At 56.4% G+C, this 57671-nt stretch carries 53 protein-coding genes, 2 tRNA genes, 3 rRNA genes and 1 riboswitch (2 of these 59 running past the window's edge); of the genes, 20 read left to right on the top strand and 38 right to left on the bottom strand.

Annotation, left to right across the window (positions count from 1 at the left end; genetic code table 11):
- Together NNL38_RS15620 and NNL38_RS15625 are read left to right on the top strand one after the other, a co-directional pair.
- Positions 1–760 carry the 3' portion of a uroporphyrinogen-III C-methyltransferase gene (locus NNL38_RS15620; RefSeq protein ID WP_255388902.1) on the top strand. It extends 446 nt beyond the left edge of the window, so only the last 760 of its 1206 coding nucleotides appear in the window; its start codon lies beyond the left edge, outside the window; its stop codon occupies positions 758–760.
- Positions 757–1944, top strand: coding sequence for a heme biosynthesis protein HemY (locus tag NNL38_RS15625; protein ID WP_255388903.1), 1188 nt, complete (start codon positions 757–759; stop codon positions 1942–1944). Before NNL38_RS15620 ends, NNL38_RS15625 begins: the two co-directional genes overlap by 4 nt.
- 412 nt (positions 1945–2356) lie before the next feature.
- Here NNL38_RS15625 and NNL38_RS15630 read toward each other — a convergent pair whose 3' ends face one another.
- The 3 genes from NNL38_RS15630 to NNL38_RS15640 form a co-directional block, all read right to left on the bottom strand.
- Positions 2357–2785: a hypothetical protein gene (locus NNL38_RS15630; protein ID WP_255388904.1), complete on the bottom strand. Its 429-nt coding sequence runs from the start codon at positions 2783–2785 to the stop codon at positions 2357–2359.
- Positions 2786–2861: 76 nt separating this feature from the next.
- Positions 2862–3632: a class I SAM-dependent methyltransferase gene (locus NNL38_RS15635; RefSeq protein ID WP_255388905.1), complete on the bottom strand. Its 771-nt coding sequence runs from the start codon at positions 3630–3632 to the stop codon at positions 2862–2864.
- A 68-nt stretch (positions 3633–3700) separates the two neighbouring features.
- Complete coding sequence (locus tag NNL38_RS15640; RefSeq protein WP_255388906.1) at positions 3701–6838, bottom strand: EAL domain-containing protein; 3138 nt, start codon at positions 6836–6838, stop codon at positions 3701–3703.
- Positions 6839–6955: 117 nt separating this feature from the next.
- Between NNL38_RS15640 and asnC the strand changes: the two genes are divergently transcribed.
- Positions 6956–7417 carry a transcriptional regulator AsnC gene (gene asnC / locus NNL38_RS15645; RefSeq protein ID WP_255388908.1) on the top strand — a complete coding sequence of 154 codons (462 nt, stop codon included), beginning with the start codon at positions 6956–6958 and terminating at the stop codon, positions 7415–7417.
- 71 nt (positions 7418–7488) lie between these two features.
- On the opposite strand, the gene hemB is transcribed toward asnC, so the two are convergent.
- From hemB to rmuC, 9 genes are all read right to left on the bottom strand, one after another.
- Positions 7489–8547, bottom strand: coding sequence for a porphobilinogen synthase (hemB, locus tag NNL38_RS15650; RefSeq protein ID WP_255388909.1), 1059 nt, complete (start codon positions 8545–8547; stop codon positions 7489–7491).
- Between the two features lie 117 nt (positions 8548–8664).
- A complete protein-coding gene (tatD, locus tag NNL38_RS15655) occupies positions 8665–9444 on the bottom strand; it encodes a 3'-5' ssDNA/RNA exonuclease TatD (protein WP_255388910.1) in 780 nt (259 codons plus the stop codon).
- An 85-nt stretch (positions 9445–9529) separates the two neighbouring features.
- On the bottom strand, positions 9530–10297 hold the full coding sequence (tatC, locus tag NNL38_RS15660; protein WP_255388912.1) for a Sec-independent protein translocase subunit TatC: 768 nt from the start codon (positions 10295–10297) through the stop codon (positions 9530–9532).
- Between the two features lie 11 nt (positions 10298–10308).
- Positions 10309–10656, bottom strand: a complete 348-nt coding sequence (gene tatB / locus NNL38_RS15665; RefSeq protein WP_255388914.1) for a Sec-independent protein translocase protein TatB — start codon at positions 10654–10656, stop codon at positions 10309–10311.
- Positions 10657–10659: 3 nt separating this feature from the next.
- Positions 10660–10905, bottom strand: coding sequence for a Sec-independent protein translocase subunit TatA (tatA, locus tag NNL38_RS15670; RefSeq protein WP_255388916.1), 246 nt, complete (start codon positions 10903–10905; stop codon positions 10660–10662).
- Positions 10906–10971: 66 nt separating this feature from the next.
- Positions 10972–12606: a ubiquinone biosynthesis regulatory protein kinase UbiB gene (gene ubiB / locus NNL38_RS15675; RefSeq protein WP_255390668.1), complete on the bottom strand. Its 1635-nt coding sequence runs from the start codon at positions 12604–12606 to the stop codon at positions 10972–10974.
- Positions 12606–13217, bottom strand: a complete 612-nt coding sequence (locus NNL38_RS15680; RefSeq protein ID WP_255388918.1) for a ubiquinone biosynthesis accessory factor UbiJ — start codon at positions 13215–13217, stop codon at positions 12606–12608. The genes ubiB and NNL38_RS15680 overlap by 1 nt, the downstream gene beginning before the upstream one ends.
- Before the next feature lie 7 nt (positions 13218–13224).
- A complete protein-coding gene (gene ubiE, locus NNL38_RS15685; RefSeq protein ID WP_255388920.1) occupies positions 13225–13980 on the bottom strand; it encodes a bifunctional demethylmenaquinone methyltransferase/2-methoxy-6-polyprenyl-1,4-benzoquinol methylase UbiE in 756 nt (251 codons plus the stop codon).
- Positions 13981–14052: 72 nt separating this feature from the next.
- The gene (gene rmuC / locus NNL38_RS15690) at positions 14053–15603 is read right to left on the bottom strand and encodes a DNA recombination protein RmuC (RefSeq protein ID WP_255388922.1); all 1551 of its coding nucleotides are present in this window, start codon (positions 15601–15603) and stop codon (positions 14053–14055) included.
- A 282-nt stretch (positions 15604–15885) separates the two neighbouring features.
- Here rmuC and NNL38_RS15695 point away from each other — a divergent pair, with 282 nt between their 5' ends.
- The gene (locus NNL38_RS15695) at positions 15886–16791 is read left to right on the top strand and encodes a DMT family transporter (protein ID WP_255388924.1); all 906 of its coding nucleotides are present in this window, start codon (positions 15886–15888) and stop codon (positions 16789–16791) included.
- Between the two features lie 153 nt (positions 16792–16944).
- Here NNL38_RS15695 and NNL38_RS15700 read toward each other — a convergent pair whose 3' ends face one another.
- On the bottom strand, positions 16945–18147 hold the full coding sequence (locus NNL38_RS15700; RefSeq protein ID WP_255388926.1) for a multidrug effflux MFS transporter: 1203 nt from the start codon (positions 18145–18147) through the stop codon (positions 16945–16947).
- A gap of 114 nt (positions 18148–18261) precedes the next feature.
- Between NNL38_RS15700 and NNL38_RS15705 the strand changes: the two genes are divergently transcribed.
- Positions 18262–19209 carry a LysR family transcriptional regulator gene (locus tag NNL38_RS15705; RefSeq protein WP_255388928.1) on the top strand — a complete coding sequence of 316 codons (948 nt, stop codon included), beginning with the start codon at positions 18262–18264 and terminating at the stop codon, positions 19207–19209.
- 99 nt (positions 19210–19308) lie between these two features.
- Positions 19309–21096: an aminopeptidase P family protein gene (locus NNL38_RS15710; RefSeq protein ID WP_255388930.1), complete on the top strand. Its 1788-nt coding sequence runs from the start codon at positions 19309–19311 to the stop codon at positions 21094–21096.
- A 100-nt stretch (positions 21097–21196) separates the two neighbouring features.
- Here the strand turns inward: NNL38_RS15710 and thiH are convergent, their stop codons facing one another.
- The 7 genes from thiH to NNL38_RS15745 form a co-directional block, all read right to left on the bottom strand.
- The gene (gene thiH / locus NNL38_RS15715; RefSeq protein WP_255388932.1) at positions 21197–22309 is read right to left on the bottom strand and encodes a 2-iminoacetate synthase ThiH; all 1113 of its coding nucleotides are present in this window, start codon (positions 22307–22309) and stop codon (positions 21197–21199) included.
- A 9-nt stretch (positions 22310–22318) separates the two neighbouring features.
- Positions 22319–23089, bottom strand: coding sequence for a thiazole synthase (locus NNL38_RS15720; protein ID WP_255388934.1), 771 nt, complete (start codon positions 23087–23089; stop codon positions 22319–22321).
- The gene (thiS, locus tag NNL38_RS15725) at positions 23090–23308 is read right to left on the bottom strand and encodes a sulfur carrier protein ThiS (RefSeq protein WP_255388936.1); all 219 of its coding nucleotides are present in this window, start codon (positions 23306–23308) and stop codon (positions 23090–23092) included. It abuts the gene before it with no gap.
- Complete coding sequence (locus NNL38_RS15730; protein WP_255388938.1) at positions 23305–24075, bottom strand: HesA/MoeB/ThiF family protein; 771 nt, start codon at positions 24073–24075, stop codon at positions 23305–23307. Before NNL38_RS15730 ends, thiS begins: the two co-directional genes overlap by 4 nt.
- The gene (gene thiE, locus NNL38_RS15735) at positions 24065–25327 is read right to left on the bottom strand and encodes a thiamine phosphate synthase (RefSeq protein ID WP_255388940.1); all 1263 of its coding nucleotides are present in this window, start codon (positions 25325–25327) and stop codon (positions 24065–24067) included. The genes NNL38_RS15730 and thiE overlap by 11 nt, the downstream gene beginning before the upstream one ends.
- Complete coding sequence (thiC, locus tag NNL38_RS15740; RefSeq protein ID WP_255388942.1) at positions 25327–27258, bottom strand: phosphomethylpyrimidine synthase ThiC; 1932 nt, start codon at positions 27256–27258, stop codon at positions 25327–25329. The genes thiE and thiC overlap by 1 nt, the downstream gene beginning before the upstream one ends.
- A 116-nt stretch (positions 27259–27374) precedes the next feature.
- A riboswitch (TPP riboswitch) is annotated at positions 27375–27472 on the bottom strand.
- Positions 27473–27535: 63 nt separating this feature from the next.
- On the bottom strand, positions 27536–27958 hold the full coding sequence (locus NNL38_RS15745; RefSeq protein ID WP_255388944.1) for a universal stress protein: 423 nt from the start codon (positions 27956–27958) through the stop codon (positions 27536–27538).
- 163 nt (positions 27959–28121) lie between these two features.
- Between NNL38_RS15745 and crcB the strand changes: the two genes are divergently transcribed.
- Entirely contained in the window at positions 28122–28505 is a 384-nt protein-coding gene (crcB, locus tag NNL38_RS15750) for a fluoride efflux transporter CrcB (protein ID WP_255388945.1), read from the top strand.
- 265 nt (positions 28506–28770) lie between these two features.
- Here crcB and ltrA read toward each other — a convergent pair whose 3' ends face one another.
- The 6 genes from ltrA to NNL38_RS15780 all read right to left on the bottom strand — a co-directional run bounded on the left by ltrA (position 28771) and on the right by NNL38_RS15780 (position 35879).
- Positions 28771–30063, bottom strand: coding sequence for a group II intron reverse transcriptase/maturase (gene ltrA, locus NNL38_RS15755; protein WP_369414623.1), 1293 nt, complete (start codon positions 30061–30063; stop codon positions 28771–28773).
- Between the two features lie 600 nt (positions 30064–30663).
- Positions 30664–30740, bottom strand: a tRNA-Trp gene (locus NNL38_RS15760).
- 8 nt (positions 30741–30748) lie between these two features.
- Positions 30749–30825, bottom strand: a tRNA-Asp gene (locus NNL38_RS15765).
- A gap of 56 nt (positions 30826–30881) precedes the next feature.
- Positions 30882–30997 (bottom strand): 5S ribosomal RNA (gene rrf, locus NNL38_RS15770).
- A gap of 127 nt (positions 30998–31124) precedes the next feature.
- A 23S ribosomal RNA gene (locus NNL38_RS15775) occupies positions 31125–34009 on the bottom strand.
- Positions 34010–34327: 318 nt separating this feature from the next.
- Positions 34328–35879: ribosomal RNA gene (locus tag NNL38_RS15780) — 16S ribosomal RNA — on the bottom strand.
- The 16S, 23S and 5S rRNA genes sit together here with 2 tRNA genes alongside, the layout of an rRNA operon.
- Before the next feature lie 385 nt (positions 35880–36264).
- On the opposite strand from NNL38_RS15780, the gene NNL38_RS15785 reads away from it, so the two are divergent.
- Complete coding sequence (locus NNL38_RS15785) at positions 36265–36804, top strand: gamma carbonic anhydrase family protein (RefSeq protein WP_255388946.1); 540 nt, start codon at positions 36265–36267, stop codon at positions 36802–36804.
- 3 nt (positions 36805–36807) lie between these two features.
- Here NNL38_RS15785 and NNL38_RS15790 read toward each other — a convergent pair whose 3' ends face one another.
- From NNL38_RS15790 to tsaC, 4 genes are all read right to left on the bottom strand, one after another.
- The gene (locus NNL38_RS15790) at positions 36808–37071 is read right to left on the bottom strand and encodes a DUF1488 family protein (RefSeq protein WP_255388947.1); all 264 of its coding nucleotides are present in this window, start codon (positions 37069–37071) and stop codon (positions 36808–36810) included.
- Between the two features lie 2 nt (positions 37072–37073).
- Positions 37074–37895, bottom strand: a complete 822-nt coding sequence (aroE, locus tag NNL38_RS15795) for a shikimate dehydrogenase (protein WP_255388948.1) — start codon at positions 37893–37895, stop codon at positions 37074–37076.
- An 86-nt stretch (positions 37896–37981) separates the two neighbouring features.
- Positions 37982–38887, bottom strand: a complete 906-nt coding sequence (hemF, locus tag NNL38_RS15800; RefSeq protein WP_255390670.1) for an oxygen-dependent coproporphyrinogen oxidase — start codon at positions 38885–38887, stop codon at positions 37982–37984.
- 6 nt (positions 38888–38893) lie between these two features.
- Positions 38894–39451 carry an L-threonylcarbamoyladenylate synthase type 1 TsaC gene (tsaC, locus tag NNL38_RS15805; protein WP_255388949.1) on the bottom strand — a complete coding sequence of 186 codons (558 nt, stop codon included), beginning with the start codon at positions 39449–39451 and terminating at the stop codon, positions 38894–38896.
- A gap of 209 nt (positions 39452–39660) precedes the next feature.
- Here tsaC and purE point away from each other — a divergent pair, with 209 nt between their 5' ends.
- Both purE and NNL38_RS15815 read left to right on the top strand, forming a co-directional pair.
- A complete protein-coding gene (purE, locus tag NNL38_RS15810) occupies positions 39661–40152 on the top strand; it encodes a 5-(carboxyamino)imidazole ribonucleotide mutase (protein ID WP_255388950.1) in 492 nt (163 codons plus the stop codon).
- Positions 40149–41264 carry a 5-(carboxyamino)imidazole ribonucleotide synthase gene (locus tag NNL38_RS15815; RefSeq protein WP_255388951.1) on the top strand — a complete coding sequence of 372 codons (1116 nt, stop codon included), beginning with the start codon at positions 40149–40151 and terminating at the stop codon, positions 41262–41264. The genes purE and NNL38_RS15815 overlap by 4 nt, the downstream gene beginning before the upstream one ends.
- Before the next feature lie 103 nt (positions 41265–41367).
- Here NNL38_RS15815 and NNL38_RS15820 read toward each other — a convergent pair whose 3' ends face one another.
- From NNL38_RS15820 to NNL38_RS15835, 4 genes are read right to left on the bottom strand one after another with little or no spacing between them, the layout of a single operon-like run.
- Positions 41368–41919, bottom strand: a complete 552-nt coding sequence (locus tag NNL38_RS15820; protein ID WP_255388952.1) for a DNA topoisomerase family protein — start codon at positions 41917–41919, stop codon at positions 41368–41370.
- A 27-nt stretch (positions 41920–41946) separates the two neighbouring features.
- Positions 41947–42420 (bottom strand): DUF494 family protein, encoded by a 474-nt coding sequence (locus tag NNL38_RS15825; RefSeq protein ID WP_255388953.1) that lies wholly within the window; start codon positions 42418–42420, stop codon positions 41947–41949.
- A gap of 2 nt (positions 42421–42422) precedes the next feature.
- Positions 42423–43523, bottom strand: a complete 1101-nt coding sequence (dprA, locus tag NNL38_RS15830) for a DNA-processing protein DprA (RefSeq protein WP_255388954.1) — start codon at positions 43521–43523, stop codon at positions 42423–42425.
- Positions 43520–44602, bottom strand: a complete 1083-nt coding sequence (locus NNL38_RS15835; protein ID WP_255388956.1) for a LysM peptidoglycan-binding domain-containing protein — start codon at positions 44600–44602, stop codon at positions 43520–43522. The genes dprA and NNL38_RS15835 overlap by 4 nt, the downstream gene beginning before the upstream one ends.
- Before the next feature lie 327 nt (positions 44603–44929).
- Here NNL38_RS15835 and def point away from each other — a divergent pair, with 327 nt between their 5' ends.
- From def to NNL38_RS15860, 5 genes are all read left to right on the top strand, one after another.
- On the top strand, positions 44930–45451 hold the full coding sequence (def, locus tag NNL38_RS15840) for a peptide deformylase (protein ID WP_255388957.1): 522 nt from the start codon (positions 44930–44932) through the stop codon (positions 45449–45451).
- A gap of 23 nt (positions 45452–45474) precedes the next feature.
- Positions 45475–46419 carry a methionyl-tRNA formyltransferase gene (gene fmt / locus NNL38_RS15845; RefSeq protein WP_255388958.1) on the top strand — a complete coding sequence of 315 codons (945 nt, stop codon included), beginning with the start codon at positions 45475–45477 and terminating at the stop codon, positions 46417–46419.
- 114 nt (positions 46420–46533) lie between these two features.
- Positions 46534–47814 carry a 16S rRNA (cytosine(967)-C(5))-methyltransferase RsmB gene (gene rsmB / locus NNL38_RS15850; protein WP_255388959.1) on the top strand — a complete coding sequence of 427 codons (1281 nt, stop codon included), beginning with the start codon at positions 46534–46536 and terminating at the stop codon, positions 47812–47814.
- Positions 47815–47907: 93 nt separating this feature from the next.
- A complete protein-coding gene (gene trkA / locus NNL38_RS15855) occupies positions 47908–49284 on the top strand; it encodes a Trk system potassium transporter TrkA (RefSeq protein ID WP_255388960.1) in 1377 nt (458 codons plus the stop codon).
- 5 nt (positions 49285–49289) lie between these two features.
- Positions 49290–50735 (top strand): TrkH family potassium uptake protein, encoded by a 1446-nt coding sequence (locus tag NNL38_RS15860; RefSeq protein ID WP_255388961.1) that lies wholly within the window; start codon positions 49290–49292, stop codon positions 50733–50735.
- Between the two features lie 62 nt (positions 50736–50797).
- Here NNL38_RS15860 and trhA read toward each other — a convergent pair whose 3' ends face one another.
- The 3 genes from trhA to NNL38_RS15875 all read right to left on the bottom strand — a co-directional run bounded on the left by trhA (position 50798) and on the right by NNL38_RS15875 (position 53161).
- On the bottom strand, positions 50798–51457 hold the full coding sequence (gene trhA / locus NNL38_RS15865; protein ID WP_255388962.1) for a PAQR family membrane homeostasis protein TrhA: 660 nt from the start codon (positions 51455–51457) through the stop codon (positions 50798–50800).
- Positions 51458–51549: 92 nt separating this feature from the next.
- On the bottom strand, positions 51550–52338 hold the full coding sequence (locus NNL38_RS15870; protein ID WP_255388963.1) for a sporulation protein: 789 nt from the start codon (positions 52336–52338) through the stop codon (positions 51550–51552).
- Positions 52339–52483: 145 nt separating this feature from the next.
- Positions 52484–53161 carry a FadR/GntR family transcriptional regulator gene (locus NNL38_RS15875; protein ID WP_255388964.1) on the bottom strand — a complete coding sequence of 226 codons (678 nt, stop codon included), beginning with the start codon at positions 53159–53161 and terminating at the stop codon, positions 52484–52486.
- A gap of 300 nt (positions 53162–53461) precedes the next feature.
- Between NNL38_RS15875 and NNL38_RS15880 the strand changes: the two genes are divergently transcribed.
- The 5 genes from NNL38_RS15880 (at position 53462) to NNL38_RS15900 (ending at position 57535) form a co-directional block, all read left to right on the top strand.
- Positions 53462–53647 carry a hypothetical protein gene (locus NNL38_RS15880; protein WP_255388965.1) on the top strand — a complete coding sequence of 62 codons (186 nt, stop codon included), beginning with the start codon at positions 53462–53464 and terminating at the stop codon, positions 53645–53647.
- Between the two features lie 186 nt (positions 53648–53833).
- Positions 53834–54100 (top strand): YihD family protein, encoded by a 267-nt coding sequence (locus NNL38_RS15885; RefSeq protein WP_255388966.1) that lies wholly within the window; start codon positions 53834–53836, stop codon positions 54098–54100.
- 249 nt (positions 54101–54349) lie between these two features.
- Complete coding sequence (gene ccoG / locus NNL38_RS15890) at positions 54350–55780, top strand: cytochrome c oxidase accessory protein CcoG (RefSeq protein ID WP_255388967.1); 1431 nt, start codon at positions 54350–54352, stop codon at positions 55778–55780.
- A gap of 95 nt (positions 55781–55875) precedes the next feature.
- Positions 55876–56865, top strand: a complete 990-nt coding sequence (locus tag NNL38_RS15895; RefSeq protein ID WP_255388968.1) for a serine/threonine protein kinase — start codon at positions 55876–55878, stop codon at positions 56863–56865.
- A gap of 67 nt (positions 56866–56932) precedes the next feature.
- Positions 56933–57535 carry a thiol:disulfide interchange protein DsbA/DsbL gene (locus NNL38_RS15900; RefSeq protein WP_255388969.1) on the top strand — a complete coding sequence of 201 codons (603 nt, stop codon included), beginning with the start codon at positions 56933–56935 and terminating at the stop codon, positions 57533–57535.
- Positions 57536–57628: 93 nt separating this feature from the next.
- On the opposite strand, the gene NNL38_RS15905 is transcribed toward NNL38_RS15900, so the two are convergent.
- Positions 57629–57671, bottom strand: partial view of a hypothetical protein gene (locus tag NNL38_RS15905; protein WP_255388970.1) — the final stretch only. It continues 242 nt past the right edge of the window; the window shows 43 of its 285 coding nt (coding positions 243–285); its start codon lies beyond the right edge, outside the window; it ends in the stop codon at positions 57629–57631.

Here is a 57671-nt window from a genome sequence, read left to right on the forward strand (position 1 = left end):
GTCGGAAATGAAAGGCCGCCGTCCGAACGACTGGCTGCTGGCCGAAGCCGACTACCTGGTGAAAATGGCCGGCCGCAAGCTATGGCTGGAGCATGACACCGCCAGCGCAACAATTTTGCTGGAATCGGCCGATCACCGGATTGCCGAGCTGAACGATCCAAGCCTGACCCCGATCCGCGAAGCGATGCACAGCGATATCACGGCGCTGAAAGCCGTGGCCCGGATTGACCGCGACGGCCTGGTCCTGCGCCTGACCAGCCTGCAGGAAGCCGTCCCGGCACTGCCGCTGGCCAATGCCGTGATGGCCGAAGTGATCCCACAGGAGACCGCCACGGTGTCCGACTCTGTGGATGACTGGAAAGCCAACCTGATGACTTCGCTGAAAAACTTCAGCGAGCACTTTGTCACCTACCGCACCCGTGACGGCAGCGTGATCCCACTGCTGTCACCGAAGCAGGACTTCTACCTGCAGGAAAACATCAAATCCAAGCTCGAGACCGCGATCAAGGCTGTCTACCGCGAGCAGGGCGATCTGTACCGCAAATCGCTGCTGATGGCCAAAGACTGGGCTGAGCAGTTCTACGATATGGAAGATCCGGCAGCCCAGAGCTTCGTCAAGACGTTAGACGCCCTGGCCCAGGAAACCGTCGAAGCCAGCTATCCGAACAAGCTGAAATCACAACCTCTGCTGACCCAGGCGATTGGCGAACGCGTGCGCCAGCAAGTGAAACCCCTGAGCACTGAGGAGAATCCGGCATGATCAAACTGTTACTCCTGGTCGCGGCCCTGATCGCCGGGATTGTCGCCGGACCGATGCTGGCCGGCAACCAAGGCTATGTGCTGATTTCCGTCGCCAACCAGACGCTGGAAATGAGCCTGACCACCCTGATGCTGCTGGTGATTGTGCTGTTCGGGCTGTTCTTCCTGCTGGAAACCCTGCTCAAACGCCTGCTTTCTGTCAGCAGCTCTACCCGCGGCTGGCTGTCCGGCCGCAAACGCCGCAATGCCCGCCGCCAGACGGCAGACGGCCTGGTGAAAGTGATCGAAGGGGACTGGAAGCACGCCGAAAAACTGGTGGTCAAGGCAGCCAAGCACAGCGATGCGCCATTGCTCAATTACCTGGCTGCTGCTGAAGCGGCACAAAGCCAGGGCGATAGCAGCCAGCGCGACGAGTACCTGCGTCTGGCAGCGGAAGTCGACAACCAGAGCCTGGCCCTGGCCCTGACCCGTGCCAAACTGCTGTGCCGTCAGGAGCAATACGAGCAGGCGGTAGCCACCTTGCAGGATCTTCGCCATGAACACAGCCGTAACCCGGTGGTACTGAACCTGCTGAAAGCCTGTTACCTCAAGCTGGAAGACTGGAAACCGTTGCTGGCCCTGCTGCCGCATCTGGAAAAACAGGGGTTGGTTGATACGGCAGAAGCCGACCAGTTGCGGATCCAAGCCGAGTGCGGCCTGATGCGCCATATCACCCAGCAAAACGGCAGCGACGGCCTGATGGGTCACTGGAACAGCCTGAGCCGCAAGGACAAGCAGCGTCCGGAGCTGATCGCCTGTTTCGTCAAACTGATGAGCAGCCACAGCGCCGACAGCGAAGCCTATACCGTGTTGCGTGATGCGCTGAAGAAAAACAACGATGGAGATCTGATTGAGCTGGTCCCGGCCCTGAACCTGGCCGATTACCACCCGGCAATTGTCCGCCTGCAGGATCTGCTACGCTATGACAGCAGCAACCCGAGCACCCACAGTGCGCTGGGCCAGTTGCTGATGCGTGAAGGCAAATGGGAAGAAGCCAAAACCCACTTCGAGAAAGCCATTGAGCTGCGCCCGAACGTGGAAGATTACGGCCACCTGGTCGAGGTACTGGAAAAGCTCAACGACAGCCAGGGCGCCGCGGACTTATCCCGTCAGGCATTGACACTCGCTCTACCTGCCAAAAATTAACAAAATAACAACATAATATTTTGTCACAAAAAGCACCCGTCCGGGTGCTTTTTTATACCAATTTACAAGGGAATATATTCCAAAATCCAATATATTGTTTCCAGGTGTTAACAGCTATTTCATCTTATAACTACCCCATTGCTAGCATAATGTAAAAGTTATTCAATAGCGGCTCTCATTGCGAACAGATGGATAACGAACGATGGATATGCTTCCTTGGTTAATCGTATCTGGCATTATCGTTTCGGTGATCACCTGTCTGATGACAGCAGTCCTGATCAAAGAATCGTAAGTTGCCTGGATACCATACCAGACTGAATCCATGCACCATCAGACTGGTATCATAAAAAAGGCCTCCATCTTTGGAGGCCTTTTTATTGGCAATTCATCACCAATGATGACTTGAAGGCATCTAAGCCAGCTTCATCGAGCGCTTCGCCTTGTGTAGCGCCTTTTCATAACGCTTGACGGCTTTGGCCGCTTTCTTCAGCCGCTTGTTTTTTTTCTTCGCCAGCTTTTTGAGCTTTTTACGCTGTTTCTTGCCCAGTGATGCCGGCAGCGCTAGGCCGCTTTCTGCCCCATCCAGCGCGGGCTGCAACGCAACCACCGGCGCCGCCGCAGGGACTGACGCAACTGCTGCTGACGTGCTGAGCCCGGCTTTTGGCGCCGGCGTCGACGGCTTGGGCAACTGGATAGAGCTGGGCTTGCACAGGTAGCCTTTTTCACTAGCCGAGCGAGCACAGCTGCGACAGACAAACTTCGGCTCACTGACGATCCGGCTGATCTGCGCAAACTGATCACCAATTTCTGCCCGGCGGTATTTACATAACGACTTCGCCATTCCCGAAGACTTCCTCACTCAACCCTATTCAATACCATGCCCGGATTATCACCGCCGGAGCACCAGCGGCAAAGCATTATTTCATGGCCGCGATCACATAGACATCAAAGCGATTTTTCTTGGTCTCAATCACCGTCGACGGCGCCTGACCCGCCAGGTATTCGGCATAGTCCGGCCGTTTCACCACCACCCGCTTGGCCGCCAGCGCCAGCGCCGGGGCCAGCAAGGCATCCGCGTCATCATCCGCCCCGACCAGGGTCTGAAACACCCGCATTTCTTTTTTCACCAACGCCGATTTTTTCTTATGCGGATACATAGGATCGAGATACACCACATCCGGCGCGGCAAAGTCCGGATCCTGCGCCAGCATGGCCAGGGCATCCTGGCTGGAGGCATGCGACAGGCTCAACCGCTCACAAACCCAGGACCCGATTTCCGGATCCTGCTGCGCCCGGTGCAACCCGTCTTCCAGCAATGCCGCCACCACCGGGTTGCGCTCAACCATATGCACCCGGCAGCCCAGCGAAGCCAGAACAAAGGCATCCCGCCCGAGCCCGGCGGTCCCATCGACCACTGTCGGGGTCACCCCGCCTTTCAGGCCGACCGCCTTGGCAATCGCCTGGCCCCGGCCGCCACCAAACTTGCGCCGGTGTGCCGCTGCGCCCCCGGCAAGATCAACAAACACCGCCCCGAGCTTCGGCTCATCACGCTTGTGCAGCTCGAGCCGCTCTGCCGTGAGCACCAGCGCAAAGTTGCTGTCCGGATCATGGCGCAGCCCCCAGCGTTGGGCGAGGGCATCCAGCGCCGGCTGGCGATCAGGGGTTTCACAAATCAAAGCTAGTTGCACAGCAATCTCCGGTGTTTGGTTAAAGCTTCTGGTGGCGCACTCAGCCCCGCGCTGAGGCCGGGGGCGGATTATAGCACTGTCGCCGAGCGTTGGTGCAACTGGCTGACCAGCGACGCCAGCGGCTGCGGCTTGCCAAACAAATACCCCTGGGCATAATCAACCCCCAGGGTTTCAAGCCGACCCAGAATCGCCTCGTTTTCAACAAACTCCGCCACGGTCTGCTTACCCATTTTCTTGGCCAGGCCATTAATCGCCTGCACCATAGCAAAGTCCATTTCATCTTCGAGGATGTCACGCACGAACATGCCGTCGATCTTGATGATATCGACCGGCATGCGCTTAAGATAGCCAAACGAGGACAACCCGGAGCCGAAGTCATCGAGCGATATCAGGCATCCCAACGCTTTGAGCTGGGTAAACAGGTTGATCGCCTCACTGAGATTCCCGATCGCCGCCGTCTCGGTGATCTCCAGGCAAATCTTGCCGGTCGGCAGACCGGAAGTGCGGATTTTCTCGAGCAGGAAATCAACAAACTCTCGGTTGCCCATCGACTGCCCCGACAGGTTAATCGCGCAGCGTGCCAATGGCGCAACCGCCTCCGGATGGGCTACCAGCCAGTCCAGCGTGGCATTGACCACGTAACGATCAATCAGGTGAGCGAGGTGATAACGCTCGGCGGCCGGCATAAACAGCCCGGGCGAAACCATCTCACCGTTGCTGTCTCGCAGCCGCACCAGAATTTCATAATGGTGGGCATCCTGATCCCCGCCCAGCGGCACAATCTGCTGCGCATGCAGCTCCAGCCGATCCTCAGCCAGCGCCTTGCGGATCTGGGTCACGCACTCCATCTCCAGCTCACGGCGCTTGAGCTCCTCATCATCCGGCCGGTAAAGGTGCAGCCGGTTGCGCCCTTCATCCTTGGCAGCATAGCAGGCCGTATCCGCCTGGGCATGGACCTGCTGGGTCGAGCCGGCGGTGTCATCAATCAGGCGCAGGCCAATCGAGCAGCTGAAGCTAAAGCGGGTGTTTTGCCAGTAAAACTCCGCTTTATCTAGCAACTGTAGGATCTGCTCACCCAACGCCAGTGCTTCAGACTCGTCACAATGAAACAGGATAATCGCAAATTCATCCCCGCCCAGGCGTGACAGCACCGATTGCTCCGGCAAGATATCTTGCAGCAACAAGGCCACCTGCTTCAGCGCTTCATCCCCGGCAGCATGACCGGCGGTATCGTTGATCACCCGGAACTGGTCAAGGTCGATATAGAACATGGCATGGCGGGTACCGTGATCCCGCGCTTGCTGCAACACCATTTCCAGCCGCTGCTCGAAGAAGTTCCGGTTATAGAGATCGGTGAGGTGATCGTGATTGGCGCGGTATTCCAACTCGGCTTCAAGCGCCCGGGTCGAAGAGATATCTTCCCCGACCAGCAGCAGCTGCAACTTGGACTGGGTCGGGCGAATGGTCTCGCGGATCCATACCGTTCTGCCATCAGCACAGCGATAACGCAGCTGACGGCGCCAGACCTGCTGCTGCTCACTGTCACAAGCACCGGCAATATACTGCTGTGGCAGGGGCACCGTATCATAATAAAAGTCGGTCACCTTGTGGCCGAGCAACTGGCGCTTGTCGTATCCGAGCAACTCCGCCGCAAACTGATTGACCGACTGGATCCGAGCCTGGTTATCAATCGCCAGCAAAATCACCGGCTGTTGCTCATAGAGCAACCGGTAACTGACCTCCCGCTCTCGCAGCTTCTCTTCCATCTGATGCCGGGAGGTGACATCCCGGGCTTCAAACAACAACTGCTCCTGATCACCGACGGAAGCCGGCATCCGCTTCATCGCCAGATCCAACACCCGGCGACCATCCTCCTGGCTCTGGATTTCCACTTCCATCCGGATCCGCTGATCAGCCCAGGCGGCCTGAAAACCCTGGCTCAGCCGGGCAGCGGTCTCCTGGTCCCAGCAGTGCCAACGCCAGATCGCACGGTCATATTTCATCGCCGCACGCCCCACCAAGCGCTGCAGCGCCTGATTCCCGGACAGCAGCTTACCGCCATTATCCAGAATCCCGATAAACTGGAAGCTCTGATCAAACACCCCCTCGAACAGGGCGCGACTCTGCTGCAGCTTGGACTCCCCCTTACGCAGCCGGCGGATAAACAGACCGAGAAACACGATAATCGCCGCCATCACCACCAACACCACGGTCATGATCCGCAGCTCTTTGTTGTAACGCTCATACCAGCTCAGGGGTTTATTCAATACCGTCACCCCTTCCGGTTCTATCAGTCCCCATTTCCTCAAGGCCTGGTGATTAAACGCTGCCTGGCCGGTATTTGAGACAAATAACGGGAACTCGATGGCCTTCCCCTGCACCACATCCAGGACCAACGCCCCGACCTGCTGCCCCTTCTGCACCCCGCCGCTGACCATTCCGCCAACCGCGCCATGGTCCAGCAACTGCCGTTGCGGCGAATAGACAGGGGCAGCCGACACCTCAACCAGGGTCTGAATAAAGGACACACTATCCTGGTAACGACCTTCACTATCGCGATAGTAACTCAAGTAAAGCAACACCGAATGCTCGGGCAGCAGGGCCGCCTGGGCGAAAATATCATTGAAGGAGCCCTGATTCAGGCGATGGATGGTCAGTGTCGATGGGTGGGCTTCGATATAATCGGCAATGCCCTGCCACATCGCATTGCCGGTATAAGTGTTGTCTGCCAACACATAAATATGCTGCAGGTCCGGCTGGACCGACAATGCTAGGGCAATATTATCCGACGGATCGGTCATATCCAGCACCCCGGCCACCTTGCTCAGCCGGGCATGGCGTCCCGGCGAATAATCATTGATCCCGACCATGATGACCGGGGTGTCGCCCACCTCTTCCGCCAGCTCATTGACCAGCCACAGCGCATGATCATCAGCAACCACAATGGCCTGGTAGGTCTCTTGGCGCAGCTTGGTGCGGTAGATATCCAGCAGCTCCTGGAGGTAGCTTTCCGACTGGTAGCGCTTACTGTCCATGTAACTCACCTGCAACGACAGGCCCTGCGGCCGGGTCACGGACTCGATCCCGTCTTGCAGGGCATCGGTCCAGGCCATCCCGCGATGGTAGGAGTGAATCACCAGCGTATCTTGTGCCTGGGCCAGCACCGGGGTCGCCAGCAGTATGATCAAGAGGGCAAGAAAACGCATAAACTATGGGGGGTCCTGTGTCTGAAGGTTCGCGCCGTGACGGATTTCATTCGCGACAAAATTCCGCTCAGTATAAGATATGACCGGTACTGGATAAACAAGGGACGCAGGAAAACCATGACGCAGCCGCCACGAATTGATGACTTAGACCGCGATATTCTCGATGCGCTGATGCACGACGCCCGGATCCCCTATGCCGAGATGGCAAAACGTTTTCAGGTCAGCCCGGCGACCGTCCACGTCCGGGTCGAAAAAATGCGGGCCGCCAATATCATTACCGGCACTGAGGTTGTCATTAACCCCAAGCTGCTCGGCTACGACGTGTGCTGTTTTATCGGCATCAACCTCAATGCCGCCCGGGACTACCACTCAGCCCTGGCCAAGCTCAACGAACTCGATGAAGTGGTCGAGGCCTACTACACCACCGGTGCATATAATATTTTCGTTAAACTGATGTGTAAGTCGATTGAGGAGTTGCAATATGTGCTGATCGACAAGCTCCAGGCGATTGACGAAGTGCAGTCGACCGAAACCCTGATCTCCTTGCAAAACCCAATCAACCGCAACGTCAAGCCTTAGGCCGCCGCGCAGCAGACACAAAAAAGGGTTGATGCCGTAACATCAACCCTGTGGTTCTGAGCCCGCCCGCCTTACTCGGCGTTGTCGGCATTCTCATCGAGCGCCGCTTTGCGCGCGGCCCCCTCTTCGGCCAGCCACTCGGCGACCGGTTTGGCAAAATAGGTCAGAATGCCATCCGCCCCGGCGCGCTTAAAGCACAGCAGGGATTCCATCACGGTTTCACGCTCTTTGAGCCAGCCGTTCTGGATTGCCGCCATGTGCATCGCGTACTCACCCGAGACCTGGTAGGCAAAGGTCGGCACCTGAAGCTCACTCTTCACCCGGCGAACCACATCCAGGTAAGGCATCCCCGGCTTAACCATCACCATATCGGCCCCTTCGTTCACATCCATCGCCACTTCATGCAGGGCTTCGTCCGTGTTGGCCGGGTCCATTTGATAGGTCTTCTTGTCACCGCCCTTGAGATTGGCCGCTGAGCCGACGGCATCGCGGAACGGACCGTAGTAATGGGACGCGTACTTGGCAGAATAGGCCATGATCTGGGTGTGAATGTGGCCGGCTTCTTCCAGCGCGGCCCGGATCGCGCCAATACGGCCGTCCATCATGTCTGACGGTGCCACAACATCCGCCCCGGCTTCGGCATGGGAGAGCGCCTGCTTGATCAGCACTTCCGTGGTGACGTCGTTCATCACATAGCCGTCATCATCGATGATGCCGTCCTGGCCGTGGGTGGTGAAAGGGTCCAGCGCGACATCGGTGATCACGCCCATTTGCGGCACATGCTCTTTGAGCAGGCGCACCGCGCGCTGCACCAAGCCTTCCGGGTTATGAGCTTCAGCGGCACACACGCTCTTGAAGTCCTGGGAAACCACCGGGAACAGGGCAATCGCCGGGACCCCCAGCTTGGCCAGATACTCGGCTTCCAGCAACATCAGGTCGATAGACAAACGCTCGACGCCCGGCATGGACTCCACCGCTTCACGGCGGTTTTTGCCCATCAGGATAAACATCGGATAAATCAGATCATCAACTGAGATCTGGTTTTCAGCAATCAGACGGCGAGTGAATTCATGCTTACGGATACGACGCATACGGCGTGCCGGAAACGCGCCCTGAATTGATACTGACACTGCATACTCCTTCATGGTTGGCTCGCTGGACCGGCAGGGCCTGGCAGACAAGCTGCATGCCAAACCGGTACCTGCGGAATTTGTTCGATCATACCATCGTCCACCCGCTTCGGGGGCTCAAATGGCAAAAAATGCCTTGGTTGTCGCACAAGAATGTTTCATCACAGCTACCGCATCCTGACCACGACACTGAGCGATCACCCCGGCGATATGGGGCAGGAACTTTGGTTCATTGCGGCTGGATTTCGGCTTCGGCCGGTAGTCCCGCGGCAACAAGTACGGGCAGTCGGTTTCAATCATCAGCCGCTCATCGGGGATCAGCCCGACCAGTGCCCGCAGTTCGGTTCCGCGGCGTTCATCACACACCCATCCGGTGATCCCAATGTGCAGATCCAAATCCAGGCAGTCTCTGAGTTCAGCCTCGGTGCCGGTAAAACAATGCAGTACCGCAGCTGGCAGTTGGTCACGCCAGGGCTTGAGGATCGCTAAAAACCGCGAATGGGCATCGCGGCAATGCATGAATACCGGCTTGTTCAGCTCAGCCGCAAGCGCCAGCTGGGCTTCAAATACCGCTTCCTGTTGCGGCCGCGGCGAGAAATCACGGTTAAAATCCAATCCGCACTCCCCCACGGCGACCACCTCCGGCTCGCCCGCCAGCGCCCGGATATCCGGCAGTGCCAGGTCGGTCACGGTCTTGGCATCATGCGGATGCACCCCGGCGGTACTGTAACAATATCCCGGCCATTGCCGGGCCATCGTCAGCGCCTGCTGGCTCTCCGCCACGCTGGTCCCGGTCAGGATCAGCCCCTCGACGCCGGCCGCCCGGGCACGAGCCACCACGTCGTCGCGATCTTTATCAAACCGGCTGTTGGTCAGGTTTACCCCGATATCAATCATGCTGTGTTATCCGTTGCTCACTCAATAGTGCTCATTTTGCCATAAAAAAACCGGCCGGAGCCGGTTCTTCAATCAAGTCGGTCGGTTAGTCACCATCACGCTCAGCGGTCTCGGTCTCATCTTCCTCTGCTTCGGCCCGGACATAAAAGCGCGAGCAGAACAGACCGACCTCAAACAGCAGGCACATCGGGATCGCCAGCAGAGTCTGAGAAATGATATCCGGCGGGGTCAGCATCATCCCAACCACAAAAGCCGCCACAATGATATACGGCCGCTTCTGGCGCAGACTCTGCGGATCCGTCGCACCGGTCCAGCACAGCAGAATAATGGCGACCGGGATCTCAAAAGCAATCCCGAAAGCCAGGAACAGGGCTAGGACAAAATCCAGGTAACTGGCAATGTCAGTCGCCACCTGCACCCCTTCTGGCGCAATACTGGTAAAAAAGCCGAAAACCAACGGGAAGACGACGAAATAGGCAAACGCCACCCCGGCATAGAACAGCAGTGAGCTGGAGAACAGCAACGGCATGATCAACCGACGCTCATGCTTGTACAGCCCCGGCGCGATAAAGGCCCACACCTGATAGAGGATCATCGGTACCGCAACAAAGACCGAGGCAACCAGCGTCAACTTGATGGGGGTAAAAAAGGGTGAGGCCACATCAGTGGCAATCATGCTGGTTCCTTCCGGCAATCGCTCCACCAGCGGTGCCGACAGGAAAGCATAAATATCATTGGCAAACCACACCAACCCCAGAAAAACCAGGAGGACACTCAGAATAGAGCGCAGCAGCCGATTACGCAGCTCGACCAAATGGCTGAATAACGGTTGCGTTTCTTCGACGGTAGACATAGCGATGTAATTTATTCCTGCTTTTGAGAAGTTGGTGCTGAGGTACGCTCTTTGTTGTCAGCTTTATCGGCATACGGACGCTGTACATCGGCAGCGGCCTGCTTGAGTTCGTTAACCGATTCCCGCAACTCCGGCGACAGATCTTTCATACCCATTTGCTCGGCTTTTTTCAGGTTCTCCTGCAGCTCCTGGATTTTCATCTCCTGAGACAGTTCATCCTTCACCGAGTTAGCCATGTTCCGAGCAGCGCCAACCCAGCGCGATACCGTGCGGATCGCGACGGGCAGACGTTCCGGCCCCAGTACGACCAATCCCACCACGGAGATCAGTATTAACTCCCAGAACCCGATATCAAACACGCGTTAAACCTGCTCTTTATCTTTCTGGCTCTTCTGAGCCTGTTCGCCCTGACCTTCGGCCAATTTCTTCTGCTCAAAATCCGCATCTGCGTCTTTCTTCGCCGCCGTGTCCTCGTCACCCATGGCTTTCTTAAAGCCTTTGACTGCCGATCCCAGATCGCCGCCCATTGAGCGCAACTTCTTGGTCCCGAACAGCAACACAATGATCAGCGCAATGATGAGCAATTGCCAGATACTAATACCACCCATGCTTGTTTTACCTCAGCTAATTATGGTTGATCACAAAATGATATATATTAAAGCCTACTTTAACCGCTATTTGCGGCAAGCACGCCATCCAAGTAACCAAAACGTGACCCCTGTTACGGCTGAAAGCGCCGGATAAGTTTCAATCTGATTACTGAAAAGTATGGCAGAACATACCACCAGGGTTGCACCAATGCCAAAATAGAATCTTGCCTGGCCCTGATGACGCCTGTTTTCCATAAAATTGTCGTACAGGGTATCAATCCGCTGGTTCAGCGCATTGCCCTGGCGCAAACTATCGTAAAGTAATTCCGGTAATTCCGGTAATTTCTCCGCCCAGAACGGTGCCCGAGTCTTGACCCCTTCAATCACCGCCTGCGGCCCGACCTGCCGCGACATCCAGTCTTCCAGAAACGGCTTGGCGGTATCCCACAGATCCAGCTGCGGATACAGCTGACGTCCCAGACCTTCGACGTAGAGCAGAGTTTTCTGCAGCAACACCAGCTGCGGCTGCACTTCCATATGGAAGCGGCGAGCGGTATTAAACAGGTTCAGCAATACATGGCCGAACAAAATCTCCGCCAGCGGCTTTTCAAAAATCGGCTCGCACACCGTGCGGATCGCGAACTCAAAATCATCAATATTGGTGTCTTTCGGCACCCAGCCCGAGTCCACATGCAGCTCCGCCACCTTGCGGTAATCGCGGTTAAAAAACGCCAGCAGGTTCTCGGCCAGGTAGCGCTTGTCTTCGCGGTTCAGCGTACCGACAATGCCGCAATCGAGTGCAATCCACTGCGGGTTATGCGGGTTTTCACGCGAGACAAAAATATTGCCCGGATGCATGTCGGCATGGAAAAAGCTGTCGCGGAACACCTGAGTGAAGAAAACCGTCACCGCATTTTCCGACAGCACTTTCAGATCCGTACCGTTGGCCACCAGGGCATCGATATCCGACACCTGGATACCATAAATTCGCTCCATCACCAGCAGCCGCTCGCTGCTGAGATCTGAGTACACTTCCGGCACATACAGCATCTCGCTGCCTTCAAAGTTGCGCCGTAGCTGGATCCCGTTGGCCGCTTCGCGCATCAGGTTCAGCTCATCGAGCAGGGTGCGCTCGTACTCGCGGATCACCTCGACCGGGCGCAGCCGACGCGCTTCGGGCCATGCCCGGGCGACAATCCGGGCCATCCGGTACATCAGCTTGATGTCGGCCTGGATCACCGGCAGGATGTCCGGGCGGATCACTTTCAGCACCACCTCGCGGCCCTCTGACCTCAACGTCGCGGTATGCACCTGGGCAATTGAGGCCGAGGCCAGCGGGGTTTCATCAAAGTTATCGAACCAGGTTTCCAGCGGCCCGCCCAGCGACTGCTCCATCTGCTGCTTGGCCAGCTTGCCGTCAAACGGGGCCACCTGATCCTGCAGCATCGCGAGTTGATCAGCGATATGCGGCGGAAACAGATCGCGCCGGGTCGACATCATCTGGCCGAACTTGATCCAGACTGGTCCCAGCTCCTGCAGGGCAAGACGCAGTCGCACCCCCAACGGCTGATCGGCGTATTCATTCTTCATCCAAAACAGGGATTTACGCATCATTTTCGGCAGCTTGACCCGCGGGTCGTCCGGCAGAAAATCATCCAGCCCGTAGCGCAGCTTGACCGCGGTGATCTGATAAAGGCGCTTGAGTTCCGACGACGTCATCATACGGCCGCTCGCTCTAAAATCTGATTGATGCGCGACTCCAGCCGGGCCACGTCGGTGCGCAGATCATCAACCTGATCGGCAAAATGGGCCACTTCCAGCGCCTGCGGTGCCAACCGCCACTCTTCCGTGATGACCTCGGCTAAATCCCGCTGACGGCGCGCCGCGCTGCGACGAATGGTCTCGACGCCGTTTCTGAGCCCGCTGACCAAAGTGTGGGCCACAATATCACCGGTATATTGCGATAATATTTCGGCGATATCTGGCTTTAAGCCACTGAGCAGAGAGGAAAACTGCTGAGCCAACTGAATATCACCGTCAAGCGAGAGCTTGTCGGCCTTAATCAGCTGGGTCAGGTTGGCCTGCTGACGCAACTCCTGCAGGACACTGAGGTTCAGCGCCAGCCGGCAGTCGACCTCGCCTTCAAACGCGGCCAGCACATCAATCTGCTGACTGAAGATGAAAATCAGCTGCTTATTGAATTCATTCAGATGCACGCTGATCACTTTGCCGCGCAGCCGGGCCAACCGGCGCTGGCTTTCGGCATCTTCTTTGAGCAGCGCGTTGAGCGAGGTTTCAATCGCGCCGGTTACAAAAGCATCGATGGGCATAATATCCTCAGAATTTGTAGCCACGGTGCAGGGCAACGATCCCGCCAGTCAGGTTGTAGTAGCTGGTCTGCTCAAATCCGGCCTCGTCCATCATCCCTTTCAGGGTTTCCTGATCCGGGTGCATGCGGATCGATTCGGCCAGGTAGCGGTAACTCTCGCCATCATTGGCGATCAGCTCACCCATTTTCGGCAGCAGGTGGAACGAGTAGGCATCATAGACCTTCGACAACGGCGCAAGCACCGGCTTGGAGAATTCCAGTACCAGCAGGCGGCCGCCCGGCTTGAGCACCCGGAACATCGAGCGCAGAGCCTTGTCTTTTTCGGTCACGTTGCGCAGGCAGAAACTGATGGTAATACAGTCAAAGTAGTCATCCGGGAACGGCAGCTCCTCGGCATTGGCCTGGACATAGCCGACGTTGCCGACAATGCCATTGTCCCGCAGCTTGCTGCGGCCGACCTTGAGCATCGAGTTATTGATATCGGCCAGGATCACCTGCCCTTCCTCGCCAACCATCCGCGAGAACTTGGCCGTCAGATCACCGGTACCACCGCCCAGATCCAGGACACGATGACCACGACGCACACCACTACAGTCAATCGTAAACCGCTTCCATACCCGATGGATGCCCATCGACATCAGGTCATTCATGATGTCGTACTTGGTCGCAACCGAGTGGAATACTTCTGCAACCAGCTCCGCCTTTTCATCCTTGGCCACGGTGCGATAGCCAAAATGGGTTGTATCTCGTGTAGTGTCCGTCATGCTATTTCCGTCATGCTAACTCTCTGTATTGATCGGCTTAGTGTACTTGATGGCTGCGATTTGCTCAAAGCACTAAGACAAATCATTTACTGCCGATGTGGCCGCGATCCGCCCCGACGGTGGCGATGCAGGATCCCCCGCCTGCGCCTGCATGGATTGCTCGGCCAGTGCCGGGCTGATATCCCGCTTCACCTCAACGCCCAGATGCTTGAAGCTCTCGGCCTGGCGGATCACATTGCCCCGGCCATGCACCAGCTTGTTCATCGCGCCCAGGTAGCTCTGGCTGGCCTTGTCCAGCGACGCGCCGACCGCTTCCATATCGTTAACAAACAACCGCAGCTTGTCGTACAACTTGCCGGCCCGTTCGGCGATCTGCTTGGCATTCTGGTTCTGGCGCTCATTACGCCACAGGTTATTGATGGTGCGCAGCGCCACCAGCAGGGTGGTCGGGCTCACCAGCATGATATTCTGCTCCATCGCATCGCGGATCAGCGCCGGGTCGGCCTCCACCGCCGCCTGGAATGCCGGCTCGACCGGAATGAACATCAGTACATAATCGAGACTGCGAATGCCGTGCAGCTGATGGTAATCCTTCCGGCTCAGGCCACGGATATGGCTGCGGATCGAGGCAATATGCTCGCTCATCGCCAGCTCCTGCTCGGCCAGGGTGTCGGCATTGAAAAAGCGCTCATAGGCAATCAGCGACATCTTGGCGTCGATCACCACGTCTTTATCCTGCGGCAGATGCACCACCACATCCGGCTGATAGCGCTTGCCCTCTTCATTTTCCAGGCTGATCTGGGTCTGGTACTCGTGCCCTTCCCGCAATCCCGATTCGGTCAGCACCCGCGCCAGCACCACTTCGCCCCAGTTGCCCTGGGCCTTGTTGTCCCCTTTCAGGGCCTGGGTTAGGTTGACGGCTTCGCGTGCCATTTGCTCATTGAGCTGCTTGAGATTGTTAATTTCATGGACCAGGGTATGTCGCTCGCGCGCTTCCTGGCTGAAATTATCATTGACCTGTTTCTTGAACCCTTCCAACTGCTCACGCAACGGGCCGAGCAAGGTCGCCAGACTGAGCTGGTTCTGCTCATCAACGCTGCGGCTCTTTTGCTCGAACAGCCGATTGGCCAGGCTTTCAAACTGCACCCGCAACCGCTCTTCGGCATTCTCCAGCAGGGCAATTTTCTCATCGGCCGCTTTCTGCTCTTCAAAATGGCGGGCTTCCTGCTCGCGCAAGTCCGCTTCCAGGCCGGCATTGGCCATCCGGGCATTTTCCAGCTGCTCGGTCAGATACTGTTTTTCGTTTTTCACCGCCTCAAAATGGCGCATTTTCTCCAGTGCCGCGGCCAGCCGGGCGTGCATCTGACGCAGCTCGGAGGTCAGGCGATCCCGCTCGACGTCCAGCTCATCAAGATCCTGGTTCCGCTCGGCCAGCTGGGCATTGAGGTATGCTTCCCGGCTCTGTGCCAGGCGCTCTTCGGCCTCAGCCTGCTGCCGGCACAGCGCGATCTGCTGCTGTGCACGTCCCTTCATCCACAATCCCGTGATCACGCTGGCGACCGTCGCCCCCGTCAGGGCCGCGACCACAGCCAGCTCGGTCCCAGTAAGCCACTCAGTTAACATTAATCCCCAACCTTTATGACGCAACATCAGCGCGGCGCTTACTCGCCGCGCCCTTTTGATTTCAAGGGTTACAGGCTAAGTGGATACTGGATAAATGTCCAGCCATGTTGCCCCACAGGCATTCTGGGCGCGCCCTTGTGTGACATCATCGACGTGCCCGTCACCCGGGTACAGCAAAGCCTTTTCGCCCGGACGGCTATCGCATACACTGGCGCTTTGGTACGACAAATCACCGTGCTGCCGTCTGCATTCCCCGAACCGGCAGCTGATGGACAAGGAAGTATGAAGAACGAACGCCTCGCGCTGAGCTACGGACTAACGGCAGTGCTGCTGTGGTCGACCGTCGCCACTGCCTTTAAGATCACCCTGAGCTATTTCACCCCGCTGCAGATGCTGGCCGCTGCCAGTGCCGTCTCCGTGCTGGCGCTGACTGCCATCGCGCTGTATCAGGGCAAGCTCCACCAGCTCGGGCGCACGTTTCGCTCCCGCCCCGGCTATTATCTGCTGCTGGGGTTGATCAATCCGCTGGCTTATTACCTGATCCTGTTTCAGGCCTATGACCTGCTGCCTGCGTCATTGGCCCAGCCGCTCAACTACAGCTGGGCGATCACCTTAACCCTGATGGCCGCAGTGTTCCTCGGCCAGACGATCCGCCGTCAGGACTGGATTGCCTGCGGATTCGGCTACTTTGGCGTGGTGGTGATCGCCACCCAGGGGGATCTGCTGGCGCTGGATTTTGACAGCCCGCTCGGCGTGGCGCTAGCGCTGTTCTCGACCCTGCTGTGGGCGCTGTACTGGATCCTCAATACCCGCAACCAGGCTGATCCGGTGATCAGTGTGCTGCTCGGCTTTCTGATCTCGCTACCGATTTCCGTTGGTGCCAGTCTTACCATCTCCGGTTGGCCCAGTGCTCCCTGGCAGGGCTGGGCAGCGGTCAGTTATGTCGGCCTGTTTGAAATGGGGATCACCTTCGTGCTGTGGATCAATGCGCTGAAGCTGACCGAGAACACGGCGCGGATCAGTAACCTGATTTTTATCGCCCCCTTTATCTCGCTACTGCTGCTGGCGACCATTATCGGCGAAGCAATCCATCCGTCGACCCTCATCGGCCTGGTGATGATCATCTGTGGCCTGCTGATCCAGCAATGGAAAGGTAAATCGCGCCAGGCGGCGGACTCCTCCTGTTAACACTGATCCCGTCTGCTCAAGAAAAAAAAGCCTGCCACAAAGTGGCAGGCAAGCGAGATTGGGTTGTCGAGACCCTGCGCCTTCAAAGGGTAAAGACGTCTTATTATTCGGTAAAATTCAAATTACTTGAGTTCACACTTCTGCCACGCGGCCTTAACTGTTAGCCGCAACCGCATGCCAGCGCCGCCCGAGACGCGACCACAGGATCAGCAGCCCCGGGGCCAGCAGCCACATATGCAGCACCATCAGATCCGGCGGCAGCAAGTCCAGCCGCTGGGTCAGGCTCACCATGGCACCGGCGCCGCTCATCTGGAACAGACCCAGCAACGCCGCCGCAGTACCGGCGCGATCACCAAACGGGGCCAGGGCTTTGCCGGCAGCCGAACCGAGAACGAAGGCAAAGCCAAAGGAGGACATGAACACCGGCACCATGAACGCCCAGGCTTCACGCAGATGACTGAGCATCAGCATCGCCACCCCGGAAGTCACCAGCATGATCAACCCGGTCGCCAGCGTCCGGCGCGAGCCAAAGCGGTCAATATATTTCGGCGCCACCATGCAGGCTAAGATATTCAGTGCCGCATTGACCCCAAACCACAGGGTAAATTGCCCCATATCCTCGCCCAGCTCGGTCATCAGCCAGACCGGTGCCGAGGTAACATAGGCCAGAATTACGGCCATCGCCAGCATGCACATGGTGCTATGATACAGGAACGTCGGCTCGCGCAGCACCGAGCGGTAACGGGACCAGCTCAGCATCGCGCCCGAGACATCGGTCTCCGCCGGACGGGTTTCGCGAAACTGCAGCAGAATGAAGGTGCCAGCGACGACCGCAAATCCAGCCATAAAACTGAAGTTACTGCGCCAGCCGAACTCATGGGTCAGCCAGGTGCCCAGCAACGGAGCCAGTGCCGGAATAAAACAAATCGCGCCGTTGAGATAGCTGATCATCCGGCCGCTTTTCTCCGGGCCGAAGCTGTCTCGTACCGCGGCAAACGCCGCCACCGAGGTGGCACAGGCGCCGAAACCCTGCAACAGGCGCGCCACCAGCAGCAGATCCAAAGTGTGGGCGACATACGCCAGCGCAGCACTCAAACCGTAAATGGCGATCCCGCCGAGCGCAATCGGGCGGCGGCCAAAACGATCGGCCAAAGGACCGGCCAACAGCTGACCCAGACCCAGGCTGAACATAAACCAGGTCACGGTATCCTGGACCCGCGCCGGATCGACAGTAAACGTCTCGGCCATCGCCGGGAGTGCCGGTAGGTAAATATCGATCGCCAACGGGCTGAACAGAACCAGAATCACCATCAGGGCGACGAGCCGGGTTCCAGACTGTGAAGAAGCAGAGGTCATGATACATTTCCTTAAAGATGATGGCGGCAGTCTAAGGCCTTCGTGATATGAACAGAAATGGTTTATATTCAAATCAGAATTTCCAATGGGGAATATCATCACCCGAGGTGCCTTGTGTCTTTTGAAAAACTCGCCCGCATCGATCTCAACCTGCTGGTATGCCTGCATGTCCTGCTGGAAGAGTGTAACGTCACCCACGCCGCCAAACGGCTGCATCTAAGCCAGTCCGCCGTCAGCAAAAGCCTGATGCGGCTGCGCGAGCAGTTCAACGATCCCCTGTTTACCCGCAACGCGCACGGCCTGCGCCCGACGCCGCGGGCCAAAGCCTTACAGCCGATGCTGGATCACCTGCTGCGTGAGATCGAACAACTCACCGCGCCGCCTGTCTTTACCCCCCACACCAGCAACCGCCACTTCAAGATGGCGCTGGTCGAGAGCGCCTATCCGCTGTTTCTGCCCCAGTTCCTCGGCGATATTTTCTCTGAAGGACCCAACCTGACCATCGATACCCAGGCCTGGGAGCCCAACACCTTCGAAAAACTGCAATCAGGCGAGATTGACTTCGGCATTACCGGCAAAGATCTCAACCCGGCCGATGCCATGCTGACCCTGATGCCGCCCAAAGGCATTGTGTTCCAGGAGCTGTGCCGCGACCGCCAGTGCTGTATTGTCCGACCAGAGCACCCAATTCTGAGCCAGACCTGGGATGAAGCCAGCTACCTGGCCCAGCGCCATATCCAGGTACGCTGCATCGGCGACGACCGCTGGCTGCTCGATTACAAGCTGGCCGAGCGCGGCCTGAGCCGGGACATCGCCATGTATGTGCCGGATTTCAACAGCGCGGCCTGCCTGTGTCACCAGACCGACTTTGTCTTTACCGCCCCGAGCCACTTTGCCAACTATATTGCCAACCAGCTCGGTTTGGTCGTGGTGCCGCTGCCGACTGAGTTGCCGGCGATGGCCTACACCCTGTTTTGGCATCAACATCAAGAGAAAGATCCTGGTCACACCTGGCTTCGCGAGATAATCATCGGACGCTGTCGTGATTTACCAGTCGGTTAATTGCAGCGGACCAGTAAACGCGCTACCGTAAAGAGATCCGGCCCGAACGGCCTGAGCCGTCACGCCAGGACGGCGAACGACTTTAAGGAATGATGAAGCATGCAAACTGTTATTTCACAGCGTGTTGAGCAGCTACGGGCATGGTTGACGCGAAACCAGCTCGATGCCTTGCTGATCCCGCACGAGGACGAGTACCTGGGCGAATATATTCCCGCCCACAATGATCGCCTGCACTGGGCCACCGGCTTCACCGGCTCGGCCGGGATGGCAATTATCACCCGCGACAAGGCAGCGATATTTGTCGATGGCCGCTACGTGGTCCAAGTGCGCAAGCAGGTCCCGGGCGAAGTCTTTGAATATCGTCACCTGATTGACGAGCCGCCGATGCAGTGGGCCCAGGCCAACCTGGCCGCCGGCAGCAAGGTGGCAATCGATCCGAAACTGCACAGCAGTGCCTGGCTGGCACGCACCGAAGCGGCAGTAGCCGGTGATTTGGAACTGGTCACCGTCGATGCCAACCCAATCGACGGCCTGTGGCATGATCGTCCGGCACCGACCCTGTCCGATGCCAAGCTGATGAGCCTGGACTTTGTCGGCGTCAGCAGCACCGACAAACGGACACAAATTGCCGACGTGCTGAAATCACAGAAAGCCGATGCCGTCCTGCTGACCCAGGTCGACAGCATCGCCTGGCTGCTCAATATCCGCGGCAGTGACATTCCGTGCCTGCCGGTCCTGCTCTCCACCGCGATTCTGCACCAAGACTGCAGCGTCGATTTCTACATCGACCCGGCCCGTCTGCCGGAAGCGTTCAACGCCCATGTCGGTGACGGGGTGCGCATTGCTGCGCCGGCATCACTGGAAGCCGGTCTCAAAGCCCTCGGCGGCAAATCCGTGCTGGTCGATCCGGCCACCAGCAATGCCTGGGCATCACAGATCCTGACCGACGCCAAGGCCAAACTAATTGCTGCCCAGGATCCATGCATGCTGCCGAAAGCGGCCAAGAATCCGACCGAGATTGCCGGGATGAAGGCCAGCCACATCCGTGATGGCGTCGCGATCAGTAAGTTCCTGGCTTGGGTCGATCGTCAGGTCGCCCAAGGCAACCTACTCGATGAAGGCACCCTGGCCGATCAGCTGTGGGCCTTCCGCTGTGAAGACAGCAGCTGTACCGATGTCAGCTTTGACACCATCTCGGCGGCCGGCGGCAACGCAGCAATGTGTCACTACAACCACAAGAACCAACCGGCGCCGAGCGTGCTGGAAATGGACAACGTCTACCTGGTGGACTCCGGCGGCCAGTACCCGGACGGCACCACCGATATCACCCGAACGGTGGCGATCGGCGAACCGGGCGATGAAGTCAAACAAACCTTCACCCTGGTGCTGAAAGGTCACATTGCGCTGGCGACGGCCCGGTTCCCAAAAGGGACGACCGGCTCTCAGCTTGATGCCCTGGCCCGTCAGCATCTGTGGGCACACGGTTTTGATTATGACCACGGCACCGGCCACGGCGTCGGCCACTTCCTCAATGTCCATGAAGGGCCACAGCGGATCGCCAAAGTCTACAACCCGACCGCCCTGCTGCCGGGGATGGTGCTGTCGAACGAGCCGGGCTACTACCGCGCCGATGCGTTCGGGATCCGAATTGAAAACCTGGAGCTGGTTGTCGAGGTCGAAACCGCCGGCGACATGACCATGCTGGGCTTCGAGTCCCTGACCCGCGCGCCGATTGACCGCCGCCTGGTTAATCTGTCCCTGCTGACAGAGACCGAACTGGCCTGGCTGAACACCTATCACCAGACAGTATTTGAGGTGATCAGTCCGTCACTGAGTGGCGATGACCTGACCTGGTTGCAACAGGCAACGGCACCACTGAGCCGCTGAGCTCTCACTACAAACCAGCTCTGAAATAAAACGCCCGCAACTGCGGGCGTTTTTAATTTTGTTTAACTTTCTGACACTTGAACGCTTGGAAAGCGACCCGTTAACCGGAATAGGCCGGGTGCCAGTCTTTCCACACCACTTCGAAACCATGGCGCTTGACGGACTTAGCCACCGCCGCCACCGGGCGATCATCATGAATCGAAAATTGCTCCAGCTCCGGCTCGTTATCCGCATAACCGCCCGGCTGGGTTTTCGAACCTGCCGACATGCTGGTGACCCCGAGCGGCAGCACATTGTCGCGAAACTGCGGCGACTCCCGGGTCGAGAGCGAGAGCTCCACTTCCGGGTTCAGCAACCGGTAGGCACAGATCAGCTGCACCAGCTGGCGATCACTCATCACCGACTTCGGCTGCAGGCCACCTTCACAAGGCCTTAAGCGCGGAAACGAGATCGAATACCGGGTTTGCCAGTAAGTCCGCTCCAAATAGTCGAGATGGCTGGCGGCAAAAAAGCAGTCGGTGCGCCACTCTTCCAGACCGATCAACGCGCCAATCCCGATTTTATCAATCCCGGCCCGGGCCAGGCGATCCGGGGTGTCCAGCCGGTACTCAAAGTCGGTTTTATTGCCGCGCAAATGGTGCTCGGCATACGTCGGCGCGCTGTAGGTTTCCTGGTATACCATCACCGCATCCAGACCCAGGGTTTTCAGCTCGGCATAGTCGTGCTGATCCAGCGGCTGGACTTCCATCGCCAGATAACTGAAGTGGGATTTGATCCGCGGCAGTGCTTCACGGAAGTAAGCCATCCCGACCTTGCGCTCGTGCTCCCCGGTGACCAGCAAAATGCTGTCAAAGTGCATCGCCTTGATCGCCGCACACTCGCGCTCGATTTCAGCCATCTCCAGGGTCCGGCGCTTGATCCGGTTCTCCATCGAAAACCCGCAGTAGGTACAGGCGTTGGCACACAGGTTCGACAGATACAAGGGAACGTAAAACGAGATTGTATGGCCGAACCGCTTGCGGGTCAGCGCCGCAGAGAGCTGCGCCATCTGCTCCAGGTACGGCTCGGCCGCCGGCGAGATCAATGCCTTGAAGTCTTCCAGATCCCGCTTGGGCTTGCGCAGCGCCCGCTCAACATCGGCAGGCGCTTTGCTGTAGATCGACATCCGGATATCATCCCAATCCAGTTGCCGCCAGACATCCACATAACTCATGCGACCTCCTTAGCCGGTGTGATCCAAAAAGGCCGTCAGCGGGCTGGACGCAATTGCCTGATTCACAGTGCCGGCCAACCCGGCCTCATAAGCCATCCGGCCGCTTTCCACCGCCAGCTTAAACGCCCTGCCCATCGCGATCGGATCGGCCGCCGCCGCAATCGCGGTATTGACCAGCACGGCATCGGCGCCCAGCTCCATAGCTTCGGCGGCATGAGACGGCGCGCCAATCCCGGCATCCACCACCACCGGGACCCGGGCCTGATCGATGATAATTTCAAGGAAATCGCGCGAGGCCAGCCCCTTATTCGAGCCAATCGGCGCCCCCAGCGGCATCACCGCTGCACAGCCAACTTCTTCCAGCCGCTTACACAAGACCGGGTCGGCATGGCAGTAGGGCAGTACGATGAAGCCTTCTTTGACCAGCGCTTCTGCCGCGCCCAGGGTTTCGATCGGATCCGGCATCAGGTATTTCGGATCCGGGTGAATTTCCAGCTTGAGCCAGTTGGTCCCCAGTGCTTCGCGCGCCAGCTGGGCCGCAAAAACTGCTTCTTTGGCATTTTTGGCGCCGGAGGTATTGGGCAACAGGCTCAGCCCGGCCGCCTGGATCGGTGCCAGAATATCATCGTCGCGGTTATCAATATCGACCCGTTTCAGCGCCATGGTGACCAGCTCGGAGCCCGAGGCAATCAACGATTCGGCCATCACGATCCGGTTGGCATATTTACCGGTCCCGGTAAAGAGCCGGGATGAAAACGTCTTATCAGCAATCTTGAGCATTTAGCCTCCTGCGATGGCTTGAAACAGGGCGATACGATCCCCGGCACTGAGCGCCGTGGCATCCCAGGTACTGCGAGGAACAATGTCATCATTCAGTGCCACCGCAGTTGCCTCTAACGGCATCTCCAGCCGGGTGAGCAGCACTAACAAGGTATCGCCAGTTGAGATCTCAACCGGCTTATCATTGACTCGGATTTGAATCGCAGTTGTCGTTGTCATTCGTTATTCTCTCCTGTGCCGCAAACCGGGCACCTGTGATCGCGCGCGACACGAAAGGATTGCCACGTCATGTTCAGGCCGTCGAACTGCTTGAGGGTCGCAAAGCCAATGTCACCGGCACCAGTCAGCAATTTGAGCGTCTCCAGCGCCTGCAGGGTCCCGATGCTACCGACCACCGGGCCTGCAATCCCGCTGGTGCTGCAGTTTTGCGGCTCCTGCGGCGCATCCGGCTGCCAGGGGAACAGGCAGTGATAGCACGGCCCTTGCCCGGCGCGAAAGTCAAAGGCCATCAGCTGGCCCTGCCAGCGGATCGCCGCTCCGGCAATCAACGGCTTACCTGCCGAAAAGCAGGCCTGATTGACCGCATGGCGGGTTTCCAGGTTATCAGAGCAATCGAGCACCACATCGGCCAATGACACTTCCAGCGCCAGCTGCTGCGCCGCCAGCCGGGCCTCGACCGGGCGGACCCGGATCATCGGATTGAGCGCCCGGGTCTGGGACGCGGCGGCATGCGCCTTGCTCTGTCCCTGATCCGCTTCGCGATAGATCACCTGACGCTGGAGGTTGGAGCTGTCGACCTGATCATCATCGGCAATGACCAAATGACCAATGCCGGCTGAAGCCAGATACAACGCGGCCGCCGATCCCAATCCGCCGGCACCAACCAGCAAAACCTGCGCCTGCGCAAGCTGTGCCTGCCCGGCTTCACCGATTTCCGGCAACATGATCTGTCGGTTATAGCGGATAAAGGCCTGATCACTCAGCATAGGCAAGCTCCTTTTTCGGGACCGGGCGCTGCGACTCCGGGCGCACCAGGCGACGGTAAAAGTCATCCACCGCAGCCTGCGGATCATCGGCCTGGGTGATCGCCCGGACCACCGCCACACTACTCACCCCAGTCTGCCAGACGGCATCGGCACGGGGTAAATCAATCCCGCCGATCGCCACGGTCGGGAAATCCTGACCGATCAGGCGCTGATACAGCGCCAGCCGGCTGAGTCCCTGCGGCTTGGACGGCATTTGCTTGGTGGTGGTCGGATAGATATGGCCCAGGGCAATATAGCTGGGGCGAAACTCAGCTGCCCGCAGGATCTCATAATAACCATGGGTCGACAGGCCCAGCCGCAATCCGGCTTGCTGGATCGCGACCAGATCGGCGGTTTCCAGATCTTCCTGGCCCAAATGCACCCCGTAAGCCTGGTTTGCAATCGCCTGCTGCCAGTAGTCATTGATATAGACCTGCGCCCCGGCCTCTGTGCCGGCAGCTACCACCTGGCGGATCTGCAGATCCAGCGTCGGCTCTGCCGGGTCTTTGATCCGCAGCTGAGTCAGGGTGACGCCCATATCGAGCAGTCGTGCCACCCAGGCAGCCGAGTCGACCACCGGGTAGAGCGCCATCTGGGCCGGATCGGCTTTGGCAAACGGCGCCACCGCCACTTCCTTGCTCGCCCAACCCAGCGCCTCAGCATCGGGATGATTGGCCGTCAGCGGCCGTGGGAACAGCGCCCGCTCGAGCGGCCAGCTGTCCACACACCCTTCATCCTTATCATGGAGATAGCACCGGGCATAGGCCCGGGCTAAGGTGACTGCATCTTCCAACGGATAATCCAGGGCCAGAGCGGCCAGCAACATGGCGCGTTGCGGCTCAGCTGATCCAGCCTGACGGCAGTACACTGCGCGCGCTTCACCCTGGTGATGCCAGAGATCCACGCAACCCTGTTCGGTCGGTAAACCACACACCACCAGAGACGGATCCTGCGCAACCTGCTGTTGCATCTCACCGAGTGATGGATACGGCGGCTGCCATTGATCTCTCACCCGGTAGTCCAACACCTCCCTGGCTTCAAACTGAAATGCCAGATGAACAGCGCGACCATCGACTTCAATCGTTACCACAGATTCAGCTGTCCAGACCATCTCAACTGGCTGGCCCAGCTGATAACGTTGTGCTGAGGCAAACAGAGACCCTAAATAACGGCGCAACGGCGCCAGGGATTCCGGTACCGTGATCATGCCCATTAGCTTTCCTCTTGAACCGGGTGGTAAAGCTCGCTGCCGCGAGCCCGGAATTCGTCGGCTTTTTGCTGCATGCCTTCGAGCGGATCATCAAGTAACTTGATTTCGACTGCCTGCGCATCCGCCCCTTCAGGGAGCGCCTTGGCGTAGTCCCGCACTTCCTGGGAAATTTTCATCGAGCAGAATTTCGGGCCACACATCGAGCAGAAATGTGCGACCTTACCGGACTCCTGCGGCAGAGTTTCATCGTGGTAAGCCCGGGCAGTTTCCGGATCCAGTGCTAGGTTGAACTGATCTTCCCAGCGGAATTCAAACCGGGCTTTCGACAACGCGTTGTCCCGGACCTGAGCTCCCGGATGACCTTTGGCCAAGTCGGCTGCATGGGCGCACAGCTTATAGGTGATCAGCCCGACCTTCACATCGTCTTTGTTCGGCAGGCCCAGGTGCTCTTTCGGGGTCACGTAACACAGCATGGCACAGCCGTACCAGCCAATCATCGCCGCGCCAATGCCCGAGGTAATGTGGTCATAGCCCGGGGCAATATCAGTTGTCAGCGGGCCCAGGGTGTAGAACGGCGCTTCATGGCAGTGCCTGAGCTGCTCTTCCATGTTCTCTTTGATCATGTGCATCGGCACATGTCCCGGACCTTCAATCATCACCTGAACATCATATTCCCAGGCAATTTTGGTCAGTTCACCCAAGGTGCGCAGCTCGCTGAACTGAGCTTCATCGTTGGCATCGGCGACCGAGCCCGGACGCAAGCCATCCCCCAAGGAGAGCGAAATATCGTACTGGGCACAAATTTCACAAATCTCACGGAAGTGTTCATAGAGGAAACTTTCTTTGTGGTGGGCCAGGCACCACTTGGCCATGATTGAGCCGCCCCGCGAAACAATCCCGGTCACCCGCTTGGCAGTCATCGGTACGTAGCGCAGCAGCACCCCGGCGTGAATGGTGAAGTAATCCACTCCCTGCTCAGCCTGCTCCAGCAAGGTGTCGCGGAACACTTCCCAGGTCAGATTCTCAGCGATGCCGTTCACCTTCTCCAGCGCCTGATACATCGGCACGGTGCCAATCGGAACCGGGCTGTTGCGGATGATCCACTCGCGGGTTTCATGGATGTTGCGGCCGGTCGACAGGTCCATCACGGTATCGCCGCCCCAGCGGGTGGACCACACCAGCTTCTCGACTTCTTCTTCGATGGATGAGCTGACCGCGGAGTTACCGATATTGGCATTCACCTTGACCAGGAAGTTACGGCCGATGATCATCGGCTCCGATTCCGGGTGGTTAATGTTGGCAGGAATAATCGCCCGACCTTCTGCCACTTCCTGACGCACAAACTCCGGCGTAATTTCTTCCGGCAGATTGGCCCCGAAGTTTTGCCCCGGATGTTGCTGGGTTAGCAACGCATCGCGGTACTTGGCGCGACCCATATTTTCACGGATCGCGATATATTCCATTTCCGGGGTTATGATCCCCTGACGCGCGTAGTGAAGCTGAGTGACATTCGCCCCGTCTTTCGCACGGCGGATCCGGGCCCGCTCGCCAAAGCGCAAATCATCCAGCGTATCGTCAGCCAGACGCTCTTTGGAATAAGCCGAGCTCAGTTCATCCAGCTCGATGGTATCTTCGCGCTCAGCAATCCACTGCTCCCGCAGCCGTGGCAGGCCCGCATAGATATCGATTTCATGTTCAGGATCGGTATACAGACCGGAAGTATCGTAAACACGTACCGGCTCATTGGGCTCAAAAACCGGCGCATCTTTGGTACCGCCAACCAGACTATCCGCCAGAGTGATTTCCCGCATCGGGACACGGATGTCGTCACGACTGCCGGTGATATAGACCTTTTGAGAATTCGGGTACGGTTGGGTAGTGAGTGAATCAATGAATTGTTTCGCTTCCAGTCTCGCTTGTTTGCGATTCGACATAGCAATTTCCTTGTTCTGTATAAAAGGGAATTTGCTTATCGGTGGGTGCGTCAACAAGAGGCTACACGTAGGGTGTGTAACATCATCTGGAACAGCAGCTGCGGATGCAGCAATACAGAAGATTTTCTCTTGTTCCCTTCGCAGGTATTAGCCTGATCAGGTTCTACGGATCCCGCAATGCGGTCTCAGCCAATTGGCACTCCGACAAGTTACTCTCGAGTATATGGAAGTCCTGAACGATCAGCAACCATCCAATACCGCTTTCTGACTTCTTTGTTCAATGGCACATGAGCACATCACAGCCGCCTTGCTGCGACAATACCTGGCTGAGGTCGCCAAACCACTGAACACCGCTCTTATGCACCCCCAACACCACCAGATTCGCCCGAACCTGTTTGACCAGAACCAGCAAGTGCTTGGCAACGTCACCATCGGCAATATGCATAGCGCGGACTTTATAAGGGGAGCGCCGGGACAAGGCTGACAATTGTAGAATCCGCGTCGCCTGGGTATCCAAGTGCGCCTCTTCCAACCCCAACTCCGCATCGAGAAAGCTGACATTCCCCAGCCCTGGCTCCACAAACGCGACGTGTAGTTCAGCATGATTTTGCTCAGCAATAACAGCCGCCTTCACCATCAGCTGATGTGCATCCAGATTATCCGGGTTGACTGCCAGCAACACGATTTGATACAAGGCCATACACTTCCTCCCCATAGATAAGCGCAGCGGGTGACGTGCTTAAAACCAATGATCATGCCGTCGCTCAATCAATGATTGCATCAATACTGCCGGGCAAAGATGATCAACGTAGCAAGATCGTGGTATTAGTATGGCAACGTTCTCACAATCTAAAGTAGTGTAAATGAGCCAATTTCTCTTTCTTGGGCTAATTGCGTTAGGCGGAGCATTCGGTGCCTGTTCGCGGTACCTGATCTCTGAGCTATGCGTCAGCTGGTTTGGCCGAGGTTTTCCTTATGGCACCCTGGTGGTCAATGTGGTCGGTTCATTCCTCATGGGCATGCTGATGTCGGCGATCAACCAGGGCATGATCACAGCCATCCCCGCCCGTCCGATGATCGGCCTCGGCTTCCTCGGCGCCCTGACCACCTTCTCAACCTTCTCCATGGATAATGTCATCCTGATGCAACAAGGCGCGTTTTTAAAAGCCGGACTCAATATGCTTCTCAATGTCGCCCTCAGTCTGACGGCCTGCTTTATTGGCTATCAACTCCTGGTGAAAAGCTAAAGACCATTCTAATACCAATCAAAGTAAATCAGTGAGCAGACATAGTGCAGGAAAAACGTTTGAGAACAAGGCAGGATTTTTTGATCAGTAGTTATTCTACAATCAAAACTTCTAACGCAGTTATCGAGCATTTGAACAAGCTAGGATGACCAGTTATTTACTGCGATTGGTATCAGTCGGGGCGATTCAGGCTTCTTTCAGCCTGACAGGTTTGCCAGCTTCGCTGGGCAATCGAGTAGGAGGAGGCCTCACGGCCTCCGTCCTCTCACACCACCGTACAAGCGTGGGTCGCATACGGCGGTTCCGAATATATTTTCAGTGACTCGTACCCATCTCGCAACGAGTACAGACCCATATCCTTGAACCATTTCATTGGCATGGCCTGATTGAGCTGGGGCGATAAAGCCAAGTGCCACCACCCTTTATCTGACATCGCCAGCTTCCACGCATTGCGTTCGCTTACACCCTCTTGGCGTAACCATGTCGCTATGCTGTATCTGCGCTTGCGCTGCTTGAGGCGATAGCACCGTAAGCACCGCCTTATCCATTCATCCAAGCGCTGCATCGCGCTTTTCCGTATGGCAAGCTTGAAATAGTGTTGCCAACCTCTTAGGTATTGAGTGAGTTCGACTAGGACTGTCTTCAACTCTCGCCCTCGATTCCGCTTCGTTATTTGACGCACTCGCTTCTTCATCTGAGTTTGTGCTGTCTTCGAGATATGGATGCTTCCATCTCGTTGAAAGCGATGGCCTAGGTAAGTCCGCTCTGTCACTCTCGTTGCCGCACTTTTCTCACGGTTAACCCTGAGTTTCAGTTTCTGCTCCAAGAACTCCGTGATTGAGGCTTTTACTCGATTGGCGGCTTCCTCACTGTGCACGTAGATTTGGCAGTCGTCTGCATATCGGCAGAACTTATGCCCTCTTCGCTCAAGCTCTTTATCCAACTCATCTAATACGATATTTGATAGCAGCGGAGATAATGGTCCACCCTGTGGCGTCCCTCGTTGCCTCTGCTCAACTAACCCGTTTCGCATTATGCCTGCCTGTAGGTATGACCTGACCAGCTTCAGGACCCGTTTATCTGTGATGTCCTCCGATAGCCTGTGCATCAGTCTATCGTGGTTCACAGTATCGAAGTATTTCGCCAGGTCTATGTCGACTACATAACCCCGCCCCTCCCTGATGTAGTGGCTTGCTGCCACCAATGCATGGTGGGCACTGCGGTTAGGCCTGAACCCATAACTGTTGCTTGAAAACTGAGGTTCGTAGATATCTGTCAGTACTGAGGTAATGGCCTGTTGGACTACCCTATCAAGTACAGTTGGGATACCTAGCTGCCTCACTCCCCCGCTAGGTTTGGGAATTTCTACACCCAGAACGGGTTGGGGTTGGTAGCTCCCGTCCAGAAGGCTCTGGCGGAGCGCTTGCCCATTAGAAGACTGCCGAAGCATCGAGATAGTCGCTGTTATGTCGAGTTTATCAACCCCAGCACATCCCTTGTTCTTCTTCACTCTTCTCAGGGCTTGGTTCAGATTTGTTGAGGAGCAGATCCGCTCCATCAACTGAGTTGAGGTCACCAAGACTCGTCCTCCTGTCTACGCCGATCATGCTTGTCATTCTTCGTGGCCATGAGCGTCACTTGCGGTGTTGCCCAGTAGTACGTAGAGATGTTGTTCATCTTGCTATGACCCCACATGATTGAGTGTCTAGTGACTGCTTCTTGATATATTCAGTTCCGGCCTTCCCTTGGGTTGTACTTCCCCAAGGTACTATGCCTTCTGCTGACTTCTTATTACCCGTCACACAACATCACTGTTGTATTAGTCTCATCCGAGACAGGTCGTAAGATCTCCCGAGGTAAGACGTTGTTCTTTCCCTTGGCTGTGCCTGATTTACCCGTACACACTTCCCGTCGAGGCATTGGGCTGTTCTATATATTGCTAGGTTACCCAAGTTGTACTGGCCTACTATCAGGTTTCTGTTCGTCACACCCAAGTTTTGCCGTTTGCTTCCTTCAGATCCCACCTCACGGTGGGCACCCTTGCATAGGCTAACGGTTCTCGCTCGACTGAGCCCGTAGAGGACTTTCACCTCCTAGAACAACGCCATGCTCGGCGCACAACAAAAAAGCCCCAGTCTTTCGACTGAGGCTTTGAAGATGGCAGGGGTGGAGGGATTCGAACCCCCAACACGCGGATTTGGAATCCGCTGCTCTGCCAATTGGAGCTACACCCCTAGAAAGAGTGGCGGAGCGGACGGGACTCGAACCCGCGACCCCCGGCGTGACAGGCCGGTATTCTAACCAACTGAACTACCGCTCCACACGGCACTTAATCGAAGTCTTACTGTGATGGCTTCAATCAAGTTAATGTTCAAAGCCTGGCGATGTCCTACTCTCACATGGGGAGGCCCCACACTACCATCGGCGCTGTTACGTTTCACTGCTGAGTTCGGCATGGGATCAGGTGGGTCCATAACGCTATGGTCGCCAAGCAAATTCTGTTTATCTTGCGCCTTCGGCGAAAGATACAATCTCGGAAAATCTGACCAGTGTTCCCAAACACGTCATTCAAGTGCTTGCGGAGTCCGTACTTCGTAAACAAAACCCCTTGGGTGTTGTATGGTTAAGCCGCACGGGCAATTAGTACAGGTTAGCTCAACGCCTCACAGCGCTTACACACCCTGCCTATCAACGTCGTAGTCTACGACAACCCTTCAGAAGGCTTAAAGCCTTGGGGATGACTCATCTTGAGGCTCGCTTCCCGCTTAGATGCTTTCAGCGGTTATCGATTCCGAACTTAGCTACCGGGCAATGCGTCTGGCGACACAACCCGAACACCAGCGGTTCGTCCACTCCGGTCCTCTCGTACTAGGAGCAGCCCCTCTCAATCATCCAACGCCCACGGCAGATAGGGACCGAACTGTCTCACGACGTTCTAAACCCAGCTCGCGTACCACTTTAAATGGCGAACAGCCATACCCTTGGGACCGACTTCAGCCCCAGGATGTGATGAGCCGACATCGAGGTGCCAAACACCGCCGTCGATATGAACTCTTGGGCGGTATCAGCCTGTTATCCCCGGAGTACCTTTTATCCGTTGAGCGATGGCCCTTCCATTCAGAACCACCGGATCACTATGACCTGCTTTCGCACCTGCTCGAACCGTCATTCTCGCAGTCAAGCGGGCTTATGCCATTGCACTAACCTCACGATGTCCGACCGTGATTAGCCCACCTTCGTGCTCCTCCGTTACGCTTTGGGAGGAGACCGCCCCAGTCAAACTACCCACCAGGCACTGTCCGCAACCCCGATAAGGGGCCGACGTTAGAACATCAACACTACAAGGGTGGTATTTCAAGGACGGCTCCACAGATACTGGCGTACCTGCTTCGAAGCCTCCCACCTATCCTACACATGTAGGGTCAATGTTCAGTGCCAAGCTGTAGTAAAGGTTCACGGGGTCTTTCCGTCTAGCCGCGGGTACACAGCATCTTCACTGCGATTTCAATTTCACTGAGTCTCGGGTGGAGACAGCGTGGCCATCATTACGCCATTCGTGCAGGTCGGAACTTACCCGACAAGGAATTTCGCTACCTTAGGACCGTTATAGTTACGGCCGCCGTTTACCGGGGCTTCGATCAAGAGCTTCTCCGAAGATAACCCCATCAATTAACCTTCCGGCACCGGGCAGGCGTCACACCGTATACGTCATCTTTCGATTTTGCACAGTGCTGTGTTTTTAATAAACAGTTGCAGCCACCTGGTATCTGCGACTGCCAGCAGCGCCAAGAGCAAGTCTCTTTACCGCCGGCAGCGTACCTTCTCCCGAAGTTACGGTACCATTTTGCCTAGTTCCTTCACCCGAGTTCTCTCAAGCGCCTTGGTATTCTCTACCCGACCACCTGTGTCGGTTTGGGGTACGATTCCTTGCTATCTGAAGCTTAGAGGCTTTTCCCGGAAGCATGGCATCAATGACTTCAGCACCGTGGTGCCTCGACATCAGGTCTCAGCCTTGTAATCCCGGATTTGCCTAAGATTACAGCCTACACCCTTGAACCTGGACAACCGTCGCCAGGCCCACCTAGCCTTCTCCGTCCCCCCATCGCAATAGCAAGAAGTACGGGAATATTAACCCGTTTCCCATCGACTACGCCTTTCGGCCTCGCCTTAGGGGTCGACTCACCCTGCCCCGATTAACGTTGGACAGGAACCCTTGGTCTTCCGGCGAGGAGGTTTTTCACCCCCTTTATCGTTACTCATGTCAGCATTCGCACTTCTGATACCTCCAGCATGCCTTACAGCACACCTTCAACGGCTTACAGAACGCTCCCCTACCCAATACATAAAATGCATTGCCGCAGCTTCGGTGTATCGCTTAGCCCCGTTAAATCTTCCGCGCAGGCCGACTCGACCAGTGAGCTATTACGCTTTCTTTAAATGATGGCTGCTTCTAAGCCAACATCCTGGCTGTCTGAGCCTTCCCACATCGTTTCCCACTTAGCGATAACTTTGGGACCTTAGCTGGCGGTCTGGGTTGTTTCCCTCTCCACGACGGACGTTAGCACCCGCCGTGTGTCTCCCGGATAGTACTTACTGGTATTCGGAGTTTGCAAAGGGTTGGTAAGTCGGGATGACCCCCTAGCCTTAACAGTGCTCTACCCCCAGTAGTATTCGTCCGAGGCGCTACCTAAATAGCTTTCGGGGAGAACCAGCTATCTCCAGGTTTGATTGGCCTTTCACCCCTAGCCACAAGTCATCCGCTAATTTTTCAACATTAGTCGGTTCGGTCCTCCAGTGCGTGTTACCGCACCTTCAACCTGCCCATGGCTAGATCACCTGGTTTCGGGTCTAATCCCAGCAACTGCACGCCCAGTTAAGACTCGGTTTCCCTACGGCTCCCCTATACGGTTAACCTTGCTACTGAAATTAAGTCGCTGACCCATTATACAAAAGGTACGCAGTCACACCCGAGGGTGCTCCTACTGCTTGTACGTACACGGTTTCAGGTTCTGTTTCACTCCCCTCACAGGGGTTCTTTTCGCCTTTCCCTCACGGTACTGGTTCACTATCGGTCAGTCAGGAGTATTTAGCCTTGGAGGATGGTCCCCCCATCTTCAGACAAGATAACACGTGTCCCGTCCTACTCGTTTTCACCTTAAATGCGTTGTCGGCTACGGGGCTATCACCCTGTCTCGCGGCACTTTCCAGAGCCTTCACCTGACGCATAAAAAGCTTAAGGGCTAATCCGGTTTCGCTCGCCGCTACTGCCGGAATCTCGGTTGATTTCTCTTCCTCGGGGTACTTAGATGTTTCAGTTCCCCCGGTTCGCCTCAATACGCTATGAATTCACGTATTGATAACTGCTGCTGCAGCTGGGTTTCCCCATTCGGAAATCGTAGACTCAAGTGGCTCTTACTGCCTCATCTACGCTTATCGCAAGTTAGTACGTCCTTCATCGCCTCTGACTGCCCAGGCATCCACCGTGTACGCTTAGTCACTTAACCATACAACCCCAAGGGGTCTGTATCGCAAACAACCAAGGTTTCCATCAATGACTTGACGGATTAGTTTGTTTTGCCGGACTCTTCTTACACAAGACACTTGAATGTGTGTTGCTTGAGAACTCGTTCCATCTTTCGATGAAACTTTAGTATTGAATGTCAAACATTCAATTTACTAGTCAGCTTTCCAGATTGTTAAAGAGCATAACGCACAAAGCGTTAATCAATAACTGGCGTTATTGATTAGCGCTTTCGCGAGTTCTAAAACCATTTCACCAAGCAATCTGTGTGGACACTGCATCAAACAATGCGTCATATCGTTAAGGAGGTGATCCAGCCCCAGGTTCCCCTAGGGCTACCTTGTTACGACTTCACCCCAGTCATGAACCACACCGTGGTAAACGCCCTCCCGAAGGTTAAGCTATCTACTTCTGGTGCAGCCCACTCCCATGGTGTGACGGGCGGTGTGTACAAGGCCCGGGAACGTATTCACCGTGGCATTCTGATCCACGATTACTAGCGATTCCGACTTCATGGAGTCGAGTTGCAGACTCCAATCCGGACTACGACGCACTTTTTGGGATTCGCTCACTATCGCTAGCTCGCAGCCCTCTGTATGCGCCATTGTAGCACGTGTGTAGCCCTACTCGTAAGGGCCATGATGACTTGACGTCGTCCCCACCTTCCTCCGGTTTATCACCGGCAGTCTCCCTGGAGTTCCCACCCGAAGTGCTGGCAAACAAGGATAAGGGTTGCGCTCGTTGCGGGACTTAACCCAACATTTCACAACACGAGCTGACGACAGCCATGCAGCACCTGTCTCAGAGTTCCCGAAGGCACCAAAGCATCTCTGCTAAGTTCTCTGGATGTCAAGAGTAGGTAAGGTTCTTCGCGTTGCATCGAATTAAACCACATGCTCCACCGCTTGTGCGGGCCCCCGTCAATTCATTTGAGTTTTAATCTTGCGACCGTACTCCCCAGGCGGTCTACTTAACGCGTTAGCTCCGAAAGCCAGAATTCAAGACCCCAGCCTCCAAGTAGACATCGTTTACGGCGTGGACTACCAGGGTATCTAATCCTGTTTGCTCCCCACGCTTTCGCATCTGAGCGTCAGTCTTTGTCCAGGGGGCCGCCTTCGCCACCGGTATTCCTTCAGATCTCTACGCATTTCACCGCTACACCTGAAATTCTACCCCCCTCTACAAGACTCTAGCCTGCCAGTTCCAAATGCGATTCCGAGGTTGAGCCCCGGGCTTTCACATCTGGCTTAACAAGCCGCCTGCATGCGCTTTACGCCCAGTAATTCCGATTAACGCTCGCACCCTCCGTATTACCGCGGCTGCTGGCACGGAGTTAGCCGGTGCTTCTTCTGTCGCTAACGTCAAACAACCAGGCTATTAACCTGGCCGCCTTCCTCACGACTGAAAGTGCTTTACAACCCGAAGGCCTTCTTCACACACGCGGCATGGCTGCATCAGGGTTTCCCCCATTGTGCAATATTCCCCACTGCTGCCTCCCGTAGGAGTCTGGACCGTGTCTCAGTTCCAGTGTGGCTGATCATCCTCTCAGACCAGCTAGAGATCGTCGCCTTGGTGAGCCGTTACCTCACCAACCAGCTAATCTCACCTGGGCTAATCCTGACGCGAGAGGCCCGAAGGTCCCCCTCTTTGGTCCGAAGACGTTATGCGGTATTAGCCATCGTTTCCAATGGTTATCCCCCACATCAGGGCATATTCCCAGGCATTACTCACCCGTCCGCCGCTCGCCGCCCTTAACGTTCCCCGAAGGTTCAGTTAAGTCGCTGCCGCTCGACTTGCATGTGTTAGGCCTGCCGCCAGCGTTCAATCTGAGCCATGATCAAACTCTTCAATTAAAGTTTTGTTGTTTCCGAAGAAACGGCTCAGTGATTACTGATAAATTGACTGTGCTGATATAGCCGAAGCTATGTCGTTTTGGTCACTCAGTTCACTGATAAATCTTTTGACTATCATTTCACGAGTGCCCACACAGATTGCATGGTCAAATTGTTAAAGAGCAGATCTCTACTTCGCCAACCGGCTTGTTTGTCGCCGTGCTCCGTGTCGATGAGGTGGCATTATAGAGAGTTCGATCACATACGCAAGGGCTAAGTTGAAATAATTTTGTAATTTCAGCTCGAGCGTACAATTATCACTCAAAGCCTACGTTTTTCGATGTTAATTACATCATCGCGAGGCTATTCTGATTAAGTAAACTGTCAATTTCGGGGTTTTCTTTCCATGCAAACTGCATTTCGTTCCTACAAAGGTACTTTTCCCACCATCGCGCCAACCTGCTATATCGACCCCTCTGCCGTGCTGGTCGGTGACATTCACCTCGCAACAGATGCCAGCATCTGGCCCTTAGTTGCCGCACGCGGCGATGTAAATCGTATTTCCATCGGTGCTCGCACCAATGTTCAGGACGGCAGTGTGCTGCATGTCACCCGAAAAAGTCCGGAGACCCCGAATGGCCACCCACTAATTATTGGTCAAGATGTGACAATTGGCCACAAAGCCATGCTACATGGCTGCCAGGTGGGTGACAGAGTCTTGGTCGGGATGGGCGCGATTCTTCTTGATGGTGCTGTGATTGAAGATGACGTGATTATCGGGGCAGGGTGTCTGGTGCCGCCGGGAAAACGACTGGAAAGCGGCTATCTCTATATCGGCAGCCCGGCAAAGCAAGCGCGGCCACTGACCGAGCAGGAACGGGCATTTCTTCCCGTCTCTGCAGATAACTATGTCAGATTGAAAAACGACTATCTGGCTGAGGACTGATCCTCAGCCAATCTCAATGGCCCCTTCAGCGTTAAACGCTTCATCTTCAATCAAGTCCTCTGCCAGTTCTTCCAGGTCGAAGCGGCTGGCAGCAAACGCCGCCAGAATATCCGCCTCTTGATGGAGTGGTTGGGCAGCTCGTTGCTCTAACCAGGCCCGACTGACCCAGCATGTAATTAAGGCGCCGGCCTGCTGCGCCGGAAAACTTACCGCTTGCTTGGCATTGTCCCAGTGCTGAATGTCGGCAAATAATATATCTTGGTTCATGGTTATTCCTGCATTAAACGACGCAGCTCCCGCTGGACTTGCTTCGCGCCCGGACGAAGGCCGCGCCATAACATAAAGCTTTCTGCCGCCTGTCCCACCAGCATCCCCAGTCCGTCCAACACGACTTTTGCACCCAACTGTTGCGCCCATTGGTTAAATGTCGTGGGTCCACTCCCGTAGACCATGTCATAGCACACCTTAGACGGCTGGATCAGGCTTTCCGGGATCCCAGGCAACTGACCGCTCAAGCTGGCAGAAGTAGAATTGATGATCACATCATATTGTCCCCCCGCCAGTTCATCGAGGGCGACGGCGTTGACCGGGCCATGCGCCGCAAAGGCATCGACCAACGCCTCTGCTTTGGCAAGCGTTCGGTTAGTGATGGTGATGGATGACGGCTGCTGCGCCAGTAACGGCAGGATCACTCCCCGCGCAGCGCCCCCGGCCCCAATCAGCAGAATTCGCTGATCCGCCAGGGTGACCTGGTGTTGCAGCAGATCCTGCACCAGTCCTTCACCATCGGTATTATCGCCAAGCACGAGCCCGTCATCGAGTTTCTTCAAGGTATTGACCGCCCCCGCTAGTTTGGCGCGCTCGGTCAGCTGATCGGCATATTGATACGCATCCTCTTTAAAGGGCACCGTCACATTACAGCCCCGTCCGCCGTCGGCAAAAAAAGCATCCGCAGCCACCCGGAATTCCCCCAGCGGCACCAGTTGTGCTGCATAGTGCATCGACTGGCTGGTCTGACGGGCAAACAAGGTGTGTATCAGTGGCGATTTACTCTGCGCAATCGGGTTGCCAAATACTACGTATTGATCCATGTAGCGGGGTTCCATATATAAGAGAAAGGGTCGATATTTCGACCCTATCACTGCTCCCCGGCAAGCTCAATCACTTCCTGGGCCGACTACCAGATACGCGGTTTGAGGTAATGCTCATAAAGTGCAGCCTCCGGCGATCCCGACTCCGGCTCGTAGCAATACTCCCAGCGTACCAGAGGTGGCATCGACATCAGGATCGATTCGGTCCGGCCACCGCTCTGAAGGCCAAACAAGGTGCCGCGGTCATACACCAGGTTGAACTCAACATAACGACCGCGACGGTACAGCTGGAACTGGCGCTCGCGCTCACCGTACTTCGTGTCTTTGCGTTTCTCCACAATCGGCAGATACGCATCCAGATAACCATTCCCGACCGCCTGCATATAGGCAAAGCTCTTCTCGAACCCCCACAGGTTCAGATCATCGAAGAACAGACCGCCCACCCCCCGGGTTTCATTCCGGTGCGGCAGGAAGAAATAACGATCACACCAGGCTTTATGCTCGGTATACACCTCATCACCAAATGGCTGGCACAAAGCTTTGGCTGTGTCATGCCAGTGCTGACAGTCTTCCTCGAACGGATAAAACGGGGTCAGGTCGAAACCGCCACCAAACCACCACACCGGCTCTTCACCTTCTTTCTCTGCAATGAAAAACCGGACATTGGCATGGGAGGTCGGCACATAAGGATTGTTCGGGTGGATCACCAGTGACACCCCCATGGCTTCAAAGCTGCGCCCGGCCAGCTCAGGGCGGTGCGCCGTGGCAGATCCCGGCATCTCCGCCCCGTAGACGTGAGAGAAGTTTACCCCGGCCTGCTCGAACACCTGGCCCTGGCGCAAGACCCGGCTGCGGCCGCCGCCCCCTTGCTCCCGCTCCCAGGCATCCTGCTCAAAGGTTGCCTGACCGTCTTGCTGCTCAAGGGCCTGGCAAATGCGATCCTGAAGGTCTAACAAAAACGATTTTACGGCTTGCTTACTCACATCTTGCATCATTGATTATCCTTGGCGAAAAACTTTCCCTGTCAGAGCATCCCGGATCTCAGACGGATTGTCACGCCCGCCGGTCTCCCCTTGTAAAATAGCCGGCAGGTACTGACCCAGTTGCTGCTTCACCTCTTCGGCACTGCGCCCCGGCGCCTGGCCGGTCAAGTTGGCACTGGTTGAGGTCAGCGGCTTACCAAACTGGCGGCAGAGCTGCTGCACCAACGGATGATCTGTGACCCGAACCGCAATGGTGTCAAACTGTCCGGTCAGAAACGCCGGAATCCCCGGTTTGGTCGGCATCACCCAAGTCACCGGGCCGGGCCAGGTCTCGAATATCCGCTGCTTTTGCGCTTCGCTGAGCTGGCTGTCATCCACATAAGGCGCTAGTTGCTCATAGTCGGCAGCGATCAGGATCAGGCCTTTTTCAATCGGGCGCTGTTTTAGCGCCAGCAGTTTATGCACCGCCTGTTCATTATCCGGATCGCACCCAACCCCAAACACGGCCTCAGTCGGGTAAGCCACCACTTCACCTTGCTGCAGCGCAGCAACCACTTGCGTTAAATTTTCCACGTCACCCTCATTCAGGCATCGCTCCGATACCCGTATTAACCTCGTTGCGGGTATTTTACCCACTCCTGCCGAACAAGACCATGTCCGGCAATATCCCTTAACAAAAGCTGGCACAAACTCTGACGCAAACGTTTTCCTTCATAAAAAATCACCGTATAATGCGCGCCAAGCCTTGTTGCCTTCCATTAGCTAACCCAAAGGAGATCGGGATGAAAGTCGGGATTATCATGGGCTCAAAGTCAGACTGGCCAACCATGCAGCACGCCGCTGAGATGTTGGAACGCTTCAACGTACCGTATGAAACCAAAGTGGTTTCAGCGCACCGGACTCCACACCTGCTGGCTGAATATGCAGAAACCGCCCATGAGCGCGGCATTAAGGTAATCATTGCCGGTGCCGGCGGCGCCGCCCATCTGCCAGGCATGACCGCCGCATTTACCAGTGTGCCGGTCCTGGGCGTGCCGGTCCAGTCACGGGCACTCAAAGGCATGGACTCTCTGCTGTCGATCGTCCAGATGCCCAAAGGGGTTGCTGTCGGTACCCTGGCCATCGGTGATGCCGGTGCCGCCAATGCCGGGTTGCTGGCCGCCCAAATCATCGGCACCCAGGACAGCACCGTGATGGCAGCCGTCGACGCGTTCCGCCAGGAACAAACCGAGACGGTCCTGAGCAACCCGAACCCGGCCGAGGACGTATCATGAAGGTCTTGGTACTCGGCGCCGGGCAACTGGCAAGAATGATGGCCCTGGCCGGGGCGCCGCTCAACATTGAGGTTCTGGCCTATGATGTCGGCACCGGGCATGTAGTCCATCCGCTGACCCAACAGCTGATGATGAAAGGACTCAACACAGCGATCACCTACGCCCATGTGATCACGGCGGAATTCGAGCACATCCCGCATGACATTCTGGATCTCTGCGCCGCCAGCGGGAAATTTCGCCCGACTGCCGAAGCCATCAAAGCCGGAGGCGATCGCCGTCTTGAGAAGAGCCTGCTCGATCGCGCCGGCGTTGCCAATGCGACCTATCACCTCATTACAACCCGCGACGACTTTGAGCAGGCGATTGAGAAAGTCGGTCTGCCAATGGTGCTGAAAAGTGCCCTGGGCGGCTATGACGGCAAAGGGCAGTGGCGACTCAAATCGGCCGACGCCAAGGAAGCGATCTGGGCTGAGCTGGAATCCTTCCTGCAAGCGGCGCCGGAGCAGGCCATTGTCGCCGAGGCCTTCATCCCGTTTGATCGGGAAGTGTCGGTGATCGGCGCCCGCGGGCAAGACGGTAGCCTCGCCATTTACCCGCTGACCGAAAATACCCACAGCAATGGCGTCCTCAGCCTGTCGGTCGCCCAATCTGATTCGCAGGCGCTGCAAGCCGAAGCCGAGGCTATGTTCAAGGCACTGGCCGAAACGCTTGATTATGTCGGCGTGCTGGCGATTGAGTTCTTCGAGGTCAACGGTACCTTGCTGGTCAATGAAATCGCGCCGCGGGTTCACAACTCCGGCCACTGGACCCAGCAAGGCGCAGAAACCTGCCAGTTTGAAAATCATCTCCGCGCCGTGTGCGGGTTACCGCTGGGCAGCACCGCTTTGCTTCGCCCGACAGCGATGGTCAATATCCTCGGCGAGGATACTCTGGATGACGCAATCCTGGGTCTGCCGCACTGTCATGTTCACTGGTACGGGAAAGAAAAGCGACCGGGGCGGAAAATGGGGCATATCAATGTCTGCGCCAGCCCTAAGTGCGACCTGAAAGCCGCCTTAGACGAGCTGGCTGCACACTTAGACCCACAGGCATTTCCGGTAGTGCGGATTTAACCCCTAAATACAAACGCTAAAGATCAAAAAAGCCAGCAATCGCTGGCTTTTTTATTTCAGAAACTGAGTCGCTAGGAGGTCATGATTTAAAGCCCGCGGCGGATCACGCCTGATATGCATGACATTTACGCGCCGCACACTGCAATTTGATCCCGCTCGCCAGCTTTTTCTCTATCAACAAACCAAAGCCACACTGCTGGCAGGCTCCGGCCACCGGCTTGAAGTTCACCGCAAACCGGCACGCTGGATATTGATCGCAGGCATAAAACGTTTTGCCATAGCGAGACTTGCGCTCAACCAAATGACCCCGACCACAATCAGGGCAGGTGAGTTGGGTGTCTGCGGCTTTACGCTCTGGTGATTCAATATGATGACATGCCGGGTACCCGGCACAACCGATGAACATCCCGTAACGCCCCTGACGGAGCAGCAGCTCTTCGCCACACTCCGGACAAGGGGTACCTAAGCGTTTGACGATGTGGCCGTCATTGTGGCTGAGCGATTGAATAAAATCACACGCAGGGTAGGCCGAGCAGCCTAAAAAAGGGCCACGCTTACTGTTGCGCATCACCAATTCGGCGCCGCACCGGGGACAATGCTGCTCTAGCGCATGCTCTCGCGCTGAAAACAGTTGCTCGTCAATTTTTCCTGCCATACCACTTGGTCACGTTCATCCGAGGAATCAGTGAATATACCCGTCTTCCACGCCATAAAGAAGCTCTTCCATCTGGCTATAGGCACTCTCGTTGCCCGGTGCATTGAACAGCACCATCAGAATAATCCATTTCAGATCATCAAGAGAGAATTCCGCCGTTTCCAGTTCCATCACCCGATCAATCACCATTTCACGGGTATCGCCGCTCAACACGTGGATTTGTTCCAGGTAGGTCAAAAAACCGCGACAGGCGATATCCAGACGCGCCATTTCCTGGGCGGTGTAGATACGAATCGAGGTCACCGCACTATTATTCATGTACGGGGTATTTTCGGTATCTTGCAATGCAGCCAGTTTCTCTAACCATGTCAGAGCTTTATAGATATCTTCCTGATGGAAGCCGGCGCGTTGCAGCTCATCCGATAGCTCGTCCTGATCGACCAGTAATTCCACATCACTGTGGATGTAGGTCTCAAACAGGTACATTAGGATATCCATCATAACTAGCCTCTCCTCGTTCTGATATAGCCACCGGGCACTGTGGAGACAACACCTCGCAATTCCAGTTCCAGCAATTGCGTCATCACTTCATGTACGGGTTGTTTACAGCGTTCAGCAACTACATCTACGGGTGTTGCTTCATTGCCTACGTTAGCCAACACCGATGAAAATGGCAATTCTTCATTTTCAGGTTGTGGTCGCGGCAAATCTAACTGCTTACTTTTTACACACTCAGTCAGGCTGCCAATCTCCTCAAAAATATCGACCGGGCTTTCTACCAATTTAGCACCGGATTTGATCAATGCATTGCAACCCCGGCTACCAGGCACGTGAATAGAGCCGGGCAGGGCAAACACTTCACGTCCTTGTTCAAGAGCATAGCGCGCAGTGATCAGCGAGCCGCTTTTTTCGGCCGCCTCAATGACTAATACGCCCACCGACAAGCCGCTGATCACCCGGTTGCGGCGCGGAAAGTTTTGCGGCCGGGGCACTTCATCCGGCCAGAATTCAGACACCAGCGCGCCCTGCTCAATAATATGTCCTGCCAGCTCCCGATGGCGAGCGGGGTAGAGCTTATCCAGCCCCGAGCCCAATACCGCCACCGTCGCCCCGCCCGTGCTCAAGGCACCAGCATGGGCCTGGCCGTCAACGCCCAGTGCCAGTCCGCTGGTCACCACATAATCCGCGACAGCCAGCGACGCCGCAAATGCATAAGCCGACTCACGCCCGTCGATACTGGCCGAACGACTACCGACCACAGCCATCTGAGGCCGGTGCAGCCACTGGGGATCCCCCCGGACAAACAACAGCGGCGGGGCCGAAGCGATTTCCTTGAGCAAGGGCGGATAGTCGGGGGAGTCCAGCGTGATGATTGTCTGCAGCTCGCCTTCAGCCCATTGTAAACAGCGCTCAATACGCCGCTCATTCGGCCGAAGCAAGGCTTCAATTTGACGCGGTTTAAAGCCAATCGCATTGAGCTCCTCGGCGGACATCCGGCACAGCTGCCGGGGCGAAGCATGTGGCAGAAGCTGATAGATCTTGTGCCCGCCTAAATTCGGCACCGCTGCCAGCGTCAGCCATGCGACCAAATCGTCGTGATTCATGATTGTTCGGGTGAAGCCGGAGGCAACTGCGGCGGCAGGGCTGCCAGCCCCGGCTCAAACGGTGCCGTGGCCCGGGTCACCACCGCCAGACTGAAGTGTTCATACGGCCGGATCACCATCACATCTCCAATCACCGGGCCGGCAAGCTCAGTGGCGGACGTGTGCTGTTTCACCGCCCCGTAACGATAATTGCCGGCCTCATCCCGGATCGGCACCGCCGGGCGATGTAGCTGAAACACTTGTCCCGCCCGGGCACCATCGAGGTGCCCCCGGTCCAACACCACCACCATGGCTGTGGCCAGATATTGCTGCTGATTGGCCAGTCCCCCCAAGACTTGAGCGTGAAGCCCGCGCGGCGGTTCAGACGGCACAAAGCGCAGCGCCGACTCGCGTACCGGGGCAGGCGAGGGCAACAGGACATCATTCTGACGCACTTCCTGTAATAACGTGGTGATCGCTATCTGACTCCGCTCGTCCGCCTGACCGACAACCGACACCTTGGCAATCGCTTTCAGGGCGATCACTTCAACCGCCTCGCCATTGACCAGCGTCCGGGTAAAACTGGCATCCGGGCGATAAATCCCCCATTGTCGCTGTGGGCTGAGCGGCTCATCAACCCAAACCGCAGTCCCCGGGGAAATAAACTGCTGTCCCTGGCTGTCACCCATCACCCGGGGCAGACGCGAAACATCCGCAGCCGTCAGCAAGCGATGGTCTTCCACATAAGGGATCAACTGCTCCGCAGGTAACGTCAGGATCGGCGTCCGCTCAACCCGGACGCGCGGCGAAAGTTTCACGCTTCTTTTCAGGTGCAACTGCGGCCGGCCGTCGCGCCAGATCAGGTGCAACTGGTCACCGGGATAAATCAAGTGAGGGTTTTGAATGTAATCATTGGCTTGCCACAACTGCGGCCAGCGCCAGGGATCATCGAGAAAATGTTCCGAAATATCCCACAAGGTATCGCCTTTCTGGACGGTATACACCGACGGGGTTTCCGCTTTTACCGTCAAAGGTGCCGCATGCAAGCTGTTGCCGGCGAGACACCACGCCAACACCCACCATACCGTCCATCGCACCATACGCTACTTTCTCCCTGAGTCGCTTCCGTCACCGATAGAAGACAGGTTGGCATCCGACCCGGGACGTGTCTATGCTGGTGAACCAGCCCACCGCCGTTTTTCGGCACACGTCACTCCCTGCCCCGAGGGTTACATGAACGCCGGCAGAATAATGCTTGACCGGCGAAAAGTTACTCCCAGAGACCAGGATGTCAGCCTCGCTTGCCACCGTCGCGGCAACGCAAGGTGCAATTGGCTTCAGGTGCTGTTATTTGATCTTTAAAATGACTAGAATTAGAGCAAATAAGCGATAATCGTTTTTAGCACTATCCATTTGTACGAGTACCTATGTCTGTATTGCAAGTATTAACATTCCCTGATGAGCGTCTGCGCACGGTGGCCAAGCCCGTTGAGGCCGTGACTCCTGAGATCCAAAAAATTGTCGATGACATGCTGGAAACCATGTACGACGAGGAAGGTATCGGCCTGGCCGCTACTCAGGTCGATATCCACCAGCGCATCGTGGTGATCGATATCTCTGAAGAGCGCAATCAGCCGATGGTACTGATCAACCCGGAGATCATCGAAAAACATGGTGAAGACGGTATCGAAGAAGGATGTCTGTCGGTTCCGGGCGCCCGTGCCCTGGTGCCGCGTGCTGCTATTGTCACCGTCAAGGCCCTGAACCGCGACGGCGAGGAATACACATTCGAAGCCGATGATCTACTGGCTATCTGCGTTCAACACGAACTGGATCATCTGCAAGGCAAACTGTTTGTCGACTACCTGTCGCCGCTAAAGCGCAAGCGCATTCAGGATAAACTAGCGAAAATCAAACGCTTTAACGAAAAGCACGCCAACCAAGCCTAACCCCAGATTGTAAGGAAGTGACCTTGAGCAAGCCGTTACGCATTGTCTTTGCAGGTACGCCTGATTTCGCCGCCCGTCACCTGGCGGCGTTGTTGTCTTCAGACCATGAAGTGATTGCCGTCTATACGCCACCCGACAAACCGGCCGGCCGCGGGAAAAAAATCACCGCTAGTCCGGTGAAGCAACTGGCGCTGGCGCACGATATTCCGGTTTTTCAGCCGGAAAACTTTAAATCAGATGAAGCCAAGCAAGCGCTGGCAGCACTGAACGCCGATCTGATGGTCGTGGTGGCCTACAGCCATTTGCTGCCGCAAAAGGTACTCGACACCCCACGTCTCGGCTGCATCAATGTTCACGGCTCCATCCTGCCACGCTGGCGGGGCGCGGCACCGATCCAACGCTCCATCTGGGCCGGGGATGCCGAAACCGGTGTCACCATTATGCAGATGGATGTGGGCCTGGATACCGGCGATATGCTGAAAATCGCCACCACGCCGATCGAAGCGAGCGACACCAGCGCCACCATGTACGACAAGCTGGCCGAGCTGGGCCCGGTCGCACTGGTTGAGTGTGTCAACGACATTGCCGATGGCACAGCCGTCCCGGTGAAGCAAGATGATGCCCAGGCCAACTACGCCAAAAAACTCAGCAAAGAAGAAGCCCAGATTGACTGGTCGATGGACGCTGCCGCCATTGAGCGCTGCATCCGTGCCTTTAACCCATGGCCGATGAGCTATTTCACCGTTGCCGGGCAGAACGTCAAAGTCTGGCGCGCCGCCGTCGAAGCCGACAACCAGGGCCAGGCACCGGGTACGATTCTGGCCGCTGACAAACACGGGATCCTGGTTGCCACCGGTGAAGGCGCCCTGCGCCTGCTGGAGCTGCAGCCGCCGGGCAAGAAAGCCATGCCGGTGCCGGATTTACTCAATTCGCGCCGGGACTGGTTTGAAACCGGCACCGTACTTTAATCACCAAGCCAGTGTCTGCACTGGCTTTTCTTTTCCGTCCCGAAAACGAACGATTCAGCTCCCGGCGCTGCAACGCCTGCCGATGCGCCGGCAGCGATAACTCAGGAAATCCGAATGAACGTAAGAGCCGCTGCAGCCGAGGTGATCTATCAGGTTGTCGATCAAGGCCAGTCCCTGTCTACGGCACTGCCTGCCGCCCAGCAACACATCAAAGAGCGCGATCAGGCCCTGTTACAGGAAATCTGCTATGGCGTCCTGCGCTGGCTGCCCAAACTGGAATCCATCACCCAGCAGCTGATGGACAAACCGCTCAAAGGCAAGCAACGGGTGTTTCATCACCTGATCCTGGTCGGGCTGTATCAGCTCGGTTACATGCGCATTCCCGCCCATGCCGCCGTGGCCGAAACGGTCAATGCCACCAAAAATCTGAAAAAGCCGCAACTGCGCGGGCTGATCAATGCCGTACTGCGTAACTACCAGCGCCAGCAGGCCAGTCTGGACGAGCAGGCCCAAAGCCATGATGCCGGTCGTTACGGCCATCCGGGCTGGTTACTCAAGTTGATCAAAACCAGCTATCCGGACGACTATGAAACCATTCTGACGGCCAACAATACCAAGGCACCGATGTGGCTGCGGGTCAACCGTCGCCACCACAGCCGCGACGAATACCAGGGGCTGCTCGACCAGGCTGGTATTGAGAGCGAAACTCACCCACAAGCGCCGGATGCCCTGCGCCTGCTCAGCCCGTGCGATGTCAGTAAGCTACCCGGCTTTACCGAGGGTTGGGTCTCGGTTCAGGATGCAGCGGCCCAATTGTCGGTGGAATACCTCCAACCACAAGCCGGCGAGCTGATCCTGGACTGCTGCGCCGCCCCGGGCGGCAAAACCGCCCACATCCTGGAGCGCGAGCCGTCGTGTAACGTGGTCGCCATCGACTGTGATGACACGCGCCTGGCCCGGGTTCACGATAACCTGCAGCGCCTGAACCTCAAGGCCCGGACCCTGTGCGCCGATGCCCGCTACCCGTCACAATGGTGGCAGGGCGAACAATTTGACCGTATCCTGCTGGATGCGCCATGTTCAGCCACCGGGGTGATCCGTCGCCATCCGGATATCAAGTGGCTGCGCCGCGCCGATGACATTGCAGCGTTAGCCCAGCTCCAGGCTGAAATCGTCGATGCCATGTGGCAGCAGCTCAAGCCGGGCGGCACCCTGGTGTACGCGACCTGCTCGATCACGCCGCAGGAGAACCGCGAGCAAGTCACGGCCTTTTTGGATCGTACTACCGATGCCAAACTCATCGACAGCGATCCACAGCAGCCGGGACGTCAGATCCTGCCGGGTGAAGAGGACATGGACGGTTTTTACTACGCGGTGATCCGTAAATTGCCATAAAAAGCCCAGAATAGGGTAAAACAGGGGGCTACCTCAAGGTCCCCTGCGCTGAGCGTAGTAACCTAGAGCAGAACAACCAGACACAGAGATGCTATGAAGATAATCATCCTTGGCGCCGGCCAGGTCGGCGGCACACTAGCCGAAAACCTGGTGGGCGAGAATAATGACATCACCATTGTCGACAAAGATCCGGAGCGACTGCGCGAGTTGCAGGACAAGTATGATCTGCGGGTCGTGCAAGGATTTGCCAGCCATCCCCGTACCCTGCGGGAAGCCGGCGCCCAGGATGCCGATATGTTGGTTGCCGTCACCAACTCCGACGAAACCAACATGATTGCTTGTCAGATTGCATTTACCCTGTTTAACACCCCGAACCGGGTGGCCCGGATCCGCTCGCCGGAATACCTCAAGGAAAAAGAGCAACTCTTCCAGTCCGATGCGGTGCCGGTCGATCACCTGATCGCCCCGGAAGAGCTGGTGACCGGCTACATTGAACGTCTGATTGAATACCCGGGCGCACTGCAGGTGGTCGGGTTTGCCGAAGACAAGGTCGGCCTGGTGGCGGTGAAAGCCTATTACGGCGGCCCGCTGGTCGGCAATGCCCTGTCGGCCCTGCGCGAGCACATGCCGCACATCGATACCCGGGTGGCGGCCATCTTCCGCCAGGGACGACCGATCCGCCCCCAAGGCACCACGATAATCGAAGCTGATGACGAAGTCTTTTTCGTTGCTGCCAGCAACCATATCCGCTCGGTGATGAGTGAGTTGCAACGGCTGGAGAAACCGTACAAGCGGCTGATGATTGTCGGCGGGGGCAACATCGGGGCCGGTCTGGCCCGTCGCCTGGAGCAGAGCTACAGCGTCAAACTGATCGAGCGCAACCCGGCGCGGGCCGAAAGCCTGTCCGAAATGCTGGAGAACACCATCGTCTTTTGCGGCGACGCCTCCGATCAGGAGCTGCTGAGCGAAGAGCACATCGAACAGATCGATGTGTTTGTCGCCGTCACCAACGATGATGAAGCCAATATCATGTCGGCAATGCTGGCCAAGCGAATGGGGGCCAAGAAGGTCATGGTACTGATCCAGCGCGGTGCCTATGTCGACCTGGTTCAGGGCGGCACCATCGATATAGCGATCTCACCGCAACAGGCCACCATTTCAGCCTTGCTGACCCACGTGCGCAAAGCTGACATTGTCAACGTCTCCTCGCTACGCCGCGGCGCGGCCGAGGCGATTGAAGCCATTGCCCACGGCGATGCCAGCACCTCAAAAGTGGTCGGCCGGGCGATCGGGGAGATCAAACTGCCGCCGGGCACCACCATCGGCGCGGTCGTGCGGGGTGATGAAGTCTTGATTGCCCATGACCGCACCGTGATCGAGCAAGATGATCACGTGGTAATGTTCCTGGTCGACAAGAAATATATTCCTGACGTTGAACGCCTGTTCCAACCAAGCCCGTTCTTCCTGTAACTGCTATGGTGAACTACCGTCCCATTTTATTTGTGATCGGGCTGGTCCTCTCCAAGATCGCCCTGTTCATGTACGTGCCCACGCTGCTGGCTTTTTTCACCGGCACCGGGGGCTTTATCGACTTTGCTACTGCGGTGCTGATCACCCACCTGGTGGCGTTTCTCTGCCTGACGCTCGGCCGCACCGACGAGTTCAAGCTCGGGGTGCGGGACATGTTCCTGATCACCACCCTGGTGTGGACCATTGCCAGCGCCTTCGCCGCCTTGCCGTTTGTATTCATTAACCACATCAGCTTCACCGATGCCTATTTCGAAACCATGTCGGGGATCACCACCACAGGTTCAACCGTGCTCAGCGGCCTGGATGACATGGCGCCGAGCATCCTGCTGTGGCGCTCGACTCTGCAGTGGCTGGGCGGGATCGGCTTTATCGTGATGGGCGTGGCGATCCTGCCGATGCTCAACGTGGGCGGGATGCGGCTGTTCCAGACCGAATCGTCCGACTGGTCGGATAAAAGCTCACCGCGAACCAAAAACGTGGCAAAGAATATCGTCAATGTCTATCTGATCCTGACCGGGCTGTGCTTTATCGGCTACCTGCTGGCCGGGATGAACACCTTTGATGCCATCAACCATGCATTTACCACCCTATCGACCGGCGGCTATTCCACCTCCGACGGCTCGATGAACCACTTTTCCAACCGGGCCCACTGGGTGGCGATTGTGTTCATGTTTGCCGGGGGACTGCCATTCCTGCTGTTTGTGCAGGCGCTGCGCAAGAAAAAAGCCACCGCGCTGCTCAAGGATGCCCAGGTACGCGGGTTCACCCTGCTGGTGCTCTCTGCCGGACTGGCGGTGGCGCTGTGGCTGACCTGGCAGCAGGACTATACCTTCAACGATGCATTTCGGGTGGCCCTGTTCAATATCATCTCGGTGGTTACCACCACCGGCTTCGGGTTATCCGACTTCTCGGCCTGGGGGCCGTTTCCGACCATTGTCTTCGCCTTCATAATGCTGGCCGGTGGGTGCTCCGGCTCCACTGCTGGCGGGGCAAAAATCTTCCGTTTCCAGGTGGCGCTGGCGCTGCTGCGCAAGCAGATGATGCAGCTGATCCACCCATCGGGTATTTTCGTCCAGCGCTACAACGGCCGCCCGGTAACCGACAATATCGTCCGCTCGGTGGTGGCCTTTGCCCTGACGTTTATCCTCACCATCATCGTGGTCGCGGCCATCTTAGGCGGGTTGGGGCTTGACCCCATCACCAGCATCACCGGCGCAATGACGGCAGTGGCCAATGTCGGACCGGGGATGGGCGAGGTGATCGGGCCGACCGGTAACTTTGCCACCCTGCCGGATCTGGCCAAATGGGTCTTGAGCTTCGGAATGTTGATGGGCCGGTTGGAAATTCTGACCGTGCTGGTGGTGTTCTTCCCTGCATTCTGGCGCAACTGACTGGGCCTTGACAACCGAACCTGAGAAGCCCGGTCTCCCTGGGACGCACCAGGGAGGCTGCATCAGATCGGCTTAACGTAGAGGTAAATCGAAAAGAAGTGGCACACGGTGCCGCCGAGCACGAACAGGTGCCAGATGGCATGGTTGAACGGCACCCGGTCCCAGACATAGAAAATCACCCCGAGCGAATAGACCACGCCACCGACGGCCAGCAAGACCAGCCCCCCGGTCGACAGCGACAGGGCCAGCGGGTAAACCGCAACCAGCGCCAGCCAACCCATCACCAGATACGTGATCAGGGACAAGCGTTTAAACCGGTAAACGAAGGCAATCTTGAGGATAATGCCGACCAGGGCGATGCTCCAGATCACCGCCATCAGGGTGATGGCCAGCGGCGTGCGCAGGGAGATCAGCAAGAAAGGCGTGTAAGTCCCGGCGATCAGCAAATAGATAGCACAGTGATCGAAGGTTTTGAGCGCCCGCTTGGCGCGCTCAAACGGGATCGCATGATACAGAGTCGAGGCCAGATAGAGCAGGATCATGCTGCTGCCGTAAATACTCAGGCTGGTTATACTCAGCCCGTCTGCGCCGGCATCAATCGCCTGGTTGAGCAACAACACCAGGCCGACAATCCCAAAAATCATCCCCAACCCGTGGCTGATACTATTTGCTACCTCTTCGGCCACCGAATATTCTGAGCAGGCTGCCGTTTGCTTCGCCATGTGTGCGGCTCCTCATTAGAGTGATCACTCAATTGATTCCAGTATGGCACACTTTAGCTTACAGATGTAAGCTGAAATAAATAATTCCACCATCAGGTGTGCAGATCCAGGTACGTCAGCACCTGCTCGCCGGCCTGCACCGGCGGTGTGTCGGCCGGGATCACACAATGCCGTTCCAGCTCGCCTTGTCCGAGCAATCCAGCCAGCATTCCCCGCAGGCCGTGATGACGGCGATCGATCTCAAACCAGAGCGCCAGTTCCGTCTCATGGCGGTAGGCCACTATCTCCAACTCCCGCCAGCGACCATGGAACGGCCCGTCGACCGGCACCAGCTCAAACTCCTGCACAAAGGGCAGGGGAAAACCTTGCGCCGCTTCACACTCAACCTGACGGATCCGCAGACCCGCCTGCTCCAGTGCCGTGAACACCCCGTCCATCAGCGGATCCGGGCGCACCGTCAGCCGATCATTATCCGTCGGATCCAGCGCCAAAGGAATATCCAGATGCGTCTCGAGCCAGACCTTGACATCACCGATGGTGATCGGCGTATTGAAGGGTAGGGTGAGCTCCACCTCAAACTGCCGGGTATCCCCGGCCGCCACGGTAAAGGCTTCATCCAGCGACCAGCTCGCTAACGTGCACGTCTGGCGGATGGTTTCCGTCTCGGGTGTCTCGCTCTCGCTGTCCGTCTCAATCTCTTCCAGGTACTGGCAACACAGATAAAGCTGAATCCGCTCCACCGTCTGCTCCGCCTTGCCCCCCTGCACGACCACGGTGACCGGCAGGGTTTCTCCCGGGATCAGGACATCCCGCTGCAACACCGCATCGACTTTCGCCGCACCAATGCCGAGACTGGCCAGGCTTTTTCGTAACAAAGACATCCCCCCTCCTTCATCCATCAACCGTTTATGCAACAAGTGTAGTTTGCAAACAATTGTGCCTGGTCGCAAGCATGAATCGGGGGGCGTGCAAAAAGAAAGACGAAGCCTGGGCTCCGTCTCGAAAAATGCCGAAAAGTGTCGAACGTTATTTCAGCAAATCTATGGTTGCCTGGCGGGCTGCTTCCGGATCCCGGGCCAGGATCCCGTCGACAATACGCTGGTGGATATCCAGCTTCAGAATGCGATCCCGGGTGATGATCCGGAAATAATTTTCAAAGACCGCTTTGAACAGGTTCCCGAACGGGCTGATAAAGTGATTCCCTGACGCGAAGTAAATCAGTTGATGAAAGCGGGTATCGACATCGATCCACTGCTCCTGATCAAAATTCTCGCCCAGCTGATACATTGCATCCATCAGTGCTTTGAGCTCGGCGCGATCTGCTTCGCTGGCATTCTCTGCCGTCAGCGCGGCAGCCTGCGGCTCCAGTGTCATCCGGACCTGCTGGAATTCAGTCACTAGCTCCTGATGCTGCTCGCTGCTAAGCCAGACTAACAGATCCTGATCCAGGTAGTTCCAGTTGCGTTTGGGCAGCACCCGGGTCCCGATCCGGGGACGGGGCAGCACCATCCCTTTGGCAGCAAGCATCTTGATCGCTTCGCGAACCGCTGTTCGGCTGACGCCATACATTTCGCCCAGCTCAACTTCACCCGGTAAAATATCGCCCGGTACTGTTTCCCCACGCAAAATCCGCTGGCCAATCGACTCGGCCAGTTTATAAGATAGATTACGGTTGGTAACTAACCGCTGCTGATCCCGTTCCATTTTCCCTCCCAGGCTATTTTTATAATAGTTGCCAGCTAGAGGCATTAGACCACAAAGCACCCACCGAGAAACGGTTTATCTTCACAGATGCCGATAAGGCTAACAGTTTCTTGCTGTTATTCCCCACAGACCGCACTGGAAACCACCAAAAAATATTCGCTCGACTTCATATTTGGTTGCTGCTATATTCGCCGCCGAAAAATACCCGCACTGCTGCACAGGATAGGTCTCGCCAGCGATAACGGCAGCAGTGAATTGATTGATTTGGCCACGGACGCGCCGCCTCACGACAGGTGAACCATGCGCTCAACAACATTTGCCAGAATGGCCCCCCGCAGCCCGGCACGCTTGCGTACAACCGCCCATGCCACACGCTGTAAAGCCAAACCCAAACCAACCGCAACCCTGCATACCCTGACACCAGCGGCAGATGACCCGCAGGTCATGTCAGCCCCAGCACCAGAGCACGAAGGGCAAGCGGCATAGCATCACAGCACCCGGTGGCTGCCTCCCGCGGCCGCCGGATACACCGATATTTGTAACCCTAGTCGGTTTGAGGTAATTTACCCGGATAAATACTAGGTCTACTCAGACCCACTAATACCCACTTGATTGATCAATCACCAGAGATGAATTCGGTGGGTATGCGTCCGCCGAACTCAGGGAGTCCCCATGAAAGCCCACCGCGTCAACGAACTGATCGAACTTTTGCATCCCGCCTGGCAGCAATCACCGGATCTCAATTTGGTCGAGTTTTTATTACAGCTGGCTAAAGAGGCCAAATATGAGGGGAATCTGGCTGATCTGACTGATGATGTGCTGATCTACCACCTGAAAATGCGCGAAAGCGATCCCGATGCCATGATCCCGGGCATCGCCAAGGATTGCGAAACCGACTTCAAAACCGCGATCCTACGCGCCCGCGGGATCATCAAGTAATGCTCCCCGACCCAGGCTTCTTTGTCCCATGACGCCGGCCCTGTCTACCGGCGTCATCTGTTCTACCCCGTCAACCCTTCATCTGTATCTGTTCGCCAAACTATGACCTTGTTAGAGTTATGGAAAATGCGTCTGTAATATAATCAGCCCACCATATGTGTGCATATAAAAAGATCAACGGTCAGGCAACGTACCAGCCGTCAGCCCTAGCTATAGTTATAAATGGGGTCACCCAAGGAAAGTAATGTCATGAGCCATGAAAGAATCAAGATAAAGGATGTAACACCGCAAGAGTTCAATCCCAAAACCCACAAAGGCACTTCGGATCGCTTCAATCCCAGCAACCGCATTTATGTCCGGGCGATGTATGGTGTCTACCAGAAGCTGCGCCGCAACACGGGCTGGTTTCTGATGCTCCTGTTTCTGGGGCTGCCCTGGATCCCTTATGGTGATCGCCAGGCCATTCTGCTCGATATCGGCCGCCAACAGTTCAATTTCTTCGGGACCACTCTCTGGCCCCAGGATCTGACCCTGCTGGCCAGCTTACTGATGATCGCGGCCTTTGCTTTGTTCTTCATCACAACCTTTTTGGGCCGGGTCTGGTGCGGCTACCTCTGCCCCCAAACGGTCTGGACCTTTATCTATATCTGGTTTGAAGAAAAACTCGAAGGGCCGGCCAACAAACGCCGCAAACAGGATAGTATGAAACTAACCGGCAACCTGCTGGCCAGAAAAACCGCCAAACACGCCGCCTGGTTCGCGGTCGCCCTGATCACCGGCCTGACCTTTGTCGGCTACTTCCTGCCAATCAAAGCGCTGTTTGTCGACTTCTTTACCTTCAATGCTAATTTCTGGCCCGGCTTCTGGGTGCTGTTCTTTGCCGGCTGTACCTACGCCAACGCCGGCTGGATGCGCTCGATCATGTGTATTCACATGTGTCCTTACGCCCGTTTCCAGTCAGCCATGTTCGACAAAGACACCTACATTGTCGGCTACGACGTCGAACGCGGTGAAGCCCGTGGGCCGCGATCGCGCAAGAAAGATCCGAAAGAGCTCGGCCTGGGCGACTGTATCGACTGTAACCTCTGTGTTCAGGTCTGCCCGACCGGGATCGATATCCGCGACGGCCTGCAATATGAGTGCATTAACTGTGGCGCCTGTGTCGATGCCTGTGATCAAACCATGGATCGGATGGGCTATGAAAGAGGCCTGATCAGTTATACCACCGAGCATAAACTGGCAGGCCACAAAACCCATGTCATGCGACCGAAATTGCTGGGCTACGGCGCGGTGATGGTGGTGATGATCGGCCTGTTCTTCTATCTGCTGAGCACCATTCAGCCGATGGGACTGGACGTGATCCGCGACCGTAACCAGCTGTTTAAGGTCAATACCGAAGGGTTGATTGAAAACACCTATACCCTGAAGCTGCTCAATAAAACCCAGCAACCAGCCGTGTTTAACCTGCATGCCGAAGGGCTGGAAGAAATTGAGTGGTACGGCCAGCAACAGGTCACGGTCGCAGCCGGGGAAATCTTTACCCTGCCGGTCAGCCTGGGCGTTGACCCGTATCTGCTCCAGAAGCCGATTGCCGACATTACCTTCGTGATGGAAAAAGAAGCAGACGGCGAAGTCCTGGAGCTGCGCACCGAAAGCCGCTTTATCGGGAATTTGCGCTAAGCCTCAAAGCCATCCACATAAATCACGGGCCGGAAACGGCCCTTTTTTATGAAAGTGTTATACTGACAAGCCACATACAGGCGCGGAATGTTCACATGACACAACAAGATGGTTTTAGCTTTTCTGATCTGACCCCCGACTTGCTGCTCGATGCCCTCGACAGTATCGGGGTACGTGCCGAGTCCGGCCTGCTGCCCCTCAACAGCTACGAAAACCGGGTCTACCAGTTCAGTGCCGAAGACGGTGCCCGCTATGTCACCAAGTTCTACCGCCCGCAGCGCTGGAGCGACGCGCAAATCCAGGAAGAGCACGACTTTGCCCATGAGCTGAGTGAGCAGGAAATTCCGGTCGCCGCCCCGATCATCCACGATGGCCAGAGCCTACATCACTACCAGGATCACCGCTTTGCTTTATTTCCCAGCCTGGGCGGACGCCAGTTCGAAGTCGATAATTATGACCATTTAGAATGGGTCGGCCGTTTTCTCGGCCGGATCCACCGGGTCGGCCAGCGCCAGCCCTTCCGGCACCGCCCGACCATCAGCCTGACCGAATATCTGGAGCAGCCCAGAGCCTTGCTGGAAAACAGCCCGTTTATTCCGGACCACCTGAAAGCGGCGTTCTTTACCGATCTCGATCGCCTGATCGACGAGCTATCCCTGCGCTGGCACACTGATTGGCAGCCCCTGCGCCTGCACGGCGACTGTCACCCGGGTAATATTCTCTGGCGTGACGGACCGCTTTTTGTCGATCTCGATGATGCCCGCAACGGCCCAGCGGTGCAGGATTTGTGGATGCTGCTGAGCGGCGAGCGCAGCGAGCAGCTGGCCCAGCTCGATACCCTGCTCGAAGCCTACGGCGAATTTGCCGATTTCGAACCGAAAGAATTGCAACTTATTGAGCCATTGCGCGGTCTTAGAATGGTCTACTATATGGCCTGGCTGGCCAAACGCTGGCAAGACCCGGCGTTTCCGCGGGCTTTCCCCTGGTTTGCCGACAGCAAATACTGGGAAGGGCAAGTCCTGGCGTTCAAGGAACAACTGGCCGCTTTAAATGAACCACCCCTGCAACTGATGCCGCAGTGGTGATATTGTCATAACCTCAACCGAATGACCGTGCAGGTTATTCACTTTTTCTCAGGGAGAATCTCGTAACATGTTTAAAAAGCTATTTGCACTGGCGACCGCAGCTTTGCTGTCATTCTCGGTTCAGGCTGCCAAATTCACTGAAGGGGATTATTACAAGGTGTTGGAGCTGCCGAAGTCCAGTACCCCGATCGTAACTGAGTTTTTCTCCTTTTACTGCCCGCACTGCCACCGCTTTGAGCCAATGATCCAGGCACTGAAGAAAACTCTGCCGGACAATGCCAAGCTACAGAAAAGCCACGTCTCTTTCATGGGCGGCGCGATGGGTAAATCCATGAGCAAAGCCTACGCGACGGCTGTGGTCCTGGGCGTTGAAGACAGAATGATCCCAGTACTGTTTGCTCGCATTCATGAGATGAACAAGCCACCACGCAACGACCAGGAACTGCGTCAAATCTTCATTGATGAAGGTGTCACAGCCGAAGATTTCGACGGCGCCTTCAACAGCTTTGCCGTGAACTCTATGGTCAACCGCTTTGACAAAGGCTTCCAGGACAGCGGCCTGACCGGCGTCCCGGCGCTGATCGTCAACAACAAGTACCTGGTGCAAACCGGCAAAATTGCCACCACCGAAGAGTACTTCGAGCTGGTCAACTACCTGCTGAAAAAGTAAATCCGTTGCCATCAACGACAAAAGGGCCGTCAGGCCCTTTTTTGTATTGCTGACGTCTTCAACCAAACAACCATCTCACCAGCAAACAGCCATCTAAATCCGAAGCTGTTTACAAACCCAATCGCAGACTCTTAAA

It is taken from the genome of Photobacterium atrarenae (assembly GCF_024380015.1).
Classification (GTDB): Bacteria; Pseudomonadota; Gammaproteobacteria; order Enterobacterales; family Vibrionaceae; genus Photobacterium; species Photobacterium atrarenae.

What these genes read in the sequence shown, in the direction of transcription:
- thiC (WP_255388942.1), bottom strand. Translation starts at nt 27,258, where the DNA reads ATGTCGAATCGCAAACAAGCGAGACTGGAAGCGAAACAATTCATTGAT.
- NNL38_RS15630 (WP_255388904.1), bottom strand. Translation starts at nt 2,785, where the DNA reads ATGGCGAAGTCGTTATGTAAATACCGCCGGGCAGAAATTGGTGATCAG.
- NNL38_RS15710 (WP_255388930.1), top strand. Translation starts at nt 19,309, where the DNA reads ATGCAAACTGTTATTTCACAGCGTGTTGAGCAGCTACGGGCATGGTTG.
- NNL38_RS15900 (WP_255388969.1), top strand. Translation starts at nt 56,933, where the DNA reads ATGTTTAAAAAGCTATTTGCACTGGCGACCGCAGCTTTGCTGTCATTC.
- tatD (WP_255388910.1), bottom strand. Translation starts at nt 9,444, where the DNA reads ATGATTGATATCGGGGTAAACCTGACCAACAGCCGGTTTGATAAAGAT.
- tatA (WP_255388916.1), bottom strand. Translation starts at nt 10,905, where the DNA reads ATGGGTGGTATTAGTATCTGGCAATTGCTCATCATTGCGCTGATCATT.
- trhA (WP_255388962.1), bottom strand. Translation starts at nt 51,457, where the DNA reads ATGGCGAAGCAAACGGCAGCCTGCTCAGAATATTCGGTGGCCGAAGAG.
- NNL38_RS15870 (WP_255388963.1), bottom strand. Translation starts at nt 52,338, where the DNA reads ATGTCTTTGTTACGAAAAAGCCTGGCCAGTCTCGGCATTGGTGCGGCG.
- NNL38_RS15825 (WP_255388953.1), bottom strand. Translation starts at nt 42,420, where the DNA reads ATGATGGATATCCTAATGTACCTGTTTGAGACCTACATCCACAGTGAT.
- rsmB (WP_255388959.1), top strand. Translation starts at nt 46,534, where the DNA reads ATGAACGTAAGAGCCGCTGCAGCCGAGGTGATCTATCAGGTTGTCGAT.
- NNL38_RS15860 (WP_255388961.1), top strand. Translation starts at nt 49,290, where the DNA reads ATGGTGAACTACCGTCCCATTTTATTTGTGATCGGGCTGGTCCTCTCC.
- thiE (WP_255388940.1), bottom strand. Translation starts at nt 25,327, where the DNA reads ATGGGCATGATCACGGTACCGGAATCCCTGGCGCCGTTGCGCCGTTAT.
- NNL38_RS15885 (WP_255388966.1), top strand. Translation starts at nt 53,834, where the DNA reads ATGAAAGCCCACCGCGTCAACGAACTGATCGAACTTTTGCATCCCGCC.
- NNL38_RS15680 (WP_255388918.1), bottom strand. Translation starts at nt 13,217, where the DNA reads ATGCCCATCGATGCTTTTGTAACCGGCGCGATTGAAACCTCGCTCAAC.
- NNL38_RS15700 (WP_255388926.1), bottom strand. Translation starts at nt 18,147, where the DNA reads ATGACCTCTGCTTCTTCACAGTCTGGAACCCGGCTCGTCGCCCTGATG.
- ubiB (WP_255390668.1), bottom strand. Translation starts at nt 12,606, where the DNA reads ATGACGTCGTCGGAACTCAAGCGCCTTTATCAGATCACCGCGGTCAAG.
- ubiE (WP_255388920.1), bottom strand. Translation starts at nt 13,980, where the DNA reads ATGACGGACACTACACGAGATACAACCCATTTTGGCTATCGCACCGTG.
- dprA (WP_255388954.1), bottom strand. Translation starts at nt 43,523, where the DNA reads ATGAATCACGACGATTTGGTCGCATGGCTGACGCTGGCAGCGGTGCCG.
- NNL38_RS15695 (WP_255388924.1), top strand. Translation starts at nt 15,886, where the DNA reads ATGAAGAACGAACGCCTCGCGCTGAGCTACGGACTAACGGCAGTGCTG.
- NNL38_RS15835 (WP_255388956.1), bottom strand. Translation starts at nt 44,602, where the DNA reads ATGGTGCGATGGACGGTATGGTGGGTGTTGGCGTGGTGTCTCGCCGGC.
- NNL38_RS15875 (WP_255388964.1), bottom strand. Translation starts at nt 53,161, where the DNA reads ATGGAACGGGATCAGCAGCGGTTAGTTACCAACCGTAATCTATCTTAT.
- NNL38_RS15820 (WP_255388952.1), bottom strand. Translation starts at nt 41,919, where the DNA reads ATGGCAGGAAAAATTGACGAGCAACTGTTTTCAGCGCGAGAGCATGCG.
- NNL38_RS15785 (WP_255388946.1), top strand. Translation starts at nt 36,265, where the DNA reads ATGCAAACTGCATTTCGTTCCTACAAAGGTACTTTTCCCACCATCGCG.
- NNL38_RS15815 (WP_255388951.1), top strand. Translation starts at nt 40,149, where the DNA reads ATGAAGGTCTTGGTACTCGGCGCCGGGCAACTGGCAAGAATGATGGCC.
- trkA (WP_255388960.1), top strand. Translation starts at nt 47,908, where the DNA reads ATGAAGATAATCATCCTTGGCGCCGGCCAGGTCGGCGGCACACTAGCC.
- NNL38_RS15720 (WP_255388934.1), bottom strand. Translation starts at nt 23,089, where the DNA reads ATGCTCAAGATTGCTGATAAGACGTTTTCATCCCGGCTCTTTACCGGG.
- ltrA (WP_369414623.1), bottom strand. Translation starts at nt 30,063, where the DNA reads ATGGAGCGGATCTGCTCCTCAACAAATCTGAACCAAGCCCTGAGAAGA.
- NNL38_RS15640 (WP_255388906.1), bottom strand. Translation starts at nt 6,838, where the DNA reads ATGCGTTTTCTTGCCCTCTTGATCATACTGCTGGCGACCCCGGTGCTG.
- tatC (WP_255388912.1), bottom strand. Translation starts at nt 10,297, where the DNA reads ATGTCTACCGTCGAAGAAACGCAACCGTTATTCAGCCATTTGGTCGAG.
- rmuC (WP_255388922.1), bottom strand. Translation starts at nt 15,603, where the DNA reads ATGTTAACTGAGTGGCTTACTGGGACCGAGCTGGCTGTGGTCGCGGCC.
- def (WP_255388957.1), top strand. Translation starts at nt 44,930, where the DNA reads ATGTCTGTATTGCAAGTATTAACATTCCCTGATGAGCGTCTGCGCACG.
- NNL38_RS15730 (WP_255388938.1), bottom strand. Translation starts at nt 24,075, where the DNA reads ATGCTGAGTGATCAGGCCTTTATCCGCTATAACCGACAGATCATGTTG.
- NNL38_RS15790 (WP_255388947.1), bottom strand. Translation starts at nt 37,071, where the DNA reads ATGAACCAAGATATATTATTTGCCGACATTCAGCACTGGGACAATGCC.
- NNL38_RS15625 (WP_255388903.1), top strand. Translation starts at nt 757, where the DNA reads ATGATCAAACTGTTACTCCTGGTCGCGGCCCTGATCGCCGGGATTGTC.
- NNL38_RS15880 (WP_255388965.1), top strand. Translation starts at nt 53,462, where the DNA reads ATGCGCTCAACAACATTTGCCAGAATGGCCCCCCGCAGCCCGGCACGC.
- purE (WP_255388950.1), top strand. Translation starts at nt 39,661, where the DNA reads ATGAAAGTCGGGATTATCATGGGCTCAAAGTCAGACTGGCCAACCATG.
- NNL38_RS15895 (WP_255388968.1), top strand. Translation starts at nt 55,876, where the DNA reads ATGACACAACAAGATGGTTTTAGCTTTTCTGATCTGACCCCCGACTTG.
- hemF (WP_255390670.1), bottom strand. Translation starts at nt 38,887, where the DNA reads ATGCAAGATGTGAGTAAGCAAGCCGTAAAATCGTTTTTGTTAGACCTT.
- NNL38_RS15745 (WP_255388944.1), bottom strand. Translation starts at nt 27,958, where the DNA reads ATGGCCTTGTATCAAATCGTGTTGCTGGCAGTCAACCCGGATAATCTG.
- thiS (WP_255388936.1), bottom strand. Translation starts at nt 23,308, where the DNA reads ATGACAACGACAACTGCGATTCAAATCCGAGTCAATGATAAGCCGGTT.
- asnC (WP_255388908.1), top strand. Translation starts at nt 6,956, where the DNA reads ATGACGCAGCCGCCACGAATTGATGACTTAGACCGCGATATTCTCGAT.
- thiH (WP_255388932.1), bottom strand. Translation starts at nt 22,309, where the DNA reads ATGAGTTATGTGGATGTCTGGCGGCAACTGGATTGGGATGATATCCGG.
- aroE (WP_255388948.1), bottom strand. Translation starts at nt 37,895, where the DNA reads ATGGATCAATACGTAGTATTTGGCAACCCGATTGCGCAGAGTAAATCG.
- ccoG (WP_255388967.1), top strand. Translation starts at nt 54,350, where the DNA reads ATGAGCCATGAAAGAATCAAGATAAAGGATGTAACACCGCAAGAGTTC.
- crcB (WP_255388945.1), top strand. Translation starts at nt 28,122, where the DNA reads ATGAGCCAATTTCTCTTTCTTGGGCTAATTGCGTTAGGCGGAGCATTC.